Raw genomic sequence first — 54867 nt, forward strand, 5'->3', positions numbered from 1 at the left:
GCATTAAAACAGATAACAAAATCTTTGGAAAATACGTTGTAGTGACAAAAATATTATTGATGTATGCCTCAAAGCCTTGCTACGACTGGTACTGGAAATTTTTTACGCCAAACTTGGGTTTTAAATTGCACATTTTCTATGAACTGCTAAAAATCAAGTCTGCTCGATACTTCAGCCGATATAGTCCTTTCAATATAAGCCTTACCATTCTCGTTGAGTTGTGAAATGGTTTCTCAGTCGCCTTACTGAGAATAGCTGCATCATATTCGATGCAATAAAGAACAAAGAGAGCACTGCTTTTATGGCGTTTCCGCCACGCTAACAGCAATGCTCTAAGCCACATTCACGTTTCAAGTTATTAAAAATCGAATTTTCAATATCCCAGTGGGCCGCGGTTTTGTTAGATTACACAGTTTTATGTATGGATATTAATCAAGAGATTTTTATAATTAGAATTATTAAAATTGATCGCCCGAAAAACCAAATTTGAAAGGGGGCAGATTACATGGCAGAAGCAAGTGCACCCAATATAATTCGTACACCTAAAACCAAGAGCTGGGATGCCTCTGTACGGTTTTATCGCCGCAAAGAGTCCTTCCTCAAAACGCGTGCTTGGCGCTGTATCCTTTCCTCGCCGGTGTCATCATCTTTTCCCGTGGTTTAGCTGGCAGCATGTGGACTATCATCATCCCCTCCGTTTTCCTGGGTTTATACAGCCCCGCGATCTATGTCCTCAGTTATTCCACAATCCGTGATATCTATGACCGGAAGCAGGCCGGCGTCTTCCTCGGCCTCGCAGGCACGATGCAGAGTATCGGCATGCTCGTTGGCGGCCCCTTGGTCGGCGGTCTGGTGCAGGCGGCTGGCTGGCGTGTCCCATTCTTCGTGATTGGACCGTTATTCCTGATCGCCGGCATCTTGGTCTTCTTTGGTGTTAAAGTCTCGAAAGAAGAAACAAAGCAAATGGTTTCTACATCAGCTTCGTTTGACTTCCCCGGCGCGCTTGCAGTCGTTGTCTTCCTTGCCACATTTGTTCTTGCTCTTTCGCTTGGCAAGCTTGCACCGTTTGAGGGTGACAAGTCCGTCCTGCTCGTGAAGTTAGAATCCAAGGGTGACAGGAAACCCGGCGAGTTCTTCACAAAAGAAGCACTAAAAAAGTTCAGGTAGAAAAAATACGACCTAATTCTAGATAACATAAGCTTTAACTATAAAAATATTGAAAGGAAGTGCTTACTATGGCTAACAGATTGAATGGGAAAATCGCTATCGTTACCGGTGCCGGATCCGGCATGGGCAAAGCAACTGCTCTGGAATATCTTCGTGAAAACTGTAAAATTGTTGCAATGGACAATAAAGGCGAACGTTTGGGTGCTCTGCAGAAGGAAGTTGAGGAAATGGGCCTTGCAGCAAACCTGGTAACCTTTACTGGCAGTATTACAAGCAATGAAGACTGCGACAAAGCTGTTGAGGCAGCTGTTAAAGCTTTCGGCTCCCTCAACGTACTGACGCACTTCGCTGGTTGTATGGACTATTTCGCCACTGCTGAAGAAGTGACGGACGAAGACTGGGACTATGTTATTGCAATCAATTTAACCGCTTCAATGAGGATTTCCCGTGCTTGCCTGAAGTATTTCCTTCCTAACGAAATCAGGGCAAGTATGATATTGGTCACCTCCAACGGCGCCGTGCAAGGTAGCACTGCCGGTGTTGCATACATAGCCTCCAAGGGCGGTGTTGAGTCTCTGGCACAATGTATGGCATTCGAATATGGCCGTAACGGAATCCGCGTTAACACCATCCAGCCCGGTCCCTTTATGACCGCGATCACCAGCGATTCTGCGTGGGGTGCGAAGGCCATGGCCAACAAAGGTGCCGCAATCCATCGTGGTACCGGCTACAACAAAAGCTCTCGCGACTGGATCCTGACTGGAGAATGGGTCACAGAAAGATATGTTGCAGCTGATCCTAAGCACATCGCAGGAGGTGCAGTGTATCTTGCAAGTGATGAATCTGCATTCATGAATTCAGGTACGCTGAGAATCGACGGCGGTATCTGCCTCGGTTAATTTAAACTACCCCCGTTCCCGATGGACGAGGAGCCTCGGCCTATTCGAGTGCTCTAGCGGCGGTTACGCAGGCATGACCAGTCGGTTGAATATAGAATGGAACTTTCAATAGAAGGAGAAAAAGGACAGATGCCGATGATAGCAGAGAAGAACTACAAGGGCGTTGAAGTCGAGCGAGTTAAAAACGCGCCGTCCGCCAAAAACGCAGAAATGCAGCTGAAGGATGCGATCATCGATAAGGTCCTGGAAGCCAATGACATCGAGGTTCCGCAAGATCTGGTCGACGATGAAGTCAAAATGATGGTCATTGAGCTGAAACATAAGATGAAATACGAGAGCATGTCATCCAGCGGGTATTTCGACTTCATGCAGGATGATATGGCCGATCGTATGGAAGAGTTCAGAGAAGAAGCCTTCAAGCTGGTGAAGATCAGACTGGTGCTCAAGGGAATTATAGAAGCAGAGAACTTTGAAGTAACCAAAGAAGATCTGGAGGTAGAGGCGAAGGCCATATCTGTTCGGCAGCAAATGCCGATCGAGATGGTGAAGGATTTTCTCGGCGAGGATCTGGAGTCGCTGAAAGATGATTTGCTGGTAAGGAAGGCAATCGACTTTGTCTATGCCAACGCTGTAATCAAATAAGGGACGCTGCTGCCGCCTGTGTGCTAAGGATGACCCCACAAAAACTACATGTATCTGTGTATTTGCTTTCAGTAGCTGTTGTATATTTTATTAATGGTTGACCTATCGTTAATACGATATTGGTAAACAAATATTAAATGAAAGGAGAAACAATAATGGCAGAAGAAAAGGATATTGAGATCAAAACGGAGGACAAAAATGTTAAGGCGTCCAAGATGCAGAAAGGACGCAAGTCCATCGCCTATCTGCAGAAACTCAAGGACGAGGGCACCCCGATCGTTCAGATGTGCCCCGCCAACAGAGACCAATATTTTACCATGGCCGCTGAGATGGCCGGTTGCGACATCTGCCGCCTGACTGTTCCCGCCGAGAACACCGCAATGTCGATCGCGAACGCACCCTGGTGGATCCGCACCGTCCGTGCCGCCGCGAAGATTATCCACATAAACTTCTATATGCAGACACCTACCTTTGCCTCCAAGGAAAAAGCTTTGGAGTATGGCTCCTTGTACATGGCCGAAGGCGCCGACTCCCTGCTCCCCATGGGCGTTAACAACGAAACCTTAAAGTATATGACTGATAACCATCTGGTGGTCTTCGGTCACGTGGGCGCGCTGTCCGGCTGGCAGACAAGCAGACATGGCGGCTACAAGCGTCTGGGTCAGACAGCTGAGGACGCCATGAAGGTCTTCCGTATGGCTTATGAATATCAGGAGAACGGTATGATGGCCATGACCATCGAGCTTACTCCGATCGAAGTCACCAACGCCATAGCAAAGAAGCTGCGCGTGCCCGTGATCTCCATCGCCGCAGGCGGCGCCGCCGATGGCTGCGAGATGGTCGATTTTGACACCTTCAACATGATGCCCCATCTGGCCTCTCATGCGAAGGTCTATGGTGACTTCTTTAAGTGGGCCGCTGGCGCATACAGCGCATGGGCCAACGATGTCCGTACCGGCGTATATCCTGAGGATAAGCACGGCTTTCACATGGACGAGAGGGAGCTCGATAAGTTCCTGAATGCGATCGAGAAGATCTGATTTTCGCCCCTCTAGCAAAATTCTTTTTGCATAATCTTTTACCCTAAGTAATTTACAATTTGACTCGACAAGTGTCCGGATGTTGCCGAAATGCTGTCCGGATAATTCCGTTACGGTGTCCGGATGTTTCTGAAATATGCAATTAAGGGTGGTTAACTGGAACTGAGCCAAGTTGCGATTGTTCAGATAAGAGTGGTAGTTGCTGTTAGTTGAACTTTGGTCAATGACGATCTGAAGGATCGCACCGCCTCGCAAATATGCAACCCCTATTAAGAAAATGCACCCCATTCATCTTTAATTGGAGGTGCAGAAGATTTTTAATGAAAGTGGGGAAATTAATATGACCAAGAGACTAGAGGGTAAGGTAGCAATCGTAACGGGTTCCGGCCAGGGTATTGGCAGGGGTATTGCTGTTTATCTGGCGCGTGAAGGAGCCAAGGTCATTACCAACAACAGAAAGCCCGGTTCTGGCACCATGGAAAAATACAAAAAGGGGGACATCCCTGATGAAGATTATAAACAAATGCTTGAACTGGCAGGCGACGCAGGGAGCACTGCAGAGCTGATCAATATGGAGGGCGGCGAAGCTACTCCTTTTTATGGCGACGTTTCCGATTGGGCAACCGCTGAGAAGATGGTGAATTTAGCGCTCGATACCTATGGTAGTATCGATATCATTGTTAACAACGCTGCCGGAATGGGTTCCGGTTCCGTCCTCTCGACCGATGAAGCCAAATGGGATTTGCTTGCCAATGTCAGGGAAAAGGGCGCTTTTAACCTGATGCATTTTGCCGTGCCGTATATGATCAAAAAGGGCTATGGCCGTATCGTCAACACTAGTTCCGAAGCCTGGACCGGCCTACCCGATAACATCGGTTACTCCGCTTCTACCGCCGGAATTGTCGGCCTGACCTGGGCTGCCGGCAAAGAGCTGTGGAACTATGGTATTACAGTTAACGCTTTTTGCCCCCAAGGCGCTTCACCCGCACACGCTGTAGAGTACAATGCAATGGTTCGTAACGTGAAGAATATCACTGGCAAAGAACCCGACCCCAACGTCCTTAAGGTAGTGGAAGAAAACCACGGCGACCCGGTCGGCATCGGCCCCGTAATCGCTTTCCTGTGCACAGAGCAAGGTTCTTACATCAGCGGTTCTGTGTTCTCGATTTACGCCTCCGGTGTTGTCAAGCTCTATTCCAATCCTACTTTCATTTCCGAAATTTCGAAAAAAGGTGAACTTTGGACTATCGACGAACTGGAGGTTGCCTTCCGCGAACAGCTGCTAGGCAAGGATTATGTTGCTCCCGCCAGCGTCCGCTTGTGGTAAATACCAAATAATCTCATTAGTTACCCTACTGGTTTGGCATAATCCGAATAGGATTTACCTTCTAGGGGAGCAAATGAGTGCTCCTACAGAGAACGGTGCGGTTGCAAACCCAGCATCGTTCTTCTCGTTTTATAGTAATACAAAACTAGCAGAAGTAAGGAGCTTCATATTTTCAAAAGGTTTTCGGTACAGAAAAAACGTAGAAAAACTCCCTGGTAAGGTATTCGGCGGTTTTTTTATGCCATGAATCAAGCTACAGGGCTAAAGGGAAATGACATTATTAAATTAAATCTTGCGTGAAAGTATAAAATGAAGTAATTCCACGACCCCCCGACTCCCTAAAAAGACCCCCGGTATAAGCATTCTAATTCCGCGCTTCAGTATCATCTTGCAACCAAAACACACGTTGAGACGGTGGTTTTCCTCAGAGAGAGTTTTACAGTTTAAGCAGATCGCGGAATGAAGAATATCATGCACCCCCCTTTGAAAAAGAGCAGGTGAATAATTAATTTGTATCAATTATTGAGTTATTAGACAACTAATCTACCATCTATTGATAAAAAGGATTTTATCAGCAGGTGATTTTATTTATCTGAAAATGCAGTAATATAGCCGCTCCTACGTTATTGTGGAGCGGCTTTTTTCATTTTGTGATGTAGTACAGCTCACCTCTGTCCCGCGCAAAGGCACAGATTCTGTTGAATGAGGCACGCAACCCGCATATGGTGTTGTAAAATGAGTAATTCAGTTGCTTAAGTTTTTCGATGACAGCCTGGTTGCCGTTAAATCTATAGGAAATTTTGTCGATTAGGATTTTATCTTAAATAAGGTTTCTCTGAAAGAAGAGAACTAGTTTTGATAAATACCCAAGTTATAGCTGACCACCAGAACAAAAAAGTAAGGTAAGCGAAGAACGGATAAAACCAGGGTTTAAAATCAAATAATCCCACATTGTGAACTAAATAACCGTATCCGACACTAAATACAGCAAAACCCAAAACATATGCGTATCGAAATACTTTTCTAAGTGGTAAAAAGCGAAGAAAAATCATAACAGTGAGTATCCAACTAGGTGGTGAGAGTAGATTTTCTCCTAAAACATTGAAAATACCAGCGTTTTTGAACGAGATAATGTGAAGTAGATTTTGAAATAAAGCTACTACTACTACATCACCTAGTCCACCAAAAAGTACGCCGTAGATAAAATATTCTTTAAGATCTTTTTTGGGGATAGTTAAAAGTACAATAATAAATGCTATTAATATGTAGGCTGGATAGAAAAGCGTATTTGTCATTGGTCCTCCTTGGCTTCTGCTACTTAAGCTTGGGAACTTTCTTTAAATAGTTTTACAAAATTCCAAAATTATATTCTAAACTTATTACATGTCTTAAAGTTGAAAAATCAAATTCGCAGTCTATTACTGTCCATAACTTTTTGCTTGAATTTACAAACACCCTTGGATATAGTACGATAAGCATAGGCAGGACTAGGGCTGGTTGCTGTAGCTGCCTCTTTTATCATTATGCCGTTTAAATTAGTTAGTTACACTAAAATACCCGAATTAAGGTAGCTAATAATGAAAAAAAAGAGCTTAATTTTTCAGTTGTTTATAAGTCTTTTTGTTATCCTTCAATGCCTAATTATCTTTTTAGGTTTTTCGACTTATAAGTATGCCGAAACAGTTATAATGAAAGAAGTAATTCAGCTAAATTCCAGCATGCTCCAGCAGATTGCAATCAGAATCGGCCTGGAATTAAAAGATGTTCAGGTTCTAGCCAGCCGCATTGCATATGATACGAGTATCATTGAATCATTAAAAAAAAGCTCAAACGGAGAGAGCGTCAGCAAGGATCAGACGCAGAGAATCGAAGGAATTATGACCGGCTACATCTGGTCCTATCCTAGTACGGCCATGCTCATTGATGCGCATTTGATCGACAGCCGCGGTAATACCTATTCCACCTCGTATTCCATGTCATCCAATCAGGAGGTTGACATGGCCACCTATAGCAAAGCACTGGAGAACGGTACAGACAGTACAATTTTTCCCACAAAATCCTCTTATAAGTCAACTGGGGAATCTAATTATTTTTTTCAAGTAGTTAGAAAGGTTAAAGCATATGATTCTCAACAAACTTATGGACTGTTACTATTAAATGTCAATGAAAAACTACTGGATGACAATTACATTCGTTTAACAAATGACGAAAAAGATTTCTCAATTGTTGACCGCAACGGTGTGATTATTTCTAACAAGGATAAAGAGCAAATCAATCAAACACTTAATAGCTTTATTGAAGCCGATAACAAAAATCAGCTGAATAACTATTATTTAAAAGGCAATAAACTCTACATTTTCCATCCTATTAGTGGATATAATTGGTATATTGTAGAGTCTATTTCTTTGAAAAGTGCTATGCTGCCTCTCAGAAAAATTGAGCTGTTTTTAATAGCTTTCGGGATTATATGTATTTTACTCACAGGTGTGGCACTGAGCGTTGTTGCAAAAAAACTTGCACAACCTTTAGATTTACTAACCGACAAAATGATTGAGTTCAACAGCGGAAATCTTTCGATTCAAATTCCGGATAGTAGCTACAGGGAGTTTTCCGAAATCTCTATTTCATTTAATGAGCTAATTCATCGCGTAAATTATCTGCTTGAAGAAAACATTAACAATGAACGTCAAAAAAGATTACTGGAGCTTGATTTTTTACAAGCTCAAATCAACCCGCATTTTATTTATAATACGTTAAGCTCTATTCGCTTTTATGTTGAAATGGGTAAGAGCAAAGAAGCAGAGGAGATGCTTTATCATTTTTCCAAGCTGCTGCGGAGGGTGCTGTCCCGTGTCAATGAATTCGTCCAGTTAAGAGATGAGATTAAGCATTTGGAGGACTATATAGCCCTGCAAAAGATGAGATATGCGAACGCCTTTACAGTGGAATTTTTACTGAACGAAAATACCTTAGATGCTCAGATCCCCTCATTTATACTTCAGCCAATTATCGAAAATGCTATTTTTTACGGTTTGCAGGCAAACAAACTGATTGTGATTAAGGTTGAAGCTAAATTAGCAGACCAGGATTTATATATCACAATTTCTGATAACGGAGTTGGAATGAGCCAGGAGAAAGTTACCGAGATCTTTAATAAAGAGGTTCAAATGAACAGGGTAGGAATTTTAAATGTGCATGAACGAATCAGAATTCTTTGTGGGGCAGCCTACGGTTTGACCATTAAGCAGAATGAGCCGGAAGGGAGCAAGGTAATACTTAAATTGCGGCATTATGTTTAGGGGGAAACTATGCTAAGAATAATCATTGCAGACGATGAGTTGCCGATTCGCGAGTGGCTGAACTATTGTTTGAAAGATAAAAAGGATAGCCTGGAAATTGTCGGAATAGCATCAGATGGCTTGCAGGCCCATGAGCTTGCTTTGAAAGAGAAGCCCGATGTGGTAATTATAGATATCAGGATGCCCAAGATGGATGGAATTACTGCGATGAAAAATATTAAAAAGGTACTGCCTCAGACGGAATTCGTTATTTTGACAAATTACGCTGATTTTTCTTATGCCAAACAAGCCATATCCTGCGGTGCTAAGGAATACATCTTAAAGTCTGAATTAAGAAGCTCTGAATTAATTGAGATCCTGGCAAAAATAGAAGAGGATCGCTATACTCATCGTGACAGACAAGGAATTTTCAGTCATTTGGAACGTACTGCAAAAAATACCCTGACAGAGTATTCCGGTGATCATTACGAAAACCATAAATTTATTGAGGGGGCATTAAATTATATACATGAGCACTATAATGAGGCCATTTCCCTGGCAGACGTCGCAAGCCAGGTCTATCGGTCCCCTGAGTATTTCAGCCGATTGTTTAAGGAAGTAACCGGAGAAAACTTTAGTATTTATCTGATTAATTACAGGCTGATGCAGGCAAAGATACTATTGACCCGTACCAATTTAAAAATTACAGAGATTTCTTTTAGAGTTGGCTACCAGAATCCCAGTTATTTTTCCAGACTGTATAAGAAGTATATGGGTATTACTCCCGAGGATGAACGGAGAAAAAACGGGGATAAAGCAAAATAGTGCAAAATGTCAAAAAAATGACAGTCAATGCCTTGCAAAATCAAGATAGTGTTAGTAATTTGACATGGCTGTTACTATCATAACTTGTGATTTTATTTAATAATTGAGTTAACTTAACAGAGAGCTTGCACGCTCTTAGCATGCATAAGATTTTATTGGGAGGTAAGGGAATGGTTAAGAAAAGGTTCAAACTGACAGCAATTGCCTTGTCTGTAGTCATGCTGTTTTTACTCGCAGGATGCGGTACGGCAGCCCAATCAGGCAAGAAAGCTGCGGGCGACTACAAAATGGTTCTTATATTACCCGGACCTATTAATGATCAAAGCTGGAACGCAACAAACTATGCCGGGCTGGTTAAAACCAATAAAACTCTTGGCACTAAAATGGAATACGTTGAAAACGTACAGGCGGCTGATTATGAATCTACCTTTAGAAATTACGCAGAGCGTGGTTATGATTTAATCATGGCAGCAGGTACCCAATTTGATGAGGCGGCAAATAAGGTTGCAGCGAGCTATCCTAAAACAACTTTTACTGTAGTGAATGGCATGGTTAGCAACGGTCCAAATGTCGCGCCAATTTTCCCAAAAGAATATGAGGCAAGTTATATAGCTGCTTTAATGGCCGGAGAAGTCACCAAAAACGGCCGATTTGCCACCATTGGCGGTTTCCCCAATAAAGCAATGGAACATTTGCTGGATGTATATGAAAAAGTAGCCGTTGATATTGCTAAAAAGCGCGGAATTACTGATGCCAAAGCAGTTCGGGCCTATGCAAACAGCTGGGATGATGTCGCTTTAGGCAAACAGATGGGTCAAACAATGATTGATAACGGTGCAGATGTGATGTTTGTTTACGCTAACCAGGTTGGTTTAGGTGCTATCCAGGCTGCCAAAGAAAAAGGTGTTAAGTTCATCGGTTTCTCAGGAGACCAGACAACGATTGATCCCAATACAGTAGTAGGTTCAGTGGTTTTTGATTTTGAAACCTTCTATGTCTGGGCGGTTCAAAAATATCTCAACGGAACCTTAGATGGCAATAAAGTGCATGAGGCAGGAATCGCCGAGAATATCTTTAAGCCGGTCTACACGGCGAATCTTAGCAAAGACATCCAAGATAAAGTTGCGGCAGGAATGGAAAAAGCTAAAAAAGGTGAAATTGATTTTGCTTCAATGTTTGCAAACAAATAAAGATTGCATTTTCAAAACAATATCAATGAGATTAGCGGTTCCGAGAGGCACCGCTAATTTTCTGAATAGGCGGTGGCATTATGGAAGCAGCCTTTTTTGAGCTGAGTGGAATCAGCAAATACTTTGCAAAAGTAATTGCTAATAAAGAGGTTTCCTTTTCGATTCAAAGAGGCGAAGTCTTAGCTTTGTTAGGAGAAAACGGAGCGGGTAAAAGTACGATTATGAAAATCCTGTACGGACTTTATAAGGCTGACGAAGGGAAAATTTTCAAGGATGGGAAAGAGGTTAAAATACATTCCCCTAAGGAAGCAATGGAGCTTGGAATTTCTATGATACAACAGCATTTTTCCCTAGTGCCCGCTCACACTGTAACGGAAAATATTATTTTAGGCAATGTTCACGGAATCATAGAACAGAAGTTTTATCAAGGAGAAATCAAAAAGCTGGCGGAGCGTTATAACTTTGATGTTGATCCTAATGACTTTATCCGTGACTTGGCAGTAGGTGTTCAACAAAAAGTAGAAATTCTAAAAGCTTTATATCAAAAAGCAAATCTTTTAATTATGGATGAACCTACTGCAGTCCTAACTCCCCAAGAAGCTGAAAACCTTATGCACTTTGTAAGAGATTTTACCGCACAGGGTAATTCGGTTATTTTTATCACTCACAAGCTCAAAGAAGTAATGAGTGTCGCGGATCGGATTATTGTCATGCGGGCGGGAAAGGTTTGCGGTGATATAAAACGGGATGAGACGGATGAAATAGAGCTGTCCAAATTAATGATAGGCAAGGAGCTAAATGAGATAATCCAAGATGACCAGCAGATAAAGGTTGATCAGGAAGCACGGTTAGAAATAAACAATGTTACCGTTAAAGGAAAAACCAACGTTCCGTCCTTAAATAATATCTCTTTGACAGTGCACAAGGGGGAAATTCTTGGAATTGCAGGCGTCAGCGGGAATGGTCAGCAGGAACTATGTGAAGTAGTGTGTGGTGCTATTTTGCCAACAAGCGGAAGCATTCTCTTGGACGGGGAGGATATTACTGAAAGAGAAATCCGGGCAAGGATAGACTTGGGAATAGGTTATGTTCCTGCGGATAGAAGCAGGGATGGCATGATCATGGATATGTCAATTGCCGAGAATATGTTACTGAAAAGCAGTTATGACGGAAAATGGCAAAAACGCGGATTTATTGCTAAAGGAAGGCTTAATCAATACGCACTGCAGGAAATCCAGGAATACTCAATTAAGGCTCCTTCGCCGGAGACAATTGTCCATGGCTTATCAGGCGGCAACCAACAAAAAGTAATTTTGGCGCGGGAAGTTGATAATGGGGACAAGCTGATAGTTTTTGATCAGCCCACCAGAGGATTAGATCTAGGCGCGGTTAACCACATTCATCAAGTTATTCTAAATGAACGTGCTAAAGGAAAAAGTATTTTACTAGTATCTACTGAGCTTTCGGAGATTTTTGCCCTTTCTGATAGAATTGCTGTCTTGTACAAGGGAGAAATCCAAGGCATATTTAACCGCGCTGAGCTTACCACCGAAAAAATTGGTCTTTTAATGGCTGGATTTCGAGTAGAAGAGGTGAGCCAAGATGCATGCTAAGCTAAAAGATCTACTGATCACCAACATTCTAGCAATTGTTTTGGGGATCATTGCCAGCGGATTAATGCTCCTTTTTCTTGGTAAAAACCCCGTTAGCGCATATGCTGTACTCATAACGTCCGTAGTGCGTGACGGATATACTTTCGCTGATATATTTGTAAAAGCAACGCCGTTAATGTTTACGGCCTTAGCTTTTGCTTTTACCTACAAAGCTAATTTATATAATATCGGTGCCCAAGGGCAGTTTTACATTGGTGCGGTTATTGCAGCCGCCGGTTCCTTGTTTTTTCAGAACATCCTGCCTAGTGGGCTGGCGCTAATCATCACTTTGCTTCTTACGATTGTCGGCGGCGGCCTTTGGGGCGCATTTATTGGCTTTGTAAAGGCCAGGTATAATTCAAATGAATTTTTGGTTAGCATGATGTCGACCTATGTAGCATTGGCAATTATGAATTATCTGCTGCGAACTTTTTTAATGGAAACGAAAGGCGAATACCCTCAAACCGACGCGCTCGCAGCTTCCGTCTGGCTGCCTCGCATCATCCCAGGCACCAGGCTGCATATCGGTTTTGTTTTGGCAGTGCTAGCTTGTATTGGAGTTTGGATTCTGCTTTACAAGACTCCTTTGGGTTATCGCATCCGGGCCGTAGGTTATAATTCAAGGGCCGCAAGCATGTCAGGCATCAATGCAAAGAAACTCTATGTTCTGGCATTTTTTATCAGCGGAGCATTAGCCGGAGCTGCAGGATTTACCGAAGTCAATGGTGTACAACATATGTTGGTACAAGGCTTTAATTCCGATATCGGGGCAGCGGGCATTGGGATTGCGATTTTAGCCAATGGCAGCCCGATAGGCATAATTTTTGCTGCGACCTTATTTGGTGCGCTCAAGGTGGGCGGTACCATAATGGGGCAGATGTCAGGAATACCTTCAAGTATCATCGAATTGATGCAAGGTTTTGTGATGGTATTTGTAATTTTAGCCTATTTTGTGAGAACCCGTTTGGAAAATAACCGGGAAAAACGCAAATTACAGAAGGCGGCGGTATAATGATCAATTTGTTAAGTAGAACCATAATGATGGGGACGCCATTGCTTTTTGGGGCCATAGCAGAAGTAATAGCAGAAAGAGCAGGTGTGATGGTAACTGCCATTGAAGGTATCTTTTTAATGGGAGCCTGGGCCGGTTTTGTCGGAGGGTATTTAAGCGGCAGTTTGACCGTTGGATTTATATCTGCTATTCTTGCCGGTTTGTTGGTTGCCGCTTTGTATGGATGGATTTGCATTTATTTAAAGCAACATCAAGTTGTCACAGGAGTGGCAATGAATATTTTGACAGTGGGGCTTTCCGCATTCTTGTATCGGGTGATATTCGGAGTTCCAATAACTCCGCTAACCGTTAATCCGTTAGCAACCATTCCAATTCCACTGCTTTCGCAAATCCCGGTAATCGGGCAAATACTGTTCAATCAGAATATATTAACCTACGCGATCTATTTGCTGGCACCGCTGTCGTATTTCATGCTATATAAAACGTCTGTCGGTCTGACGATACGATCTGCGGGTGAGAATCCGGAAGCGGTAGATGTTGCAGGAATTAATGTGCTTACTGTTCGCTTTATTACAGTGCTTTTGGCAGGTGTTATGGGCGGGGTGGCCGGTGCTTTTTATTCGATTGGCTTTTTGGGCATGTTCAGTACAAACATTATTGGCGGACGCGGCTGGATCGCATTTGCTATTTGCTTTTTGGGAAATTGGAATCCAAAAGGAGCAGTTATCGGTACTCTGGCTTTCGGATTTGCCGAAGCAATCGCAATATATATGCAGTCTATAGGAAACAATGCGTTATTCCCAAATGAGTTGTTTATTGCTATCCCTTATATCATGACGATTATTTTAACCGTTTCCAGAAAATCATTTAGTGTACCTGCAAAACTGGGAGTTCCTTATATAAAAGAAAATTGATTAAAAAAATTCTAACCTAGGCTACGCGGCCTAGGTCGTATTTTAATTCCGGACTCATCACATCTCCCGAAAAGCCGGCCGGAATATTTCGCGCGCACAGAAGTCATCTCCAAAAGAGATGACTTCTTGTTGGTGGGGGGATTAGGAGAGACCGTATAAAAATTGAATCATGCTCTTGTGGTTGGAGAATTAGTATGGCACAATGATGACGCAGAAAGAATTTGCCGGGTATGTCGCAGAAACATTCCGGTTTTTGAAATGTTTTAACTATTTCAGTTTGTGATTAAAAGTATCCAAATGGATAGGTATTGACACTTTTCTTATATGGAGGTATCTACGATTGAATAAATTATATCCCTTAACCAATGCCCAGATGTCCATCTGGGTCGCCGATAATCTATATCCCGGGACGAGCCAGGCTGTTTCCTCGGCCACTGTGATTATCCGCGAAAAAATTGACTTTGCCCTCATGAACGAGGCCATTAACTTAGTCAGAGAACATAATGATGCACTTCGCATCAGATTAGTCAATCACAACGGCATGCCGCAGCAATACTTTGCCGAATTTGTGAAAAAATATTACGATATTCTGGATTTCAGCTATGAAAACGGTGAATCAGATTATGAAGCATGGGAGCGGAAAATGACGGAGACCCCATTTGCCATAATCGACTCCGACCTTTTTGACTTTGCCATGGCCAAATTAAGTGAGCAAAAAAGCATCTGTTACTTTAAATTTCATCATGCCATTACTGACGCCTGGGGAAATGTTGTGGTGATCGAAAAGACACTTAAAGAATACTGGCAACTCATAAATAATATCAAGACGGATCATTATGAGGAGCCATCCTTTATAGAACATATTAATGATGAACTGGAATACCTGGCCTCAGAACGGTTGCAAAAGCATAAGGAATTCTGGTCAGGTGTCTTTGACACCGTTCCTGAATTTATAAGCTTCACCGATCATAAAGGTTTTAAGAGCTTGGCCGGCAAAAGAAAAAGTTTTGTCCTGTCCCAGCCCTTGAGTTCGAAACTACAACGTTTTTGCGAGTCCAATAATGTCTCGCAGTTCAGTGTCTTTTATGCGCTTTTAGCTTTATACCTGGCAAAGAAAAGCAATAAAAAAGATATCGCAATTGAAACCCCGATTTTGAACCGCTCCGGCAAAAGAGAGAAGAACTCAGCGGGAATGTTTATGAATAATATTCCCACCAGAATCTATGTTGACTCAAGCCTGGATTTTCCGGCCTTTGTCAGGCACTCCTTCGGTGAACTAAAGAAGTTCATGAGGTACCAGCGCTATCCTCATAGTTATATCCTCAAGGATTTCCGGGAAAAGCATCAGTTCTCCGGAACGCTGGTGGATGTGACGCTTAATTACTGGAACGTCAAGATAGATTCCGTCATTGAATATGAGGGTGCCTGGAATTACCCTGGCGCACAGCCCAACTCGCTCTCGGTCGGTGTGAGTGACTGGGATGATACCGGTATACCGGTGTTGTATTATGACTACCTGCTCGAAGTCTTCCGTGAAGAAGACATAGATCAAATGCATCACAATCTGTGCGACCTGTTGGCAGACGCTCTGGACAACCCCGGCAAGAAGCTTTCGGAGCTGCAGATGGTGTCCCAGGACGAGTTACATAGGCTGTTCGTAGAGTTCAATCAGACAGAGCTGCCTTACGAGGCGAAGACCGTATCCGAGCTGTTTGAAGAACAGGTAATAAAGACGCCCAATCACACGGCCGTCGTCTTTGAAGATCAAAGCTTGACCTACCGTGAACTGAATGAGCGGGCTAATCAACTGGCCCGTTATCTCCATAGTCAAGGGGTAACACACAACTCAATTGTGGGACTGCTGGTAAACCGCTCGTTAGAAATGGTCATCGGGATTCTTGGGATTCTGAAGGCCGGGGCGGCTTATCTGCCTATGGATCCAGGGTACCCTGGCGAGAGAATCGCCTATATGCTCGACCAGAGCCATACAAGCCTCACGCTTACGGACAGGGATGACCCTGGAATAAGCACAGACAGAAATTGCCGGTTTTTCAATATTTCGCTGAGTAACTCATCAGTTTATGCTTCTGACCATGCTAGCTTAGATCCAAGGCATAAGGCTAATATAGATGACTTAGCCTATGTGATTTATACATCGGGGTCGACCGGCAAGCCCAAAGGGGTTATGGTTCATCACCGTGCCTTATGCAATTTTATTAATGGTATCGCCAGCCAAATTAATCTTGAGCATAAAACCATTGTATCCTTAACGACCGTTTCCTTTGATATTTTCTTTTTAGAAACTATCTTGCCTTTGGCTTTAGGAATGAAGGTTATTATTGCCAATGAGCAAGAACAAACCCTACCTAAATACCTCTTCGGCCTCATTGCTAAACACCAAGTTGAAGTGTTACAAACTACGCCATCAAGGATGAAACTCATATTAAATGAGCAAGAGAACGATAAAGGCCTAAACCGTTTATCCCACGTATTAATTGGTGGAGAAGAATTTCCGGCGTCATTATTACCTCGTCTCAAACAAGCTACCCGTGCCAAAATCTATAATCTATATGGACCTACTGAAACAACGGTATGGGCAACTATGAAAGAGCTTACCCAGTATGAAAACATAACAATCGGAAAACCGATCGCCAACACTCAAATCTATATATTAAATGGAGATCTTTCTCCCGTCGCGATTGGTTCGGTCGGAGAAATTTTCATCGCCGGGGATGGAGTCTCTTTGGGTTACTTGCATAACTCCCAATTAACCGAAGAACGCTTCTTGCCTAATCCATATAGACCCGGGCAAACCATGTACCGCACAGGGGATTTGGGACGATGGCTTGAAGACGGTGATATCGAATGCTTAGGCCGCAATGACAACCAGGTTAAAATCAGAGGTTTCCGGATTGAGCCGGAAGAAATCGAAGCTTGCCTCTTGGAACATCCTGGGGTTAAAGAGGCTGTCGTAGCGCTTAAAGAAGACAATACAGGTAAAAAACATCTATGTGCTTACTTAACCGGCGATTCCATGACAAGCAATGAAAGTTTGAGGTCCCATCTTTTGAAAACTTTGCCGAACTACATGGTTCCGGCTTGGTTTACTTGGCTCAAGACTATACCGCTGACGCCGAACGGGAAGATCGACCGCCGTGCTTTACCTGACCCCAGCTCAATGAATTACGAGCAGTTGACACAGACTTTTGTTGCTCCCAGAAATGATCGGGAACGGATACTCGCCAGGTTGTGGGCAGAAGCTCTTCAAAAGGAAAAGGTCGGAATAGATGACAGCCTCTTTGCAATGGGGGGAGATTCTTTAACAATCCTGGAAATCATGTCGGGAGCCTTATCTTATGAATGGAAACTCAATGCTCAGGATTTCTATGAATGCCCAACCATTAGGGAACTCTCTTCAAAAATTTCAGGGCGGCTCCTAGTTGATAAAGATAGAGCTCAAAAGGAATTAGAAGAAAAATATATTGCTAAAAGGGTGAGGCCAAAAGAAATTAGGATCGAGCCAGCCGGTACCGGTAATGTCCTGTTGACAGGTGCGACAGGCTTTTTAGGGATATACTTGCTCATGGAGTTATTGGTTCAAACGGATAACGACATCTACTGTTTGGTTAGGGGGGATGAGGCTGAAGAAAAATTGAATCAATCGCTGAGTTTTTATTTTCCCGAACTGCCATTACATCTCACAAATAGGATTATAACAGTCAAAGGGGATATCTCATCGATACGGTTTGGGTTAACTGAAAATGAATATGAAAACCTAGCCCAAAAAGTACAAACGGTCATTCACAGCGCCGCCCTGGTCAAGCATTATGGTGATTACAGTGAATTCGAGAAAATTAATGTCCAAGGGACTCTTGAAGTCATTCATTTTTGTTTGTTATACAATAAAAAATTAAACCATATTTCCACGATCAGCGTATCAGGGGATTTTGTGGTCAACGAGAATAAGCTCAAAGCAGTTTTTGAGGAAGAAGATTTTTATATTGGGCAGGATTACGAAAGCAATGTTTATGTCAGAAGTAAATTTGCTGCTGAGAATGAGATCTATAAAGCGGAAACAAAGGGATTAAGGGCAGCTGTCTTTCGAGTTGGTATTCTGACCGGTTGCTACCAAGACGGTAAATTTCAGCGTAACATTGAGCAAAATGCATTTTATCGCAGAATTAAATCCCTAGTGGCTTTAAGAACAATCCCGGAAAGCTTCTTCGATCAAAGCATAGAGTTTACACCCGTAGACTATTGTGCCAAAGGGATTGTAAATATAATAAGAGCCAACCAGACGAACGGTTTAGTATTTCATATGTTCAATCATCAAAAGATTAAGGCAATCGAACTTGTGAGTTTTTTAAAGGCATTGAACATACCAATTCAAACATTGCCTGACATTGAATTTAACGCTCATATTTCCCGGCTATCCCAAACCAAAGAAGGAAAGGATATGCTAATTGGTCTCGTATCAGATTTAAGCATTCATAAGAGCTTGAATTACAATAACTCTATTACTGTAGATTCAGCCTTTACCATCCAATATTTGAATCAGGTGGGTTTCGCTTGGCCGGAGATCGATGTGGATTATCTTTCAAAAATATTAAATTATATGCGTCAAGTTGGATTTATTGATCAGCTAGTCAGCTAATGGATTTTTAAGCCTTCTTTCCTATTGAAGTTTGAAAATCTGACGTGTAGTATATTGTTAGTATTGATTTGATAATGCAGACACTTGTCGAAAAAATAGCAATAACTACAAATGAAATCGTTTCAACTTTTTGGAAGGTTAGGTATAAGGAATGTCCTTAAAAAATAAACTATTTTCTTTTATTTTAATGGGTCATACGCCCGGAAAAATTCCTGATAATATACAAGATGAGTTTAACCATGAACTCATTAACATGAATTTTTACCGTTCTAAAAACATAAGTTTAGTAACGATATTTCTTTCAGTTATTTTAATCTTTATAGATATTATTTTTAGGCAAGAAGGTCTTTGGGCATCCTCCCCCGGGTATAAATATTTATTCTATACCCATGTTTCCATGGTAATTGTCCCTGTAATATTGGTTGTTTTAATAAACATAGATAAAAAGAGTCATTTTAAGCATACACGCAAGCCATTATTCTTTGTTATGGCGTTTGCTTATTTTATCACTTTGAATTCGACGTTTACTGCAATTATTGATCAGCGCATCCATGGTGAGATCACAGTCTTTGTAATTGGTGTCTATTTAATTGCGGTCATGAACCATTTTAAGCCCTTAACAAGCCTTGGAATTTATTTGATAAATTATTTGATCTTTATCATTGGTATCACAATAGTTCAAGAAAACCCTGCAATCTTAAGAGGGCATTATGCCAATGGCACAATACTTGTGGTCGTTGCCTGGTTTCTTTCTCTCATTCTTTATTACGCTAAAGTTAAGGACTTTCTAAGCAAGAAAATGATCGAACATCAGAAAGGAGAACTCGAATCAGCCAACCAACTGCTCAGAGCCACCAATCACAAACTCCAGGAATCACTGTCTGCGCTGGACGAATCTCAGAACATTATTTTTACACTCGCGCTTGCGCTTGAGTCAAAGGACCCTTATACACACGGGCATTCTGAGCGCGTAAGCAAATATGCTTTAGAGATTGCCCGGCACTTGAATTTAAGTGAATCAGATCAAATTAAGATCTACCAGGCGTCCATTTTACATGACATTGGCAAGATTGGTATTCCGGATTCGATATTGAAAAGCTCAAGCACTTTAACCATCGAAGAATGGTCAGTTATGAAATCCCACCCGGAGCGGGGGGAGGCTATTTGCTCCAAGTTAAACTTCGCCAAAGATATCTTGCCGATTATTCGACATCATCATGAACGCTACGACGGAGAAGGCTACCCGGACGGTTTGCGTGGAGAGCATATTCCTTTCCTCGCTCGTCTTATTAGTATTGCCGATACGGTCGATGCCATGACTTCCAGCCGCCCTTACCGCTCAGCAGGAACGTTTGAGCAAGTATTAGAAGAATTACAGCGGTGTGCAGGCACGCAATTTGATCCGTTTTTGGTACAAACCTTTATTTCTCTGTTTAGTACAAAGAAGAATAATCTGCTTGTACAAGAAAGATAAAAATTTCTTTAGCTAGGGAAGCAATAATTGGATTCGCAATCCAAAAGTCTTGTTATGGATCGCAGCTGTTCCGACGATGATTATCCTGCTTGTATGCATATCTGGAAGAGAATGAATGTCCGGTGGCATTGCTGCCGGTGCGGGCCGGGGCCTATAAACTCTATGATCCGGTACGCCGACGTTATCCGCTGAGGACTTTGAAAAAGCGAGTGAATTGTCAGACGACCAGCCTTGAAGTGCAATGCGAGCTGCAGTATTTGTTGTTTTAATTGCCGCCTTTGATGAAGTGAGCATTACCGGCGGGGAAACGTTGCTTTTACTTGGCCTGTGCGGCGACCGTGGCCATCGTCCAGGGCCAAGTCCCTTTGCGCAGAAGTTCTGTCAGCTCTTCAGCAGGCACGGGCCGGCAGACCAGGTAGCCCTGGAACTCATCACAGAGATGGGCTTTGAAAAACTCAAATTGTTCCTGGGTTTCTATGCCCTCGGCCAAGACTTTAAGCCCCAGGCTGTGGGCCAATTGAATAATGCCGATAACTACTTTGGCACCGCTGTCTTGGACGATGTCCGTGGTAAAGCTGCGGTCAATTTTCAGTTTGTCCACAGGCAAGCGGTGCATATAGCTAAAGGAAGAGTAACCGGTGCCGAAATCGTCGATGGCTACGGTTATACCCATCTTTTTGATCTCATTCAGAAGTTCGAGCGCCTGATCTTCATTCTCAAGCAGCATGCTTTCTGTGATTTCGAGTTCAAGGGCTGACGGCGTGACCTCGGTCTGGGCCAGAATGCCGGCTATGGTCTGGGCTAAGTCCGGCTCGTTGAACGAGACTTCATTCAGAGGGGGGGTTCCCCCCCTCTGAATGTTAGTCGAGTCCATACTGGACTTAACCGCCCTTTGGCACCCGCCGCCTATAGAGGCGGGGGACTTAGGGCGGGTTAGTCCAGTGTTAAATTGGCGGGCCGAGAGGTTTACCGCCACTTTGGGCACAGGCAGGTTCTCGCTTTGCCATAGCAGAATCTGACGGCACGCCGTTTCCAGAACCCAGCGCCCGATGGGCACGATCAAGCCGGTTTCCTCAGCCACCGGGATGAAAATGTCCGGAGGGACGATTTCCTGCCCCGGGGGCTGCCAGCGGATAAGCGCTTCCACTCCGGTTAGGTTCCCGTCTTGGAGATTGATCAGCGGCTGGTAATACAAAAGAAAATGCTTATTTTCCAAAGCCTGGCGCAAGTGGATTTCGAGTTCTAAACGCCTGGAAAAGCGGGCGTTAAGGTCAACGGTGAAAAAGCTGAAACTGCCGGGCCGGTTGGCTTTAGCGTGGTGCAGGGCAGTGTTGGCCCGCTGCAGCAGAGTCTCAGTGCTGCCGCCGTCGGTGGGATAAATGCTGATGCCGACGGTGGCGCTGATAAACAGCTCTTTGCCCTCAAGCTGAAAAGCCTGGGATAAGGCAGTAAGGACGTCGCCGGTGGTTCTGGCGATATCTCGTTCATTCTCAACCAGAGGGAGCAGAACCAGAAACTCATCCCCTCCCTGGCGGGCAAGAGTGGCTTCCCGCGGTAAGGCTTTAAGCAGGCGGCGGGAAATTTCTTGCAAGAGGATATCTCCTTGGCTATGTCCGAATGTATCGTTGATCAGTTTATAACGATCAAGGTTTAAGGCCAGGACGGCAACCAATTTCTGCTCGAGATGGCCTAAGGTAATAGCTTGAGTTAAATGTTCGCGGAAGAGAAGCAAATTGGGGAGTCCGGTCAAAGCGTCATGCTGTTGCTGATACACCAGCTGCTCTTCCGCTGCCACGCGTTCCCGGATGTCCCGGATGACCACGAGAATGTGAGTTCCTTCTTTCCCTGAGACAGCCCGGGCGCTTACTTCCACAGGAATCAGGTTGCCGTCTTGGTCGCGGTGGCGGGTTGTAAAAAGAATGGAACCTTCGGTTAATACTTTTGCCATTTGCGCCGGCCCTTCATCCAAGGTATCGGGATCCCGGAGATCCTGCATGCTCATCTTAACCAAGTCTGTGCGCTTAATCCCGTAAATCCGTTCCGCAGCAGCATTGGCTTCAACAATACGGCCGTCCGGGCGGATGGTAAACATAAGCTCATTGACTTGATCTGCGAGGAAACGCAGCCGGAAAAGGTGTTCTTGCTCCAAGGCATAGGCCAAGACCATGCGCATCTTCAGGGCAAAATTATGCAGTGACAGGCGGCAAGCAGGAGAGAAGCACTCCTCCGCCCTGCCGTAGAGCACAAGTACAAGTTTCACCGCATCTTCCTGCTCAAGGGGGAGGGCGAAAACCCACTTAAGCCGGTGCTCCGACAGAAACTCAGCCCAGGGAGCAAATAACGGATGTCCGGGAACGTAAAAGAGCTGCGGTTCCCCGGTGCGTATAGCCAATCCGACAGCCCCCTGGCCGAAAGGAGACTCATCCCAGCGCACTGTTAAAGCGCGGCCGCTTAATACCCCTCCTTGGGCGCACAGATCCACTGACCCATCCTCTTTTTTTATCCCCATCCAGGCTCCGGGATAGCCTAATTCTTCGACAAAATGCTCACAGATAAATTGGCAAATGACATTGAGCGGCTCGTTGGCCAGGAGCAAGCGGTCGATGCCGGAGAGAATCTCTTCCTGTAAAGTTAAACGCTTTTGCTCGGTGATTTCCATAAAGGTGCTTAGATATTGAAGCGCGCCGTTAGGTGCCGTCAGCCGGTCAGTATGAAGCAAAAACCAACGCTTAGGATGATTCGGATGCTCAAAACAGGCTTCCAGAGACCGGCTGCGTTCAACAGCGCTTGTCATGCGTGCGGGAAGAGCGGACCAGGAAAATGGTGTTCCGTCAGGCGTGCTTAATATTCCTTCCGGCCAGCCAGAGAGATTGTTCAGTGAGTTGCGGGGGTCTTCGAAGAACAAGTCGCAGAATGATTGATTCACTTGCACGGCCTGGCCTGTTTCATTTTGCAGCAAAAGTCCGGCGGAGATACCGTCATAAACCAGTTTCAGATAGGCATCGCGTTCAGTTATTTCTTGGAGGCGGCGGGCAGCTTCATCCTGGGCTGCAGCCAGTTCACTCGAAGCTGCTTCTAATTCCGCATGCGCATTTTCCAGGGAAAGGTACGCATCCTCCAGGTCTTGGAGATTTTTTTCGACAGAATCAGCTGCGGCGGTTATGCGGCGGGCTGTTTTATGGAGCAAAACATAAAGCAACAAGGCGCTGACAGCAACAAAAAACCAGCCCTTAAGCGTGATTAAATCCACATAAAGTTTGTGATCGGTAATAATGAGGGCGAGCAGACGGTTAGAGAAAAGAACCCACAGAACGCTGAGCAAAGTATAAATGAAGGTAATCGGCCAGGGGGACAAACGGGGTATTTTATCCTTGTCAGCAGGCTGCCTCCCAATCTTAGGCAAGCGGATAAAGTTCAAGATCCTTCAGTCCTCTCTAGCGAATATAATGACTGCTCAGTTACAATGTACCTACATAATTCGCGGAATCAGTCTTAATTCCTGCTAATTTCGCGGATGTTTGGCTGAGCATACGCAAATTAATAGGGAACATATTGTACACGCCCCAGGCGACAATATGTTCCATTTACATGGAACATATGTTCTGATAAAATGAGTATACTTAAAATATCACATTTCGGGAGAGGAAAGAAATGAGCGGGCAGCGCTATATCTTTCACATTGATGTCAATTCAGCCTACCTCTCATGGGAGGCCGCTTATCGGCTGCAGCAGGGCGAGGCGCTTGACCTTAGAACCGTGCCTTCGGTGGTTGGCGGGGATCAGGCTTCGCGCCATGGGATTGTGCTTGCCAAATCGATTCCGGCGAAGAAGTTCAATATTAAAACGGGTGAGACCCTCTTCTCCGCCAAAATGAAGTATCCCGGACTGCTGGTTGTTCCGCCTCATTACGAGCTGTATAGGCAGTGCAGCGAGGCCATGGTGACGATCTTGCAGGAATATAGTCCCCTGGTTCAGCGCTTTTCGGTCGATGAATGCTTTATCGATTTTTCCGGCATGGAATGGGTTGCGGGTGATCCAGTGGCCGCAGCCTATACCATCAAAGACCGGATTAAGGATGAGCTGGGCTTTACCGTCAATGTCGGGGTCTCCGTGAATAAACTCCTGGCTAAAATGGCTTCTGAGCTAAAAAAGCCGGATAAGGTGCATACCATTTTTCCGGAAGAAATTCCTCAGAAGATGTGGCCCCTCCCGGTGGAGGAACTGTTTATGGTGGGCCGGGCGACCTCGAAAAAGCTATATTCCCGAGGGATCCGAACCATTGGAGAGCTGGCCAAGGCTAATCCTGAATGGCTGAAGCTATTCCTTAAAAGTCACGGCCTGCTCATTTGGAACTATGCCAACGGTATCGACTACTCCCCAGTTCAGCCGCAGGGTGCGCTTGAAATGAAAGGAATAGGAAACTCCACCACGCTTTCATTTGACTTGGACGATAGGGAGAGTGCTCAGCGGGTGCTTCTATCCCTGGCTGAAACGGTGGGCACCCGTCTGCGCCAGGCCGGGATGCAGGGAAGAGTGGTTTCCGTAAGCTGCCGCACCCACGAGTTTTATGATTACTCTCATCAACGCAAACTCTTAAATCCTACAGATTGTACGAAAGAAATATGGGAAACCGCCTGTGAGCTTTTTGATGAGATGTGGCAAAATGAACCTTTAAGGCATATGGGCCTGCGGGTCACAGAATTCTCCCAAAATGATTTGATCCAGACCGCTCTGTTTACCAAAAGCTATGACAAGCAGCGCAAGCTCGACCGGACGCTGGATGCCATCCGGGTTAAGTACGGGCCGCACACCATTTACCGCTCTTCCTTTCTCCACTCCGGGCTGCGCGCCTTAACCGGCGGAGTCATAGAAAATGAGGAATACCCGCTGATGACCAGCCTGTTATGAAGTCAAGAGGTGACCGCGGATGAAAATATTAATGAAGCCGATTGAAATGATCGCCTGGTTTAATTGCGATGGCTTGCTGCGGCCGATCCGCTTCCGGGTCGACGGAGAGGTTATTAGAGTAGAGCAGGTATGTCATATTACGGAAGAAAAGCTGGCGGGAAACAAAATGAAAATCTATCGCTGCCAGAGTGAAATCGAAGGGCAGCTCAGGCCGTTTGAATTGAAGTATGAAGTCCAGACTTCCCGCTGGTTTTTATTCAAGATGTAGAACTATTTTTGTGGTATGCCTGGATACGGTATACCATTGACATTGGAAGAGAGCGGGTTTATGCTATGGTTAAGGAATAATCTTACAGAGAGAGGAGAGGTTCAAATGCTGAGACAGTTAAATGACAAGGATTTCCAGAGTTTTGTGACAGGCAGTTTTTATTCGGCCGTCGGCTTCTATCATCCTGGGGCGGAACATAAGGAGCAAATGTTGAAAGTCATGGAAGAGTTCGCTGAAGGACATGGGAATGTAGCCTCAGCCACCATGGATATCACGGGCCAGGAAACGGCAGGGGACTACGGAATCACGGAAGAGAACACCCCGATCATCGTGGTCTTTAAGCAGGGCAATCCGGTCAAAGCGGTAGTTGAGTTTTCTGTTGAAAATGTGGCCCATGCGATCGCACCCCCGGGGAAAAACATCACCCTTCAGTAGCATCAACTTATACTTGTAACAAGCCTTCATCTGCTGAAAAAGTTAGATGAAGGCTATTTCTTTTGTTCACTACTCACCCAATCATCCCCCTCTCAATACACTATAAAAGACTAAGGCGCACGCGTTGAACGAGACTTCATTCAGAGACGAAAGTGTCCAGTGGACACTTTCGCCGAAAGCGCTTAGCCCTTAACTTACGCTATTGCGCTGAAGGATGGATTCAACCCCCGCTGAATGTTAGTTCAGTGCGAAATAAGACATCGAGGGGGGAGGCTGGCCTGTGGTTGAGGTACATAACGTGAGCATGAAATACCATTCCCTGAATGGGGAAATAACCGCGCTTCAAAACATTAATTTTTCCGTGCAAGCGGGGGAATTTGTGAGTATTGTCGGTCCCAGCGGCTGCGGCAAATCCACCCTTTTATCCATTATTTCAGGGCTGCTGGCCCCAACCGGCGGCACCGTTTTGCTCGGTGGGGAAAAGGTGGCCGGGACTTCTTCCAAAATAGGGTACATGCTGCAGAAAGACCACTTGCTTGATTGGAGAACGATTTTTGAGAATGTCATGCTCGGTCCGGAAATTAGAAAAACAGTAACCGCGGAGGTCAAAGAAAGGGCTTTGCACCTGCTTCAGACCTATGGGCTGTATGAGTTTCGCCATAAGTACCCCGCTCAGCTCTCAGGCGGGATGAGGCAAAGAGTCGCCTTGATCCGGACCTTAATGACAAGTCCGGAAATTCTGCTTCTGGACGAGGCTTTCTCCGCTCTGGATTACCAGACACGTCTGGCCGTGAATGATGATATCTACGCCATTATCAAGCGGGAGAATAAAACAGCGATTCTGGTAACACATGATATTGCCGAAAGCATCAGTATGGCGGACCGGGTGATTGTCCTTTCCAAACGGCCGGGAACGGTCAAGCAAATCTACTCCCTCAGCTTGAGCATTGCCCCCCGGACCCCGTTAACCTCCCGGGAAGCGCCGGAGTTTCGTTATTATTTCCAAGAGATCTGGAAGGAGCTTGATGTCCATGTTGAAGCGTAAGGCGCGCAAGGCTATGGCCGAGACTTCTACCCTTATCTCCCCGGAGCACCAAGAATTTCTACGGCAGGTGCGCCTGGAAAAAACCCGGATCCGTTTTACCCAAGTTCTGATTCTGGTAATATCCTTCGGTTTATGGGAGATCTTTGCCCGGGCTAATATCGTTGATTCCTTTATCACAAGCCAGCCGACGCGGGTGCTTAAAACCATTTTTTCCTTGTACGAAGAGGGAGTTTTATTTCACCACATTGGCATTACCTGCCTTGAAACAGTGATAGGCTTTGTGCTTGGAACCCTCTTGGGGACGGTTATTGCGATTATTTTATGGTGGTCGGAATTTCTGTCCAAAGTGCTGGAACCTTATTTAGTTGTACTCAACAGCCTGCCCAAGATTGCCCTGGGGCCGGTATTTATCGTGTGGATCGGGGCCGGGCCCGCCGCAATCATCGTCATGACCCTGGCAATTTCCCTGATTGTGACGGTGTTGGAGGTGTTAAACGGATTTCTCTCAATCGACAAGGAGAAGATCAAGCTGGTGCAAACCTTCGGCGGCACCAAGTTTCAAGTGCTCACCAAAGTGCTGCTTCCGGCCTCTTTTCCGACGATTATCAATGCCCTGAAGATCAATGTCGGACTGTCTTGGGTCGGGGTGATCGTAGGCGAATTCCTGGTATCTAAAGCAGGTTTAGGATACCTCATTGTTTACGGGGGGCAGGTATTTAAGCTGGACCTGGTCATGACAAGTGTCATTATTCTGGGTGTGGCAGCGGCCTTAATGTACCAGGGGGTGGTTTATCTTGAAAAGGTGCTTGTGAAGAATAAGTAACCACGCAGGAGACAGGAGACAGGAGATAGGAGTCAGGAGATAGGAGACAGGAGTCAGACTTCCATGCTGCTACGCAGCACCACTGATGAATGTAACAGGCAAGCCACCTTGCGGAGCGAACCGTAGAGCAGAGGAGCGTCGTGAGCGCAGTCGACGAAGCGTGAAGCCGCGCCACGGTTCACTCCAGGTATTACCCAAAGGTTTGGCGCGGTAGCGAGTCGACAAGCGAGCAGCTCCGGCGCGTGGTGAGCGGGCAAGGTAGCTTGCCGGCATGTTACAGGGCAGGAGTGAGGAGACAGGAGTCAGGAATCAGGAGACGGGAGACGGAAACAGAAGCTAATGTTATTCTGAATACTGACTTCTGAATTCTGAGTACTGATTGAGTACTGACTACTGAATTCTGAATACTGATTGAGTACTGACTCCTGAATTCTGACTCCTTACTTCAGGAAGAAGAGGAGGAATACTTAGTATGAAACGGATGATGCCTGTACTTATGGCCCTGGTGTTAGCGCTTTCTCTTGTACTCTCAGGTTGCGGCACTCAGGGTGAACAGCTGACCAAGGTGAAGCTGTCGGAAGTGACGCATTCCATTTTCTATGCCCCGCAGTATGTGGCTTTAACTCAAGGATTCTTTAAAGAAGAAGGGCTTGAAGTCGAGCTTAGCAACGGACAGGGAGCAGACAAAGTGATGACCGCAGTCTTGTCCGGGCAGGTAGACATCGGGTTTGCCGGGCCGGAAGCCAGTGTCTACGTTTTTAACGAAGGGAAAGAGGATTACAGTGTGGTCTTCGCCCAGCTTACCAATGGCGACGGAACGTTCCTGATGGGAAGGGAGCCGGACCCTGATTTCAAATGGAGCGGCCTCAAAGGCAAGAGCATTATTGGCGGCCGCAAAGGCGGCATGCCGGCCATCGTCCTCCAATATGTCCTAAAGAAATCGGGCTTAACGGTGGGCAAAGATGTTGAGATTGATACGACCATGCAATTTGCGGCCATGCCGGGTGCGTTTATGGGCGGAAAAGGGGATTACGTCATTATTTTTGAACCCACCGCTTCGAGTATGGAGCAAGAGGGCAAAGCCTACATTGTCGCTTCCTTAGGCAAAGAAAGCGGAGAAGTTCCCTACACGGCTTATTTCACCAAAAAAAGCACGATCGAACAAAATCCGCAGCTGATTCAGAAGTTTACCAACGCCATTTACAAAGGGCAGCGCTGGGTGGATTCCCATTCTCCTGAAGAAATTGCCAAGGCCATAAAACCGCATTTCGCCAACGACAGTGATGAGCTTTTAATTAGTGCAATTAAGCGCTACAAAGAACAGAATACTTGGAAGAAGGACCCGATTCTTAAGGAAAAAGACTTTTACCTTTTGCAAGATATTATAAAAGATGCGGGAGAGCTCAGTAAAATTGCCCCTTATGATAAAGTGGTCACCACGGAGTTCGCGCAAAAGGCACTCAAAAACGTGAAGTAAGTAAGAAAACGCTCAGTAGTTTCCCAGAATACAATGCCCCTAACCCCGCCTCCGGGAAAAACATTGGAGCGGGGTGCGGGGCCTTTTCTAATTAATCCGATGGCTAACCGCCACTAAACTCCCACTTCTTAAGTACAAGAGCATCCAGTGGATGCTTTTGCCGAACCGCAAACTCCACAGAACGACTTTTGCGGTGAGGATGAGTTTAGTGGCGCTAAGCCCCTGGATAAGTTCAACTAAACTTCAGATGGGGTTAAAACCCCATCTGAAGCAAGTCTCCTTTATAAGATTTAGAAACAAAGCGGTTTTTCGGGAAAAAATAGTTGTCATAATTACGAATAAAGTTATACTATTGGTGTAGTCTTTTTCTAAAGTTATCACAGAATTCCCGCCAAAGGGTATATGAAAATTGGCCGTATCTAGAAATAAGATGGCATAATGGGGGAGAATAAGAAATGGCAGAAGCAGAGGGAATATTGCAGTCAGACAAGGTGCATTTTAACCTGCCGGTGGCTGAATTAGTCGAGGCGTCTTTAGAGCGGCGGGAAGGTGTATTGACATCGTCCAAAGCTTTAAGTGTTAAAACCGGGATTTATACCGGCCGTTCGCCGAAAGACAAATTCATTGTGGATGAACCGGAAATTCATGACCAAATCAATTGGGGCAGTATCAACCGCCCGCTTTCCAAAGAAAAGTTCGAATCCCTTTACGCACAGGTAAAGGATTATCTAAAGGGACGAGAGCTTTTTGTATTTGATGGTTTTGCCGGAGCGGATCAGAATTACCGTCTTCCAATCCGGGTGATTAATGAATATGCTTGGCAGAACCTTTTTGTCCATCAGATGTTTATCCGTCCCACTGCGGAAGAGTTGGCTTCCCATCAGCCCGGATTTACCGTGATAGCAGCTCCGGGATTCAAGGCGGACCCGAAAACGGATGGAACAAATTCTGAGGCCTTCATTATCTGCTCTTTTGCCCGGAGGGTTATTATAATCGGCGGAACCCAGTATGCCGGGGAAATGAAAAAATCCATCTTCAGTGTCCTAAATTACCTTCTTCCTCAAGAAGATGTGTTTCCGATGCATTGCTCTGCCAACACTGACCAGGAAGGGCAAGTGGCTCTCTTCTTCGGCCTGTCCGGCACCGGCAAAACGACGCTTTCCGCAGACCCGGAGCGCAGCCTAATCGGAGATGACGAACATGGCTGGTCCAAGGAAGGGGTTTTTAACTTCGAAGGGGGATGCTACGCCAAGTGCCTGGGCCTGACCGAAGAGAAAGAACCCCAGATTTGGAATGCGATCCGGTACGGCTCCGTGCTTGAGAATGTCGTGCTGGAGCCGGAGGGCCGCACGCCTGACTATATGGACAGTTCTTTAACGGAGAATACGCGGGCGGCGTACCCGATTGACCATATTCCGGGGGCTTTGATTCCGGGAGTGGCCGGTCATCCCAAGGTGATCGTGTTTTTGACTGCGGATGCTTTTGGGGTGCTGCCGCCGTTTGCCAAGCTTACTAAAGAACAAGCCATGTATCATTTTCTTTCCGGATACACTTCCAAGCTTGCAGGGACGGAACGCGGAATTAAGGAACCGGAGGCAACCTTTTCTGCCTGTTTCGGGGCGCCGTTTCTTCCGCTGGCCCCCAGCGTATATGCTGAAATGTTAGGAGCCAGAATCGCTGCATTTAACGCTAAAGTATATTTGGTCAACACCGGTTGGTCCGGCGGTCCATATGGTGTGGGCCAACGTATAAACCTGAAGTATACGAGAGCCATGATTACTGCTGCGCTTAATGGCACGGTGGAGCAGGAGGACTTCACGCCTGATCCGGTCTTTGGGGTTTTGGTGCCGAATCATATTGAAGGGGTTCCGGATGAGATTTTAACCCAGCGCAACACTTGGGAGAACCAAGCGGAATATGATGTGACGGCCTTGGATTTGGCAACAAGATTCGCCAAGAATTTTGAGAGGTTCGAAAATATACCCGAGGAGATAAGGCTGGCAGGACCGAAATTACAACATATCGATTGAAAAAACGAAGGAACATTTTCTATGGAAAATTTCACAAAAAAGTGTTTATTTTTGGATGAGCATTTGATAGAATAACATCATCGAGAGAAAAGCCATTTGGTTTTTAATAAACAAGTGGTATACCGGATGCCGTATACTGACTACTGACTACTGACCAGGGGGTGTTCCCGGCTTGAAAAACCAACTCACTCCAATCAAACTTGACGACTTTGGGCCCATCAGGGAAACGGTTTTCTCTACTTTGCGCAATGCAATTTTGGATGGTAAGTTGAGACCCGGGGAACGCCTGGTAGAACGCGATATCGCTGAAAAGCTTGGCATTAGCCGTACACCCATACGGGAGGCCATTCGCAAGCTCGAACTGGAACGGCTGGTTGTGCATATCCCGCGCAAAGGGGTGGTGGTCGCAGGATTTACCAAGGAAGAGGTCATGGAGATTCTGGCGATCCGCAGCGTGCTTGAAGGCCTGATTTGCCGCATCGCGGCCGAGAAGATTGAAGATAAAGAAGTGGAACGGCTGGAATACCTTTTAGAGCAAATTAATCAGGAACACTTAAAGGGAAATGTTAAAAAGGTGAACACCCTGCACGATAAATTTCACGATACGATTTACCGGTCAGCGGATAGCCCGCGTCTCTACGACTTGATCAGTACCTTAGGAGAATATATAAGAAAGTTCGCTCAGATTGGGTACACCAAACCCGGGCGCACGGAGAAGGCAATTATTGAGCACCGGGAAATGCTGAATTCCTTGCGTAAGCGTGATCCGAAAGAAGCCGAGAGAACAGCGATCAAACACGTCGAAAATTCACGGGACGCCTACCTTGAAACCTACATGACCCATCATTTTAAAGAAGAATAGCTGTTAAGGTAAAAATATAACAGGCATAGCTTGGCAAAACGGGAATATAGTTTTAGAAGGATTAGAACTTATGGCAGCGTAAATAGAACCGGTCAAGCTGAGCAGGAGTTATATGCAAGAATTCTGCCAGTTCCTCATGGTTGAGCGCCAGGGCTAACCCATCGGCCAATAACTTGCAATCAAACCCGTATTTTAGTTCAAATTTCCTGGATGCGCGGTAGCCCTTCGGACTTAATGGGATCATAACACCAGCTCCTTCGGGAAACAGTATTCCCCAAAAAGTATTCAAATATCTTCAGCCAAGAGAAGACAAGAAGATAAAAAGCAAAAGATAATAAGATAATAAGATAAAAAGCAAGAAGATAAGAAGATAAAAGTCAATAGCTGAGTGATTAGGGGAAAAAGTCAGAATCTTATGTCGAATCTTGATGTAATTATTTGTAAAATTGTTGAAGGATTTTCTAAAGCAATCTAGAACTTCTTTATACGTCAATAGATGCCTTGTTATACCGGCATCTATTATATCACGACAATATGGCATACCGTATACCAAAGGCATTGGGGCAATTCCTACTCCGTGATCTGGAGCCATAGATATAATGGTATCCTGTATACCAAATCAGAGGGGGTGGGCCTTCTGACAGAAGAAAACCAAATTGAACTAACCGTAAAAGAAGGTTTAGTCGAAGATGCGCGCAAAGGGGTCGTGCGTCTTAATAAGGGACATATGGATTTATTAGGCCTTAATTCCGGGGATGCCGCCTTGCTTAAGGGGAAGAAAGCCACAGCAGTCAAAGTGTTGGCTGCTTACGGGGATGTCTACGGAGAGCAAATTATTCAGATGGATGGCATGCTTCGGCGAAACGCGGGTGTCAGCCTTAATGAAAAAGTAACTGTTTCCAAAGCGGAAAGCAAGAAAGCCAAAAAAGTGGTGCTCGCCCCGCTCGAGAACTTTTCGGAGTGGCGCCAAGAGGATGAGCAGGAAATTCTCAAGGTGCTGAAAGGAGTACCGCTGCTCATTGATGATGAACTATCCCTGGTTTTTTTCGGGCAGCAGGAAAAAGGCTTTCGCGTTCTGGGTACGGCCCCGGGAGGTCCGGTCGTGGTGACAGCCGAGACGGAGATTCATATTTCCGTGCCTGAGATCAGCGGCGTCAGTAAGGGAAGAATCACCTACGAGGATATCGGCGGGTTGAACCGCCAGGTACAAAAGATCCGGGAGATTCTGGAATTGCCTTTGAAATTTCCGGAGGTTTTCCGGAAGCTGGGAATTGAGGCTCCAAAAGGAATGCTTCTCTACGGTGCCCCCGGTACGGGTAAAACGCTTATTGCCCGGGCGGTCGCGGCTGAAACGAAAGCCCATTTCATTCATGTCAACGGCCCGGAAATCATGCATAAATTCTACGGCGAGAGTGAAGCCAAGCTGCGGGAAGTTTTTACCGAGGCCAAACGCCATGCTCCCAGCATCATTTTCCTTGATGAATTGGATGCCGTGGCTCCCAAGCGTTCAGACGTTCACGGGGAAGTAGAAAAACGGGTGGTTGCCCAACTGCTGGCACTCATGGATGGGCTGGAAAACAGGGGCCAGGTCATCGTGATTGGAGCGACCAATATCCCGGGCGCTCTGGATACCGCCTTGAGACGGCCGGGCCGCTTTGACCGGGAGATTGCGATCCTGCCTCCGGACAAAGAAGGACGCCTGCAGATTCTTAAGATCCATACCCGAAGCATGCCTTTGGCAGCGGATGTGGACTTGGTGCATTTAGCCCAGATTACATACGGCTACGTTGGCGCCGACCTGGCAGCCCTGGCTAAAGAGGCCGGGATGACCGCCCTCAGAAAAGTATTGGCTGCGGGGGATTATGACCGTGCCCTACCGGTATTCGAAGTGACGATGGACGACTTCAACGCGGCCTTGCGTGAGGTTGAACCGTCTGCGACCAGGGAGTTCTATTCCGAGATTCCGGATATCAGCCTCGATCAAGTCGGAGGTTTGGCTGAGATTAAGGAAAAGTTGAAACTTTTATTAGAACTGCCGCTGCATAATCCGGAGCTTTGTCAGGAGTACCATTTTACCCCGCCCCGCGGCATCTTGCTTACCGGTGCCTCCGGAACCGGAAAAACTCTATTGGCCCGGGCTATGGGAAGAGCCACGAAAATTAATTTTATTTCGGTTAATGGGCCCACCCTTTTATCGCGTCGGCTCGGCGAAGCAGAAAAGGCGCTCCACGATCTCTTTGTTAAAGCCAGGCAAACCGCACCCTGCATTCTCTTCTTTGATGAACTGGACGGCCTGGTGCGTTCCCGGGCAGAGGGCAACAATGGCCTCTCAGAACGGCTGATCAGCCAGTTGGTTTTAGAATTCGACGGCTTGGATCAAGTGGAAGGGGTGACGGTATTAGCGGCAAGCAACCGTCCGGAGCTGCTTGATCCGGTACTCTTCCGTGCGGGCCGGTTTGAGTACATTCTGGATTTACCCTTGCCCAAGGGCAATGAAAGAGAGGAAATTCTTAAGATTCATACCACCGGACTTCCGCTTGAACCGGATCTGGATTTTAAAGAGCTGGCACAACGCACGAAAGGAATGAGCGGGGCAGAATTGGCTACCTTGTGCCACAAGGCATCATTCATTGCCTTACGGCAATCGATGGGACAGGGCACGAGGGTCAAGATAAATCAACTAATTTTCAACCAAGTCCTGACGGAAACCAGCCCCCAGGGCGAGCTTGAAGGAGGTGAACCAAAGAAGATCGGGAGGAAAACACTCGAAGCGCTAAGGTAATTTTGGAGAGGAGGCAAAAATGGTGTCAAGCAACAAATTGTTTGAAGAGCCCGGCCTAAAACAAATCACAGTTTGGGCCCGGGGAGTTTATGAGAACAAGGAAGCCCGTGACGTCGTGGTCGCCTTGACTGAAGCTGCAGCCAAGGAAGGGAAGTATGTTCAAGCTTGGGAAAACTATGTTGACTTGCCTGACCGGATTTATGTTCCGGTTCGCGCCTACGGAAAAATCAGCGATCAACCGATTGAGTCGAAGTATGTGTACGAAAATGAAACTCCGGATATTGTAGTTCTTACCGAAGAGACCCTGGTCAAAGGGGTTGACATCCTGGCAGGGATCCGGCCTGGAGCCGTTCTGGTTGTGAATACAAAGAGACCCCCTGAGTATCTGTTCAAATTCCTTAAAAAAGGAACAGAAAATCTGAAATCTATCATCACGGTGGATGCTTCAAGCTTAGCCAAGTCGATCATTACCCTTTCCGGTGCCGAGGGCGCTACTGATGCTTCAGGTATCGGAAAAGGACTAGGTGCGCCTCTGGCAGCAGCAGTGGTTAAAGCGACGGGAATCGTAGAGTTTGAGAATCTGCTCAAGATCGTAGCCAACAAACAGGCTGCCAAGAGTGCGTATGAGAAAGCCCAGGTTGCGGAAGTCAAAACATTGGTCAATGCCGGCTAGGCAGAAACGAAATATTTTTCAGGAGGTGCAAGACCGTGAGTATATCCCCGAATGAAGTACCGTTTGCCGGAACCGTGCCTTCGCCCAAAACTGAAAACGAGGGAATGATTACCGGTAGCTGGCGGACCCGCCGTCCCATCTTAGACGCTGATAAATGCACGGAATGCCTGATTTGCTGGATCAGCTGCCCCGATTCTTCCATCAAAGCGGCGAGTTCGGGAATGGAATTCAACTTGAAATACTGCAAGGGCTGCGGCATTTGCAATGAGGTTTGTCCCGTAGGGGCCATCAGCCTGGTGCCTGAATTAGACTTTGAGGATTAGATTGTAGGAGGTGAATGAATAATGGGTGTTGTCAAGCGGATTTCCGGCTGCGTAGCCACTGCCAATGCAGTGAAGCTCGCTGACGTTGATGTGATTTGTTCCTATCCAATTCGTCCCTATACCGGCATTATGTCCGAACTCGCGCGCATGGTCGCCGATGGAGAATTAGATGCTGAGTTTGTTTACGGCGAGGGCGAACATGCTCAGTTAAGCGTTGTTTACGGGGCTTCGGCCTCAGGAGCCCGTACCTTCACCGGTAGTTCCGGTGTGGGTGTAACCTATGCCATGGAAGTGTACTCTCCGATTTCCGGGGAAAGGCTGCCGGTGCAAATGGCGATTGCCGACAGAACCCTCGATCCCCCGGGAGATTTCGGTTCCGAACATACCGATGCGCTCTGTACCCGTGACCAAGGCTGGATTCAAGGCTGGGCCTCCAACCCGCAGGAAGCGTTGGATATGACCCTCATGTATTACCGGATCGGGGAAGATCCGCGTGTGCTCCTGCCCCAATATGCCTGCCAGGACGGATATTTTGTCTCCCATATTCTAGGCGAAGTAGAGATTCCAGATGCGGCTCAAGTCAAAGAATTCCTGCCCCCGTACAAGAACCACCACGTCCTGGATGTGCGCACACCCCAGATCATCGGTGCCCAGATGGAGCCCAAAATGGGGCCGGGCATGCAGTACCAGCGCTACGTAGCCATGGAAGGTTCCCGCAAAGTCATCGAAGAAGTGCATGATGAATTCGGACGGATGTTCGGGCGCAAATACGATCCGTGGGTTGAAGAATTCATGACCGATGATGCGGAAGTTGCCATCTTCATTCAGGGCGGTCACGCCGAAACGGGGAAAACGGTCGTGCGCCGTCTGCGCAGCCTGGGAGAAAAGGTCGGCCTAGTCCGGCTGCGCACTTTCCGTCCGTTCCCGACTGAGCAAGTCCGTAATGCCCTTTCGAAATTCAAGGCGGTTGGAACCGTGGACAACTCGGTTAACTTCGGGATTTCCGGGGCGGCCGGCGTGCTCTTGACCGAGGCCCGCACGGCTCTGTACGGCCTGGGTGACAAGATCCCGACCGTAGGCTTTGTCGCCGGTTTGGGCGGAGAAATGATTACCCATGATGAGTTCTACAAAATGTTCATGAAACTCAAAGAAGTTGCGAAAGCCGGCAAAGCGGACAAACAAAGTTACTGGCTGCCGTTTGAACTGTAAGCTTTGAAAGGAGGGAATCACGTGTTAGAGGAAATCAAATCCTTACGTAAAGCACCAGAAGAAGAATACTATGTTCCGGGGCACCGCACCTGTGCCGGCTGCGGTCCAGCCCTGCAATACCGGTTGGTGGCCAAAGCTGCAGGCCCCAATACAATCTTTTTAGGCCCCACAGGATGTATGTACGTTGCCAACACAAGTTATGGCTGCGGTCCCTGGGCAGTTCCCTGGATTCATGCTCAGATCACCAATGGCGGTGCGGTAGCTTCCGGGATTGAGGCCGCCTATAAAGCCATGATCCGCAAACATAAGACAGATGCTGAATTCCCCAACATTATCGTCATGGCCGGGGACGGCGGCTCGGCTGATATCGGCTTGCAAGCGCTTTCTGCAGCCTTCTACCGCGGGCATAACATTCTCTTTATCGCCTATGACAATGAATCCTATGCCAATACCGGGATCCAAACCTCACCCACGACACCTTATGGTGCCTGGACCACCTTCTCCCCGGCCGGCCCGGTGATTCCGGAAGGGAAAAAGCTGATGCCCAAAGACCTGCCCAAGATGATGGCTCACGGGCATCCGGAGCTTAAATACCTCGCCACCGCGTCCCTGGCCTATCCCCTTGACCTTATGAACAAAGTGCGCAGAGGCTTAAATGCTCAAGGCCCGTCCTTCTTGTACGTCCATGCGCCCTGCCCGAAAGGCTGGAGTTTCCCCGCGGATAAAACCGTTGAAATGGGTAAATTAGCGGTTGAAACCGGGATGTTCCAACTGTACGAATTGAACGAAGGTCAGTACAAACTCACTTACCAACCCAAAGAAATTAAACCGGTTGAAGAATATATCAAGCTCCAGGGGCGTTTCTCCCACCTGCAGCCTGAACATATTCAAAAGCTGCAGCAATTTGCCAACGGCAGGTTGAAAGAAGTGGGTATCGAAGTCAGCGTCCCTGCTCAGTAATAGATGCTCTATATCCCCAAACGCAACCCCGGGTCGCCATGGCGGCCCGGGGGAGCATCGCTTTCCTCCCAGTTTTCAGGTCATTGCTGCGAGATTAGAAACATAAATGAATAAGACCTGAAATTAAAAAAAAGGTCTAAAAAGGGGGAAAGTTATCAGAAAATTTGCTCATTAAGGGAGGTGAGAGTATGACTTAGGGGGAAAAAAGCGATTTGTGCATTTTCGTGTGCATGAAATGAAAAGGAGGGTGGTCTCTTTTATGGAAAACAGCCAGAGTCTCAACCCTAAAGAGGTTTATGGCCCGATTCTAGGGAATCGCTGGATCCAGCTCATCTCCGCAGTCGTCGCCATGATCATGATTGCTAACCTGCAATATGCCTGGACGTTATTCGTACCCGGGCTGACTGAAGCTTTTGGTGCTTCCCGCACCGCCATCCAGTTTGGTTTTACACTTTTTATCTGGTTTGAAACCTTTGCCCAACCGATTGAAGGATATTTGCTCGATCGTTTTGGGCCTCGCTTATTCTTTACCGCTGCCGGGATCATGGTAGGTGTAGGCTGGACCGCCATGGGCCTGGTTCAATCCCTGTCTGCTCTGTATTTCTTCTATGCCTTGGCCGGTCTTGGAGCCGGGTTCATTTACGGTGGCAGTGTTGCTGTCGCGATCCGCTGGTTTGGTGATAAACGCGGTTTGGCTGCCGGAATTATTGCCGCGGGTTTTGGTGCCGGTTCGGCCCCGTTTATCCCGATTATCGGCAGCATTCTCTCAAGTTCGGGTATTACGGCAGCATTTGTTTCCACCGGTATCTTCCAGGGTATCGTCATCTTAATCGTTGCTCAACTCTTGCGCTATCCGCCCGGAGCTGCTAAACATGCAGCACATGCTAAGGCGGATGACAATGATCCGAACCGCGGCTTCAAACCTTGGGAGGTGTTACGCCAACCTCAATTCTACTTAATCTATATCATGTTCCTCTTCATGACCATTGGAGGCTTGCTCCTCACGTCAAATGCGAAGCCATTTGCCAAAGACGTCGGTGTACTCAACTATTTCGTCATTTTAGGGGTTACATTTGACCGCATCGGCAATGGAGGGGGCAGGGTATTCTGGGGCTGGCTATCCGATAAGTTCGGCCGTGAGAACATCATGTTTGTCGGCTTTACTCTCAATGCCATCTTCACCGCTACCTTCCCCTTCTTCGGCACCAACGGCTGGGGTTACGTCATCTGGATGTTCCTGATGATGGCGACTTGGGGTGAACTGTTCTCCCTCTTCCCGTCTTTGAATGCCGATCGTTTCGGGACAACGTATGCCGCCAGCAATTACGGACTTCTCTATAGTGCGAAAGGGTTTGGAGGGATATTCGGCGGGGTTGTCGCGACGGCCATTGCCAGCAGCTATGGCTGGACGGTGGTGTTTGTGGCCTCAGGCTTATTGGCATTTGCTTCAGCCGTGGGAGCTTTAATCGTGAAGAAGCTGCCAAAACCCACGCGTCCCGGAATGTCCATCGATCAAGGAATTAGCGAAGGGATCTAGGGCCATCAACACATAGTTTGGTGCAATTAGCTTGGTACAATGTTAAAAAACCCTGGGTATGAGGTAATCGGAGCTTTGTGACATTATTGGGGAGTAATCTTGCCGGGTTACCCCATTGCTTTAGCGATTACCTTATTCCCAGGGCAAAATTTAGCCCTGAAAAGGTTTAACTTTCACATATTAGCTTAAAGAAATTATAGCCTACTCCATTAACGTTTGCAAGAGGTTTTTGGTATACTGGTATACCAAAAACTAAATGAGCGCATTTTTGATCCCAAATATGATTTTTGACCTGCGTGTCATTAATCCATCTAACTGGGCTAATGCGCTTGTTTAGTTGCATTGATGTGCCCTCAGATTTATACTTAGGAAAAAATAGCGAAACAAAGCAAAAGAAAATAGAAATAGGAGAGAAATTCAACTGAGGAGAGAAGATGGATTAAGGGGAGAAACTGTATGAATAAGGTTCCTGTGATGGCCGCAAGTGATATCTTTCCAGCTTATCAAAATACCCCGATTGGTCGCTTGTTAGAGTACCATAATCTGAAGCAGACACATACCAAATATTCCGCTCCGGAAATTCTGATCGGGATGTGTATGGATCATCGCAAAAGCTTGAATATCCCTCCTAACTTTGCCTATATCATCCGCACCGGAGGAGGGAACCTGCGCTATAACGAATTTAAGGTCTCTTATGCGATTGGGGTCGGCAATGTGGGGGCAATCGCTCTCATTGCCCATAACAACTGCGGCATGGTGAATTTAATGTCCAAGAAAACGGATTTTGTGAGTGGCCTGGTGACCAAGGCCGGATGGAACCCGGCCGAAGCAGAAGAACATTTTCTGAATTTCGCTCCCATGTTTGAGATTGATAATGAGCTGACTTTTGTCGTGAGTGAAGCCAAAAGACTGCGGTTTCGCTATCCTAGGATTCAAGTGGCACCCTTATACTATAAAGTCGAAGATAACTTGCTTTATCAGATAGAGGAAGAGTAGGTTCGCTTAATTTGCTCGGAAGAAAGATCTAGGAAAAAATTTTACAGAATGCCTTGAGAATATACAGATAATGGTATATAATTATGACCAGGTAATAAATTATTACCTGGTCATAATTTTTCAGAATTCTATTATACTCCTGATATCCAGGTGTGTGGGGAGGGATTTATAATGCAAAAGGTTGCGTTTGATGAAGACCGGTGCAAGGGGTGTGAACTTTGCATCGAGGCCTGCCCCGTAAACATTATTTATTTAGGAGACCATCTGAATGCGATGGGGTATCATCCGGCCCAGGTACTGGATCAGGGCAAGTGCATCGCTTGCGCTTTCTGTGCCCGCATGTGCCCGGATGCAGCGATTACGGTCTGGAAGGAGGGGGCAAAGTGAGCAAGGCTTTGATGAAAGGGAACGAAGCATTGGCTGAGGCGGCGGTGCGTGCCGGTTGCCGCTTTTTTTTCGGTTACCCGATTACTCCCCAGAATGAAATACCGGAATATCTATCCTGGCGTCTGCCGGAAGTGGGCGGGGTCTTTATCCAGGCTGAATCCGAGCTGGCCGCGATTAACATGGTTTATGGGGCCGCAGGTTCGGGCGCCCGGGTGATGACGTCTTCCTCCTCCCCGGGGATTAGCTTGAAGCAGGAGGGAATCAGCTACATAGCTTGTTCAGAGCTGCCATGCGTGATTGTGAATATGATGCGGGGCGGTCCGGGCTTAGGCGGAATTCAGCCGTCGCAGGGAGACTATTTTCAAGCGGTGAAGGGCGGCGGGCACGGAGATTACCATCTTTTGGTCTTGGCTCCGGGCACCGTTCAGGAAATGGCGGATTTGGCGTTTAAGGCTTTCGCTTTGGCCGATGAGTACCGCAACCCGGTAATGATTCTGGGAGACGGAATTTTGGGCCAGATGATGGAGGGGATAGAGCTTCCGGAATTCCAGGATCTGTCCGAACTCCCGCCGAAGCCTTGGGCTACGACTGGAGCCAAAGGCCGGGAACGCAATATTATCAATTCCCTGTACCTGGAACCGGAAGTATTGGAACAAGTGAATCTCAGGCTCCAGGACAAATACCGTTTAATGGCGGAGCGGGAAACGATGGCCGAGAGCTATTTGACCGAAGATGCGGAAATTGTCCTTGCAGCTTACGGGACCGCTGCCCGGATTGCCAAAGCGGCCGTAGATAAAGCGCGGGCCGCTGGGATTAGGGCAGGGCTCTTCCGGCCGATTACTCTCTATCCCTTTCCCAAGTACGAACTGCGCCGGGCGTGTCAAACTGCGTCCCAGGTGCTGACCGTTGAATTCAGCGCCGGGCAGTTTGTGGAAGATGTGCGCTATCACCTGGAGTTTAAAGTGCCGGTGCATTTCTATGGCCGGGTGGGAGTGGTTCCGACGACCAAGGAAATTTTGGAAGAGGTTGTCCGCTTAGCAGGGAGTCAGGGCAGGAGTCAGAATTCAGAAGTCAGAAGTCAGAATTCAGAATTCAGAATTCAGAATGAAGGATTCTGAGAACGTCATTTTAGAAGTTTACTAACTCCAAAAAGATTCAAAGGTAATTCGGATTTTTACACTTGATAAACCGTTTTCTAATCCTGCCCTGAAAATAGACGAGGGGCAATTACTTAGCGAACCGTAGAGCAGAGGAGCGTCGAGAGCGCAGTTGATTCAGCGTTAAGCAGCGTCACGGTTCACTTCAGGTATTACCCTAAGGTTTGGCGCTGTAGCTGAATCAACAAGCGAACAGCTCCGGCGCGTGGTGAGCGGGTAATGCACCTTGGCTATTTTCATCTATCAGTGGTGCCGCATAGCGGCATGGGAGTCTGACTACTGACTCCTGGGTACTGACTACCGAGATCTCCTGCGCGTATGGTGTTTTTATGGTGTTATGTTGAATAGGAGGGAAGAACCGATGACGATTGTTTATGAACGCCCTCAAAGCTTAACTGAGGTGAAAACTCATTATTGTCCGGGCTGTACGCATGGCATCATTCACCGCTTGATTGCCGAGGTATTGGATGAGCTTGACGTCCGGGAGCAGACCATCGGAGTCGCTCCGGTGGGGTGTGCGGTCTTGGCTTATAAGTATTTTAATGTGGATATGTACGAAGCGGCGCACGGGCGGGCACCGGCGGTTGCGACCGGAATCAAACGGGTGAACCCTGATAAAGTCGTCTTTACTTACCAGGGAGATGGGGACTTGGCAGCCATCGGTACGGGGGAAATTATTCATGCCGCGGCCAGGGGAGAGAAGTTCACCACCATTTTCGTGAACAATGCGATTTACGGCATGACCGGAGGGCAAATGGCCCCCACAACCCTTGCCGGTCAAGAGGTCACGACCGCGCGCGGGGGGCGTTCTCCGCAGAGCCACGGCTACCCGATCCGCATCTCGGAAATCCTTGCGACCCTGGACGGAGCGGCCTATATTGCCAGGGTCTCGGTTCATAATCCCCAGGAAGTCGTGAAGGCCAAGAAGGCCATTATGACCGCTTTTCAGGCGCAGCTCGAGGGCAAAGGGTTTACCTTGGTGGAAGTTCTGTCCACCTGTCCTACCAACTGGGGGCTTTCTCCGCGGGATGCGCTCACTTGGGTAAGCACGAACATGATCCCGTATTACCCCTTAGGTGTGAAGAAAGCTTTAACGAAGGAGGGCGTTGCGAGTGCATGAAGAAATTATGATCGCCGGCTTCGGCGGGCAGGGAGTTCTCTCCATGGGGCTGCTCTTAGCCTATGCCGGAATGTTTGAAAACAAGCATGTCAGCTGGATTCCTTCTTATGGCCCGGAAATGCGAGGGGGTACGGCCAACTGCCTGGTGGCCGTCGCCGATGAGGCCATTAGCTCTCCTCTTTTTTCTGAACCCACTACTTTAATGGTCTTAAACCGGCCTTCGCTGGAAAAGTTTGAGCGGGATTTGATGCCTGGCGGCCTGTTAATCATGAATTCCTCCCTTATCGATATGGAACCGAAACGGCGGGACATCCGGATTTTCAAAGTTCCGGCGAACACCCTGGCCCGGGAGAGGCTCGGCAGTGAGAAAGTCGGAAACATGATCCTATTGGGGGCTTATTTGGCTTTCAGCGATTTAGTGCGGGAGAATTCAGTGACCCAGGCCTTGGTCAAGGTATTGCCTGAGCACCGGCATCACCTTATTCCGCTGAACCGCCAAGCCATCGAGCTGGGACGGGAGCTGGCCGGTTCCGGTTCAAGGCGGGTCCATCGAAACGCAGTGTAAAGACAAAGACCGGGATAAATTCCCGGTCTTTTCAATCAACCGGCATTTCTTTAATAATACTTTTTATTTTTAGGTGTGATAAAACTCACACCTAAAAAAATGTCCCAATCACATCAAGAAGCTAGGAATTAAATTAGAATGAACCCAGTAAATGAACTTGCGCAAAAATAAACGAACAAATTAAAAGGAGGACTCAGAAAAATGAGTATGTTCTGTTACCAATGTCAAGAGACAGCCAAAGGAAGCGGCTGCACCATTAAAGGGGTGTGCGGCAAGACGGAAGATGTCGCCAATTTGCAAGACCTGTTGATCTATACCCTCAAAGGGATCTCTATCTATGCCGTCCAAGCGCGGGCCTTGGGCATCGAGCGCGCCGACGTGGATAAATTCATCATGGAAAGCCTATTTGCCACCATTACGAATGTAAACTTCGATAAGAATATTTTCATTGGCCGCATCAAGGAAGGCCTGGCCTTGCGCGAGCAACTGAAACAGGATATCCTGGCTGCGGGCGGAACCCTGCCGGACAACCTGCATGATTCCGCAAGCTGGTACGCTGACAATGCCGCTGATTTGGAGCGTAAAGCAGCGACCATCGGGATCCTGGCCACTGAAAATGAAGACATCCGCTCTTTGAGGGAGCTGCTCACTTACGGGCTCAAAGGGATGGCTGCCTATGCCGAGCATGCGTATGCTCTGGGCTATAACGACCCGGAAATCTTTGCCTTCATCGCCAAAGGTCTGGCTGCCACCACGGACGACAGCTTGGGCGCCGATGACTTAGTAGGCTTGGCTATGGAAGCCGGAAAATACGGCGTTAATGTCATGGCCTTATTGGATAAAGCTAATACTTCAACTTACGGCAATCCCGAGATTACCAAAGTCAACATCGGCGTACGCTCCAACCCTGGCATTCTGATCAGCGGCCACGACCTCAAAGACCTGGAAGAACTGCTCCAGCAAACCCAAGGGACCGGCGTGGATGTCTATACTCACGGAGAAATGCTCCCGGCTCACTACTACCCGGCATTTAAGAAATACTCCCATTTCGTGGGCAACTACGGTAATGCCTGGTGGAAGCAGGAGCAGGAGTTTGAGTCCTTCAACGGACCGATTCTCATGACCACCAACTGCCTGGTGCCGCCTAAAGACTCTTACAAAGACCGCGTCTACACCACCGGTGTGGTTGGGTTTGAGGGTGTAAAACACATCCCTGACCGCCAAGAAGGAAAAGCAAAAGATTTCTCAGCCATCATCGCCCAGGCTAAGAAATGCCCGCCTCCTACGGAAATTGAGCGCGGGGAGCTTGTCGGCGGCTTCGCTCATGAACAAGTCCTGGCCCTCGCAGACACCGTAGTCAATGCTGTCAAATCCGGCGCCATCAAGCACTTCTTCGTCATGGCCGGCTGTGACGGCCGCATGAAGAGCCGTTCCTACTATGGCGATTTCGCTGAAGCGCTGCCGAAGGATACCGTGATCTTAACGGCTGGCTGTGCCAAATATAAATACAACAAGCTCAACCTGGGCGATATCGGCGGCGTTCCGCGCCTGCTTGACGCCGGACAGTGCAATGACTCCTACTCCTTGGCAGTTGTAGCCTTGAAGCTTAAAGAAGTCTTTGGCTTAGACGATGTCAACAAGCTTCCGATTTCCTACAACATCTCCTGGTATGAGCAAAAAGCGGTGATCGTGCTCTTAGCGCTCCTCTACCTCGGTGTGAAAAATATTCACTTAGGACCGACGCTTCCCGCCTTCCTGTCTCCGAACGTAGCCAAGGTTCTGGTTGAGAACTTCGGCATCGGCGGCATCAGTACGGTGGAAGATGATATGAAGATGTTCCTTGGATAATTTCAGCCCGCTCACAGCCTATGTGGCAAAAAAGATTTGCCCATGGGCTTTTTTTCATGTGCTATAATTAGTATTCAGGAGTCAGAAGTCAGAATTCAGAATATCAAAAGAATATGTCTTGGGCAATTTCACTAATTTCGAAAGAGAATTATTTGCCTGAAATATTTGTTGATGGATTAAAAAATTTATTTCTCAGTTATATAGACGTAACCCAATTTTTTTTCTCATACTGACTCCTGAATTCTAAGCAAATATAATACTTGCATTGTTGTGGGTTTCCTATCAGATTAGTCCCCTTCTTCACGTCTATAGAGATAGAGCTGGGGAGGAGGTTTTGCGGGCTGTGCACAGTGATTCCTCGTTTAATGAAATCTATGAAAGTATTTTTCCGCCCATCCACCGGTTTGTGCGGATGAGAATTCCGGCACCGGATGTGGATGATGTGACGGCGGAGATTATCGTTAAGGTGTGGCGGGCCCTGCCCCGGTTTGACGGCCGCAGCTCGCTTAAGACTTGGGCTTTGCGCATTGCCTGCAATCGGGTGGTGGATTATTACCGGGCGCAAAATAAGGTGCCGGTGCTGCCGCTCGATGACGATTTAGCCGTGATCCGCTCTCAAGCCGATCATAGCGAAAACGTGACAACCTCTCTTTCCATCAGTCAGACCTTGGCCCAAATGCCTGAGCCCCAGGTCGCGGTCATTCAACTAAGGTTAATCGAAAGTTTAAGCGCTGCAGAAGCCGGGGAAATCCTGGGTATGACCAGGGATGCGGTCGACAGTCTCCTGTACAGAGCCAAAAAGAGTTTCCGCAGAATCTATGCTTGGGAAAGCACAGGAGGTAGCAGCCGATGACTAGGCAAGACGATCCATTGCTGATATGGGAACAGGACGGTGACTTGGAACGCATGAAAGCATTTTTTGGCGGTCTGTCCCATAGTGAAGATAAAGAACGGATTAAAGAAATGGTCCTGGCCAGGCTGGCCCAGGATGGGGTGAAGGAAGCCGTTTTTGAAGGGATTTCTATGAGCAATCCACTGCATGAGGCCGGTAAGGCCAGGCAAGAGGTGGATGAGACCGGACCAATCTTGCAAGAACTAGATGTGCCCGGGCAGTTAGTGAGCGAACCTAAGCACTCGTTAAAAGAACCGGGGCGGGCCGCAAGGCTTAGAAACCTGCCCCGAAATCTGAAAACCAAGGGACAAAACATTTGGCGGCGTTGGGGCTGGAAGCTGGCTTTCCCGGCTGCGGCCCTGGTGTTAGTGGTCTTTATCGGGCAGGCAGGTTTATTCGGTGAGTTTGGACGAGTGAGTTTCTCAAAAGCAAAGAGCGGGAGCATGCTCGCTGACCAGCCTATGGAGGCAAGTTCACCGGATAATGCGGTTAAGTCAGAAATGCAGAGACAAGATTCCCAGCCTTCGACGGCGGCGGGAATGGCCGGAGCCGGACAGCCTCAGAGAAGCTCAGACGGCCAGAACATGACAAAAGAATTTGCCTTAGCCCAGAAAGACAGTACATCCTTTGCTACGGCCATCGTGCCGCCGGTTCCCGGGCCGGTTGTACCCCCTGCGGATGCGGATTTGCCGCGCAAGATAATCCAGAACTTAAACGCAACCTTGCAAGTGGAAGATATTGAGTCTTCGCTGCAAAAGTTAAGTGCTATGGCTCAAACCATGGGCGGATATGTGGTGGATTCCCAAATGGATAATCAACAGAATGCGGGTAATTCGACTGCGCACATTACGTTCAAGGTTCCGGCAGCCAAGTTTGATAGCGCGCGCAGCAGCTTGAGTGAAACCGGAAAGATACTGACGCAGCATCTGTCTGCAAATGACATTACCAATCAGTATTATGATGCGGATACCCGGCTCAAACACTGGCAGGCTGAGGAAAAGCGCTATACGGATATTTTGAACCAGGCCAAGACGATCGAGGACATTCTCAGGGTGGAAGAGGCCTTAAGCAACATCCGGATGCAGATTGAACAGCTTCAGGGACAGCTGAAATTATGGAATCACGAAGTCGCGTTCTCCACCATCCAGGTGCAGCTTCAAACCAAACCGAATCCGGTAAAAGTTGACGAACCATGGCAGCCGGTGGCCTGGAGCAAAACTTGGGAAGCCGCTCAGAATGCCGTCCTTAAGACGATCAGCTCCATCTGGAATACCCTGAACTACCTGATTGTCGGCCTGGGTTATGCCTTGCCGTTCGTCATCCTCGGAGGAGCAGGATACCTCGGGTACCGGCAATGGCGTAAATCAAGGTCTAAGTAAGTGTTCTAAATGAGTATAATGGTCTACTCAAAAAGTAAAACCACCTGCCGTCCATAAGCAGGTGGTTTTCCGTGTTCGCGAAACGCAATCAATGCGTGTTCCCGATGTCAGCTCATCATTAGTTTAAACGTTTTCGATCCCTTTGTCAAAAGCACTTTTTTCCTGGAATCACATTAGGCCTGCGGCTCTTTTGTGTTAGAATAAGTTAGAATGATAATGTTAGAAATATTCTGAAGCAGCTCGGATTTTGTCGAAGAGGTGATATTGATGGAAAAATTGATCATTACCGTAGCCCCCACCGGCAATGTCCCGACCAGGGAACAAACTCCGCATGTTCCGCTCACTCCGAAAGAAATTGCCCAGGATGCTTTTGACTGCTGGAATGCAGGGGCCGCGGCGGTTCATTTTCACGCCCGGGATGAAGAGGGCAAGCCTACGCACCGCAAGGAGGTTTTCGCAGAGATTCTGGATGAATTTCACAGTAAGAACTGCCCCATGATTACTCAGATTTCCACGGGAGGGCGGGCTGGTTCCGGACTGCAGCGGGGGGAGGCCTTGGATTTGTGCCCCGAAATGGGTAGTCTCACCACCGGGTCCACCAATTTCCCCAACCGGGTCTATGACAATGCCCCGGACTTGGTGGAAGCTTTGGCAAAGAAAATGTTCGAGAATAATATTAAGCCGGAGCTGGAAGTCTTTGACGCAGCCATGATCAATAACGGGGTTGTCCTGGCCCAGAAGGGGCTGCTCAAAGGCCCGCTTTACTTTAACTTTGTCCTGAACGTCAAAGGCGCTTTGCCGGCCACTCCCAAAAACTTGTTTTTTTTAATGGAAAGCTTGCCCCCGGGCGCGCTTTGGAATGTTTCCATCATCGGCGAGCCCCATGTGCGGCTGTCTACCATGGCCATTCTCCTGGGCGGGAATGTGCGGGTGGGAATCGAAGATAACATTTACTACAGCCGCGGAGTCCTGGGGACCAACGCCCAGCAGGTCGAGAGAATCGTAAAGATCGCGCGCATGCTTGGGCGTGAGATTGCAACCCCGGATGAGGCAAGGGAGATTCTGGGATTGAAGCCAAAAGCTTAGAGGTTATGATAAGATTGTGGCGGAAAATAAGGGGGAGACTTAAATGCCTGAGATCAGGACGATAGCAATTATTGGAGCCGGGACAATGGGGCATTCCATCGCGGCCGTCAGCCTGCGGGCCGGATTGAAGGTCAATCTTATTGATACCTCGGAAGCCGTGTTAGGGACTGCCGGCGTGAAAGTAAGAAAACTTCTTAGTACTCATGTTAACAGTGAGCCGCATGCTGCTTTAGCGAATCCTGATGCCTTCAGATCAAGGTTATATACCTATCTGTCCCTGGAAGAGGGCGCAGCCGGTGCTGATTTTGTCATCGAGGCCGTCCCGGAAAAGCTCTCTTTGAAACAGGAGATATTCAAGAAGCTGGATGCTCTGTGCCCGCCGGATGTGGTTCTGGCTTCCAACACCTCCGGATTGCCGATCACTTCGATTGCGGCCGGACTTCAGCATCCGGCGCGGGTAGTGGGAACCCATTTTTACATGCCTGCTGATATCATGCCGCTGGTGGAAGTCGTTCGCAGTGACTACAGCGGCCAGGAGGCCATGGATACGACGGTTAACCTCCTGCGTTTTCTTAAGAAAAAGCCCGTCGTGGTGAACAAAGACATCCCCGGCTTTATCGGGAACCGGCTCCAGCATGCGATTGCGCGGGAAGCGCTGTTCCTCCTCGACCAAGGAGTGGCAAGCGCCCGCGATATCGATGATGTGGTGCGCTACACCCTGGGCCTTCGCTTTCTCCACACCGGTCCCCTGGAGCAAAGGGATCTCAACGGCTTGGACATCGCCTTGAATATCGCGGAATATCTTTACCCGGCCCTCGAAGACAGCAAAGAGCCGCCTGCTGTCCTTAAGGAAAAGGTTGCAAGCGGCATGCTCGGCCTCAAAACCGGCCGGGGGCTGTTCGATTGGAGCGGCACCAGCCAGGAAGAGGTCATCGCGCGCAAGAGCGAGAAGTTAGCCAAGCTGCTTGACTTAATAGAATAAGACATATTTTCGAGCCGGAATTCAGGAGTCAGGAGTCCCTCTAGCAGTACTCAGAATTCAGAAGTCAGTACTCAATCAGTACTCAGAATAACATAGCTTCTTTTTCCGTCTCCTGCCCTGAAAATAGACGAGGGGCAATTACTTAGCGAACCGTAGAGCAGAGGAGCGTCGAGAGCGCAGTTGATTCAGCGTTAAGCAGCGTCACGGTTCACTTCAGGTATTACCCTAAGGTTTGGCGCTGTAGCTGAATCAACAAGCGAACAGCTCCGGCGCGTGGTGAGCGGGTAATGCACCTTGGCTATTTTCATCCATCAGTGGTGCCGCATAGCGGCATGGGAGTCTGACTCCTGTCTCCTGAGTACTCAGAGGCTTGTTACCCTGCTCAATTCTATCAGGATGTGCTCCAAATCCTGTACGTTATACCCGTCCCCAAGGGCTGAGGCTAATCCGGCGTAATATCCGGATATCTCAGCACCGGTTTCTGCTTTGAGTTTTTGGCTTTCTTGTTCGAACAGGGTTAGGGCTGTCTCTTTGAAGGCGGCACGATAGCCGTCAAGCCACGTTTGAACTTGAGGCTCCAGGCTTTTGACCAGCGCTTCCCGCATTTTAGTGCGTCCCTGTCCCTCAACCCAGTCTCGGGGGTTTTTATAGAGAGCGGGAATCCGGGCAAAGGACTGACGGTCCCGCTTTGGACCGGATAATTCCGGCCCTGCCATAGGGGAAGCCTCATAGGTGTTCTGTAAACGGCACTGGGGGTCGTAGGAATGGACGGACTCCAGAAATCTTTTGAGCATCGTATTTAGAGTAAAGCCGACGAACTTTTCTACCCTGAGGGAAGTGGCACGCAGCTCCTGGCTGAGGTCAATCTCAAGATCCTGCAAAAATTCATTTAAGCATTGCTGAACAGCCTGTTGAGGCTGTTCTTCTTTTGGTTTGGCCAGAATGAAAAAAGAGCGGTCGAAAATCGCGGGAAGACGGTGCCAAAAGCGCTGGTTCACATAGTAGAAAAGCTCATCAATCTCTTGTTTAATGGATTGTTCCTCGGCTGGAAACGAAAGTTGATTCACGGCGGTGAGGATCGCCTGTTCAAGCTTGCGGTAGTATGCGATTTTTTCTTCTTTCAGCGACGCATCCGTCTTCGCTGCTTCCAGGAGGCCTGCAACCTGTTCGGAGAGTCTTTGGATTTCCGTAGCAGCCCCTTCTATGGCCAGGTGGGTTAAATCGTTTTCGATAAAGGAGTAAAAGTTCGTTTCAAAAGCTTTAAGCCCGGACTGAGTCAGACTCTGATCAACAGAAGGCAGATCTGTCTCCGCTGAGGGCAGAGCCGCCCCCGCATCCAGCTTCAGGAGTTTGCGGTACAATCCTTCGGCTGCGGGCTCAAGCCTGCCGGACGCGGCCAGTTTAGTGAGTAAGGCCAGCTGGCTCGAAACCGGGAAAATCCGGGGACGGGTAATGTCACTGGCCCGTAGATTTTGTTCAACATGGGTGAGCACCAGCTCCAGCTCCCCGGGAGACTCGGCCAAATCCGCGGCATTAACCAAGAAAAACATTTTATCCAGGGCAAACGCATCTTTGACCTTGCCCAGCTGGGACAAGAATTGGGCATCTGCTTTGCAAAAAGGATTATTATAGTAAGTGACGAACAAGACGGCATCCGCATTTTTGATATAGTCAAAGGAGACATTGGTATGGCGGGCATTGGTGGAATTTGAGCCCGGGGTATCCACTAAGACCACTCCAAGTTCAGTTAGGGGACAGGAAAAGTAAAGCTCGATACTTTCCACAAAACAGGCCTTATCTTCCTGTACCACAAATTCACGGAATTCAGCAAAGCTGACGCTTAATTCCTCCCCTAAATGTCCAAATAAGGCGGCTTGTCCCCGGGCTACGGCTTGGAGAAAACTAAGGTGGGGTTTTGCATCCGGCAGGACATCCAGAGAAGCTAATTCCGGGATACGGAGAAGGGCTTGATTCAGGTCTTTTACGCTGATGCCGCAGACAGAAAGGGAGAATAGGACGTCTGAGGTCAGGTCAGCCGGGCTTTTTAAGTGGACTTTGATCGTACCGTGCGGATATTCCTTTGTAGGCGGCAAAATTTTGTTAATGGCTGCGGTGGTAGGGATGGGCGACACCGGGAGTACATTTTCTCCGAGCAAGGCATTGGCCAGGGAGGATTTGCCCGCGCTGAAGGCACCAAAGAGTGCTACGGTAAAGAGGTTTTCTTCCAGCCGGGCTGCTCTTTGCTGAACGCGGACGACCCTCTGCTCAAATCCGGGCAGGGGTTTGATAAGGTCGGCACAGGCTTTTAAGGCTTGTGCACTCTGCCATAGCTTCGGGTGGGATTTCCTGACCTGGGGGGCTGAACTAGGACTGGGGGAAACGTCTGAGCCAGGGAAGTCACTAGTAACGTAGGAGCTGCTTGTGTTGGAGGGTGTACTTGAACTGGAATGGGGGGAGGTGCTGGAACCGGGGGAAGTGCCTGAGCCGGAGGGCGTGGGGTGGAGGGAGTCTTCCGATGAGGATAGATAAGCCCGCAGGTCGACTTCGGGATGGGCGGCGGCCGCTTGCTCCCAGAGTTCAAGCAAAGCGCTAAGGTGCTCCCGGTGAAGAGTATCCAGTTCCCTTAATTTTAGCCAAGATTTAAGCGCTCTGTTGAATTCACTGGCCCTGGCCTCCAGGCCGGATAATTCCTCGCTTATTTTCATCGAGGCCAGCTCCTGGGCGCGTTTAATCCAGGACCGGCCGCTTTGGCGGTACACGGACTTGATAGCCTCCCCCAGGTCGCGGGTATAATTTAAGACGTACTCCCCGGACACCAGGGCTCCGGGACGCACGGTCTGAAGCAGAAGCTCGGGCTCGAAGCGTACAGCCAGCTGGGATGCTTCCTCGGTATACCCATCTTGCGGCAGGTTATAGCGGGAGGGGATGCTTGCCAAAAGCGTGCGCATATGCCAGGTGAGGTGGGCCTCGGAACGGGCTGCCAATTCAGTATAAAGAAGGTGCAGGCGTTTGTCCTGTTCAGCCTTGGTTTTGGCAGAACCGGCAAAGAACCCGGCTTTAAATCCGGGCTGTCTTGATTCGAGGAATTGGTTTGCTAATTCCCGAGTTTCAAAACTAAACAAAGGGGCATTATCCAGAAGCTTGTCCAGTTCCGCCAAGATTTCGGACTCGATGGTTAGAGCCAGAGAGGTTAAATGTTTAATTTGAGTTTCAGTCTGCTCCAGGGCAAGAGTAAGCTCGCGTTCACTCGCGGATTGCTCCTGAACCCAGAGATGGGGCCGGCGCAAGTCGTCCTGCAGGGAGGAGAAAAACTCTCCGTGGCGTGTTAAGACATGCCTGACGGAACGGATGACCGTGGGATAGACAAGCTTTGGTCCGAGGGCGAGGAGCCGGGATAGGGTTTGCCTTAACTCTTCTAACTGAGACTCGGGATGGTGCTCGCTAAGGCTCAGGAGATACAGCCCGGCTGGGGTTAGATTCCACTGCCTGAAAGCATTCGTGAGTCTCGCGCGGAAATCGGCTAGGGAAAGCTCAAAGCTCACGTGCTTGTCGATCTGGTTGACCACGACGAGATAGGGAATTTGGCGCTGCTCCAGAGATTTGAGAAAAGAGAAATTCACCTGGGACTCTGCATGATTATAGTCCATGATATACAGGACCAGATCGGACATGAGCATGGCGGGATGCTCGGCCAGCCGACGGCCGCTTTCAAGGGAGTCAATCCCGGGAGTGTCGATCATAACCACCCCGTTAGGATTTTTAATGTTACCAGGTGTCAAAGAAGGTTTTAAGGAGGATTTTAAGGTAAGTTCTAAGTGATTGATGGTCTCATCCTGGCAGAGAGCCTGGAAGTCTGCATGTCCGGGGAATGGAATGAGGGCTGAGGGCTTATCCTTAGGCTTAATCGCTAAAGCAAAAGCATCATGCTTATCCTGCTTCAGATAAACAAAGTTTTTGCTGGTTGGGAGCGGGCTGACCGGGAGCAACTCCTGCCCGCCGAGCAGGGTATTGAGCAATTTGGATTTTCCGGCGGAGACATAGCCACAGCAGGCCACTGTTAACTTTTGGCTTATAAGTTTTGTACTTAGCTCTTTAACAATGTCCGCATTGGCATGGTCCCCGCAGTTTTCTAAAATTTGAAATATTTCATGAAGCTTTGCCCTCATTTCCGCCGGGGTTGGGCTTAACCTATGCACTATCATGCTGTCCTCCTAGTTTCCGCTGCTGCGGCGATGTTGGAATTTAACCACTCCTGTAAGCACGCTTCCCACCGGGCAGGCGTGGCTGCACCAATACCGTTTGCGATAGAAGTGCTGGAGCAAAAGGGCGGTTAATAAGCTGAAGACCATGAGCTGCAGCAGGTTAAGCCATAGAATGCCGGTCTGGTTAGAGAACAAAGCTATATTAAGCAAAAGATAAAGCCAAAAAACCAGGAAAATGATTTTCTTTAAGAGAGAAGGATTTGCGGGTTTTCTCTCTTCGCTATTTCTTGGCCGGTACATTCTATCTTGAATATACCCGATAGGGCAGACATGCGCACAATAACTTCTCTTTTTTTGGACGAAAGTCATCACCAGGGCGAACAGGATGACCCAGAGAATGGTGTACCATAATTTCAGAAAAAACAGGGAAAACAGAACGAGCCAACAAAAGAAAACAGCCTGCTGAACCGATTTGTTCATAAATGTTCCTCCATGGTAAGTAAGAGAATCTAAATTAAGAGATTCCTCGTTAGCGGGTTATGCTTAATTATACCCAGGGATGGTATTGCTAGCAAGATAGAGGGTTCACTTCGAATAGTGGATAAACTATTAATTACCCTAATTTGTGGAAATGCGGGTCTTTGACACTTGCGTTTATATAGAAATCCCTACAAGCCTTGAAAACAGGGCTTTTTTTATTGGAAAAATGTCAAATTCTCTTCAATTATTAGTGCGTAATTTTGCGTAATGTGTTATAATGTAAGGGATTGGAGGGGATTGTTGCTATGCGGCTTAGTATATCCAAGTCTAAAAATGCTACTTCGCTTTATGCCATACAATCTGTTTA

At 47.5% G+C, this 54867-nt stretch carries 43 protein-coding genes; 38 read left to right on the forward strand and 5 right to left on the reverse strand.

What is annotated here, in order from left to right; genetic code table 11:
* The first annotated feature begins 612 nt into the window (after positions 1–612).
* The 5 genes from J0X21_RS14690 to J0X21_RS14710 all read left to right on the forward strand — a co-directional run bounded on the left by J0X21_RS14690 (position 613) and on the right by J0X21_RS14710 (position 5075).
* On the forward strand, positions 613–1167 hold the full coding sequence (locus tag J0X21_RS14690; RefSeq protein ID WP_206812965.1) for an MFS transporter: 555 nt from the start codon (positions 613–615) through the stop codon (positions 1165–1167).
* 68 nt (positions 1168–1235) lie between these two features.
* On the forward strand, positions 1236–2066 hold the full coding sequence (locus tag J0X21_RS14695) for an SDR family NAD(P)-dependent oxidoreductase (protein WP_206812966.1): 831 nt from the start codon (positions 1236–1238) through the stop codon (positions 2064–2066).
* Positions 2067–2195: 129 nt separating this feature from the next.
* The gene (locus J0X21_RS14700; RefSeq protein WP_206812967.1) at positions 2196–2708 is read left to right on the forward strand and encodes a trigger factor; all 513 of its coding nucleotides are present in this window, start codon (positions 2196–2198) and stop codon (positions 2706–2708) included.
* A gap of 155 nt (positions 2709–2863) precedes the next feature.
* Positions 2864–3748, forward strand: a complete 885-nt coding sequence (locus J0X21_RS14705; protein ID WP_206812968.1) for a 3-methyl-2-oxobutanoate hydroxymethyltransferase — start codon at positions 2864–2866, stop codon at positions 3746–3748.
* A 340-nt stretch (positions 3749–4088) separates the two neighbouring features.
* Positions 4089–5075, forward strand: coding sequence for an SDR family NAD(P)-dependent oxidoreductase (locus tag J0X21_RS14710; RefSeq protein WP_206812969.1), 987 nt, complete (start codon positions 4089–4091; stop codon positions 5073–5075).
* 815 nt (positions 5076–5890) lie between these two features.
* Here J0X21_RS14710 and J0X21_RS14715 read toward each other — a convergent pair.
* On the reverse strand, positions 5891–6370 hold the full coding sequence (locus J0X21_RS14715; RefSeq protein WP_206812970.1) for a hypothetical protein: 480 nt from the start codon (positions 6368–6370) through the stop codon (positions 5891–5893).
* 282 nt (positions 6371–6652) lie between these two features.
* Here J0X21_RS14715 and J0X21_RS14720 point away from each other — a divergent pair, with 282 nt between their 5' ends.
* The 9 genes from J0X21_RS14720 (at position 6653) to J0X21_RS14760 (ending at position 20343) form a co-directional block, all read left to right on the forward strand.
* On the forward strand, positions 6653–8374 hold the full coding sequence (locus tag J0X21_RS14720) for a cache domain-containing sensor histidine kinase (protein WP_206812971.1): 1722 nt from the start codon (positions 6653–6655) through the stop codon (positions 8372–8374).
* Between the two features lie 9 nt (positions 8375–8383).
* Entirely contained in the window at positions 8384–9178 is a 795-nt protein-coding gene (locus tag J0X21_RS14725; RefSeq protein ID WP_206812972.1) for a response regulator transcription factor, read from the forward strand.
* 170 nt (positions 9179–9348) lie between these two features.
* Positions 9349–10368 (forward strand): BMP family protein, encoded by a 1020-nt coding sequence (locus tag J0X21_RS14730; protein WP_206812973.1) that lies wholly within the window; start codon positions 9349–9351, stop codon positions 10366–10368.
* 80 nt (positions 10369–10448) lie between these two features.
* The gene (locus J0X21_RS14735; RefSeq protein ID WP_206812974.1) at positions 10449–11981 is read left to right on the forward strand and encodes an ABC transporter ATP-binding protein; all 1533 of its coding nucleotides are present in this window, start codon (positions 10449–10451) and stop codon (positions 11979–11981) included.
* The gene (locus J0X21_RS14740; RefSeq protein WP_206812975.1) at positions 11971–13032 is read left to right on the forward strand and encodes an ABC transporter permease; all 1062 of its coding nucleotides are present in this window, start codon (positions 11971–11973) and stop codon (positions 13030–13032) included. The genes J0X21_RS14735 and J0X21_RS14740 overlap by 11 nt, the downstream gene beginning before the upstream one ends.
* Positions 13032–13946 carry an ABC transporter permease gene (locus tag J0X21_RS14745; protein WP_206812976.1) on the forward strand — a complete coding sequence of 305 codons (915 nt, stop codon included), beginning with the start codon at positions 13032–13034 and terminating at the stop codon, positions 13944–13946. The genes J0X21_RS14740 and J0X21_RS14745 overlap by 1 nt, the downstream gene beginning before the upstream one ends.
* A gap of 340 nt (positions 13947–14286) precedes the next feature.
* On the forward strand, positions 14287–18600 hold the full coding sequence (locus J0X21_RS14750) for a non-ribosomal peptide synthetase (RefSeq protein ID WP_206812977.1): 4314 nt from the start codon (positions 14287–14289) through the stop codon (positions 18598–18600).
* A gap of 151 nt (positions 18601–18751) precedes the next feature.
* Positions 18752–20074 carry an HD-GYP domain-containing protein gene (locus J0X21_RS14755; RefSeq protein ID WP_236006290.1) on the forward strand — a complete coding sequence of 441 codons (1323 nt, stop codon included), beginning with the start codon at positions 18752–18754 and terminating at the stop codon, positions 20072–20074.
* Between the two features lie 89 nt (positions 20075–20163).
* Complete coding sequence (locus J0X21_RS14760) at positions 20164–20343, forward strand: hypothetical protein (RefSeq protein WP_206812978.1); 180 nt, start codon at positions 20164–20166, stop codon at positions 20341–20343.
* A gap of 47 nt (positions 20344–20390) precedes the next feature.
* Here the strand turns inward: J0X21_RS14760 and J0X21_RS14765 are convergent, their stop codons facing one another.
* Positions 20391–23492, reverse strand: coding sequence for a sensor domain-containing protein (locus tag J0X21_RS14765; RefSeq protein WP_206812979.1), 3102 nt, complete (start codon positions 23490–23492; stop codon positions 20391–20393).
* Positions 23493–23725: 233 nt separating this feature from the next.
* Here J0X21_RS14765 and J0X21_RS14770 point away from each other — a divergent pair, with 233 nt between their 5' ends.
* The 8 genes from J0X21_RS14770 to J0X21_RS14805 all read left to right on the forward strand — a co-directional run bounded on the left by J0X21_RS14770 (position 23726) and on the right by J0X21_RS14805 (position 31922).
* Positions 23726–24982 (forward strand): DNA polymerase Y family protein, encoded by a 1257-nt coding sequence (locus J0X21_RS14770; RefSeq protein ID WP_206812980.1) that lies wholly within the window; start codon positions 23726–23728, stop codon positions 24980–24982.
* Between the two features lie 19 nt (positions 24983–25001).
* A complete protein-coding gene (locus J0X21_RS14775; RefSeq protein ID WP_206812981.1) occupies positions 25002–25250 on the forward strand; it encodes a hypothetical protein in 249 nt (82 codons plus the stop codon).
* A 105-nt stretch (positions 25251–25355) separates the two neighbouring features.
* Positions 25356–25685: a thioredoxin family protein gene (locus J0X21_RS14780; protein WP_206812982.1), complete on the forward strand. Its 330-nt coding sequence runs from the start codon at positions 25356–25358 to the stop codon at positions 25683–25685.
* Positions 25686–25989: 304 nt separating this feature from the next.
* Complete coding sequence (locus J0X21_RS14785) at positions 25990–26730, forward strand: ABC transporter ATP-binding protein (RefSeq protein WP_206813004.1); 741 nt, start codon at positions 25990–25992, stop codon at positions 26728–26730.
* Entirely contained in the window at positions 26717–27553 is an 837-nt protein-coding gene (locus J0X21_RS14790) for an ABC transporter permease (RefSeq protein ID WP_407947657.1), read from the forward strand. The genes J0X21_RS14785 and J0X21_RS14790 overlap by 14 nt, the downstream gene beginning before the upstream one ends.
* A 472-nt stretch (positions 27554–28025) precedes the next feature.
* Positions 28026–29030, forward strand: coding sequence for an ABC transporter substrate-binding protein (locus J0X21_RS14795; RefSeq protein ID WP_206812983.1), 1005 nt, complete (start codon positions 28026–28028; stop codon positions 29028–29030).
* Positions 29031–29485: 455 nt separating this feature from the next.
* The gene (pckA, locus tag J0X21_RS14800) at positions 29486–31060 is read left to right on the forward strand and encodes a phosphoenolpyruvate carboxykinase (ATP) (RefSeq protein WP_206812984.1); all 1575 of its coding nucleotides are present in this window, start codon (positions 29486–29488) and stop codon (positions 31058–31060) included.
* Positions 31061–31232: 172 nt separating this feature from the next.
* The gene (locus tag J0X21_RS14805) at positions 31233–31922 is read left to right on the forward strand and encodes a GntR family transcriptional regulator (RefSeq protein WP_206812985.1); all 690 of its coding nucleotides are present in this window, start codon (positions 31233–31235) and stop codon (positions 31920–31922) included.
* Between the two features lie 61 nt (positions 31923–31983).
* On the opposite strand, the gene J0X21_RS14810 is transcribed toward J0X21_RS14805, so the two are convergent.
* Positions 31984–32166, reverse strand: coding sequence for a hypothetical protein (locus J0X21_RS14810; RefSeq protein WP_206812986.1), 183 nt, complete (start codon positions 32164–32166; stop codon positions 31984–31986).
* Between the two features lie 384 nt (positions 32167–32550).
* Here J0X21_RS14810 and J0X21_RS14815 point away from each other — a divergent pair, with 384 nt between their 5' ends.
* From J0X21_RS14815 to J0X21_RS14890, 16 genes are all read left to right on the forward strand, one after another.
* Positions 32551–34704: an AAA family ATPase gene (locus tag J0X21_RS14815; RefSeq protein WP_328813023.1), complete on the forward strand. Its 2154-nt coding sequence runs from the start codon at positions 32551–32553 to the stop codon at positions 34702–34704.
* A gap of 22 nt (positions 34705–34726) precedes the next feature.
* On the forward strand, positions 34727–35377 hold the full coding sequence (locus J0X21_RS14820) for an oxalate oxidoreductase subunit delta (protein ID WP_328813025.1): 651 nt from the start codon (positions 34727–34729) through the stop codon (positions 35375–35377).
* Positions 35378–35412: 35 nt separating this feature from the next.
* Positions 35413–35700, forward strand: a complete 288-nt coding sequence (locus J0X21_RS14825) for a 4Fe-4S binding protein (RefSeq protein WP_206812988.1) — start codon at positions 35413–35415, stop codon at positions 35698–35700.
* A 21-nt stretch (positions 35701–35721) separates the two neighbouring features.
* Positions 35722–36909: an oxalate oxidoreductase subunit alpha gene (locus tag J0X21_RS14830; RefSeq protein WP_209011446.1), complete on the forward strand. Its 1188-nt coding sequence runs from the start codon at positions 35722–35724 to the stop codon at positions 36907–36909.
* A 21-nt stretch (positions 36910–36930) separates the two neighbouring features.
* Entirely contained in the window at positions 36931–37869 is a 939-nt protein-coding gene (locus J0X21_RS14835) for an oxalate oxidoreductase subunit beta (RefSeq protein ID WP_206812989.1), read from the forward strand.
* Between the two features lie 259 nt (positions 37870–38128).
* Positions 38129–39406, forward strand: coding sequence for an oxalate/formate MFS antiporter (oxlT, locus tag J0X21_RS14840; protein ID WP_206812990.1), 1278 nt, complete (start codon positions 38129–38131; stop codon positions 39404–39406).
* A gap of 456 nt (positions 39407–39862) precedes the next feature.
* Complete coding sequence (locus J0X21_RS14845; RefSeq protein ID WP_206812991.1) at positions 39863–40402, forward strand: carbonic anhydrase; 540 nt, start codon at positions 39863–39865, stop codon at positions 40400–40402.
* Positions 40403–40573: 171 nt separating this feature from the next.
* Positions 40574–40789, forward strand: a complete 216-nt coding sequence (locus J0X21_RS14850) for a 4Fe-4S dicluster domain-containing protein (protein WP_206812992.1) — start codon at positions 40574–40576, stop codon at positions 40787–40789.
* Positions 40786–41907: a 3-methyl-2-oxobutanoate dehydrogenase subunit VorB gene (locus tag J0X21_RS14855; RefSeq protein WP_206812993.1), complete on the forward strand. Its 1122-nt coding sequence runs from the start codon at positions 40786–40788 to the stop codon at positions 41905–41907. Before J0X21_RS14850 ends, J0X21_RS14855 begins: the two co-directional genes overlap by 4 nt.
* Positions 41908–42307: 400 nt before the next feature.
* The gene (locus J0X21_RS14860; protein WP_206812994.1) at positions 42308–43066 is read left to right on the forward strand and encodes a thiamine pyrophosphate-dependent enzyme; all 759 of its coding nucleotides are present in this window, start codon (positions 42308–42310) and stop codon (positions 43064–43066) included.
* Complete coding sequence (locus J0X21_RS14865; protein WP_206812995.1) at positions 43059–43631, forward strand: 2-oxoacid:acceptor oxidoreductase family protein; 573 nt, start codon at positions 43059–43061, stop codon at positions 43629–43631. The genes J0X21_RS14860 and J0X21_RS14865 overlap by 8 nt, the downstream gene beginning before the upstream one ends.
* A gap of 201 nt (positions 43632–43832) precedes the next feature.
* The gene (gene hcp, locus J0X21_RS14870; RefSeq protein WP_206812996.1) at positions 43833–45479 is read left to right on the forward strand and encodes a hydroxylamine reductase; all 1647 of its coding nucleotides are present in this window, start codon (positions 43833–43835) and stop codon (positions 45477–45479) included.
* A gap of 343 nt (positions 45480–45822) precedes the next feature.
* Positions 45823–46332 carry an RNA polymerase sigma factor gene (locus J0X21_RS14875; RefSeq protein ID WP_206812997.1) on the forward strand — a complete coding sequence of 170 codons (510 nt, stop codon included), beginning with the start codon at positions 45823–45825 and terminating at the stop codon, positions 46330–46332.
* A complete protein-coding gene (locus J0X21_RS14880; RefSeq protein ID WP_206812998.1) occupies positions 46329–47750 on the forward strand; it encodes a DUF4349 domain-containing protein in 1422 nt (473 codons plus the stop codon). The genes J0X21_RS14875 and J0X21_RS14880 overlap by 4 nt, the downstream gene beginning before the upstream one ends.
* Positions 47751–48017: 267 nt before the next feature.
* Positions 48018–48836 carry a BKACE family enzyme gene (locus J0X21_RS14885; protein ID WP_206812999.1) on the forward strand — a complete coding sequence of 273 codons (819 nt, stop codon included), beginning with the start codon at positions 48018–48020 and terminating at the stop codon, positions 48834–48836.
* 43 nt (positions 48837–48879) lie between these two features.
* Positions 48880–49818 carry a 3-hydroxyacyl-CoA dehydrogenase NAD-binding domain-containing protein gene (locus tag J0X21_RS14890; RefSeq protein ID WP_206813000.1) on the forward strand — a complete coding sequence of 313 codons (939 nt, stop codon included), beginning with the start codon at positions 48880–48882 and terminating at the stop codon, positions 49816–49818.
* A gap of 362 nt (positions 49819–50180) precedes the next feature.
* On the opposite strand, the gene J0X21_RS14895 is transcribed toward J0X21_RS14890, so the two are convergent.
* The gene (locus J0X21_RS14895) at positions 50181–54020 is read right to left on the reverse strand and encodes a dynamin family protein (protein ID WP_206813001.1); all 3840 of its coding nucleotides are present in this window, start codon (positions 54018–54020) and stop codon (positions 50181–50183) included.
* 9 nt (positions 54021–54029) lie between these two features.
* Positions 54030–54500: a 4Fe-4S binding protein gene (locus tag J0X21_RS14900; protein ID WP_206813002.1), complete on the reverse strand. Its 471-nt coding sequence runs from the start codon at positions 54498–54500 to the stop codon at positions 54030–54032.
* Positions 54501–54867 lie beyond the last annotated feature (367 nt).

It is taken from the genome of Paradesulfitobacterium ferrireducens, assembly GCF_017310645.1.
In the GTDB taxonomy this organism is placed as follows: Bacteria; Bacillota; Desulfitobacteriia; order Desulfitobacteriales; family Desulfitobacteriaceae; genus Paradesulfitobacterium; species Paradesulfitobacterium ferrireducens.

Bases quoted from the DNA above. Each gene is read 5' to 3' on its own strand.
- J0X21_RS14695 (WP_206812966.1), top strand. From the start codon at position 1,236: ATGGCTAACAGATTGAATGGGAAAATCGCTATCGTTACCGGTGCCGGA.
- J0X21_RS14700 (WP_206812967.1), top strand. From the start codon at position 2,196: ATGCCGATGATAGCAGAGAAGAACTACAAGGGCGTTGAAGTCGAGCGA.
- J0X21_RS14705 (WP_206812968.1), top strand. From the start codon at position 2,864: ATGGCAGAAGAAAAGGATATTGAGATCAAAACGGAGGACAAAAATGTT.
- J0X21_RS14710 (WP_206812969.1), top strand. From the start codon at position 4,089: ATGACCAAGAGACTAGAGGGTAAGGTAGCAATCGTAACGGGTTCCGGC.
- J0X21_RS14715 (WP_206812970.1), bottom strand. From the start codon at position 6,370: ATGACAAATACGCTTTTCTATCCAGCCTACATATTAATAGCATTTATT.
- J0X21_RS14720 (WP_206812971.1), top strand. From the start codon at position 6,653: ATGAAAAAAAAGAGCTTAATTTTTCAGTTGTTTATAAGTCTTTTTGTT.
- J0X21_RS14725 (WP_206812972.1), top strand. From the start codon at position 8,384: ATGCTAAGAATAATCATTGCAGACGATGAGTTGCCGATTCGCGAGTGG.
- J0X21_RS14730 (WP_206812973.1), top strand. From the start codon at position 9,349: ATGGTTAAGAAAAGGTTCAAACTGACAGCAATTGCCTTGTCTGTAGTC.
- J0X21_RS14735 (WP_206812974.1), top strand. From the start codon at position 10,449: ATGGAAGCAGCCTTTTTTGAGCTGAGTGGAATCAGCAAATACTTTGCA.
- J0X21_RS14740 (WP_206812975.1), top strand. From the start codon at position 11,971: ATGCATGCTAAGCTAAAAGATCTACTGATCACCAACATTCTAGCAATT.
- J0X21_RS14745 (WP_206812976.1), top strand. From the start codon at position 13,032: ATGATCAATTTGTTAAGTAGAACCATAATGATGGGGACGCCATTGCTT.
- J0X21_RS14755 (WP_236006290.1), top strand. From the start codon at position 18,752: ATGTCCTTAAAAAATAAACTATTTTCTTTTATTTTAATGGGTCATACG.
- J0X21_RS14770 (WP_206812980.1), top strand. From the start codon at position 23,726: ATGAGCGGGCAGCGCTATATCTTTCACATTGATGTCAATTCAGCCTAC.
- J0X21_RS14775 (WP_206812981.1), top strand. From the start codon at position 25,002: ATGAAAATATTAATGAAGCCGATTGAAATGATCGCCTGGTTTAATTGC.
- J0X21_RS14780 (WP_206812982.1), top strand. From the start codon at position 25,356: ATGCTGAGACAGTTAAATGACAAGGATTTCCAGAGTTTTGTGACAGGC.
- J0X21_RS14785 (WP_206813004.1), top strand. From the start codon at position 25,990: ATGAAATACCATTCCCTGAATGGGGAAATAACCGCGCTTCAAAACATT.
- J0X21_RS14790 (WP_407947657.1), top strand. From the start codon at position 26,717: ATGTTGAAGCGTAAGGCGCGCAAGGCTATGGCCGAGACTTCTACCCTT.
- J0X21_RS14795 (WP_206812983.1), top strand. From the start codon at position 28,026: ATGAAACGGATGATGCCTGTACTTATGGCCCTGGTGTTAGCGCTTTCT.
- pckA (WP_206812984.1), top strand. From the start codon at position 29,486: ATGGCAGAAGCAGAGGGAATATTGCAGTCAGACAAGGTGCATTTTAAC.
- J0X21_RS14810 (WP_206812986.1), bottom strand. From the start codon at position 32,166: ATGATCCCATTAAGTCCGAAGGGCTACCGCGCATCCAGGAAATTTGAA.
- J0X21_RS14830 (WP_209011446.1), top strand. From the start codon at position 35,722: ATGGGTGTTGTCAAGCGGATTTCCGGCTGCGTAGCCACTGCCAATGCA.
- oxlT (WP_206812990.1), top strand. From the start codon at position 38,129: ATGGAAAACAGCCAGAGTCTCAACCCTAAAGAGGTTTATGGCCCGATT.
- J0X21_RS14845 (WP_206812991.1), top strand. From the start codon at position 39,863: ATGAATAAGGTTCCTGTGATGGCCGCAAGTGATATCTTTCCAGCTTAT.
- J0X21_RS14850 (WP_206812992.1), top strand. From the start codon at position 40,574: ATGCAAAAGGTTGCGTTTGATGAAGACCGGTGCAAGGGGTGTGAACTT.
- J0X21_RS14860 (WP_206812994.1), top strand. From the start codon at position 42,308: ATGACGATTGTTTATGAACGCCCTCAAAGCTTAACTGAGGTGAAAACT.
- hcp (WP_206812996.1), top strand. From the start codon at position 43,833: ATGAGTATGTTCTGTTACCAATGTCAAGAGACAGCCAAAGGAAGCGGC.
- J0X21_RS14880 (WP_206812998.1), top strand. From the start codon at position 46,329: ATGACTAGGCAAGACGATCCATTGCTGATATGGGAACAGGACGGTGAC.
- J0X21_RS14885 (WP_206812999.1), top strand. From the start codon at position 48,018: ATGGAAAAATTGATCATTACCGTAGCCCCCACCGGCAATGTCCCGACC.
- J0X21_RS14890 (WP_206813000.1), top strand. From the start codon at position 48,880: ATGCCTGAGATCAGGACGATAGCAATTATTGGAGCCGGGACAATGGGG.
- J0X21_RS14895 (WP_206813001.1), bottom strand. From the start codon at position 54,020: ATGATAGTGCATAGGTTAAGCCCAACCCCGGCGGAAATGAGGGCAAAG.
- J0X21_RS14900 (WP_206813002.1), bottom strand. From the start codon at position 54,500: ATGAACAAATCGGTTCAGCAGGCTGTTTTCTTTTGTTGGCTCGTTCTG.